Consider the following 55,663-nt stretch of genomic DNA (forward strand, 5'->3'; position numbering starts at 1 on the left):
ACGAACACAGCTCCGCCGGTGCCACCACACCGCGCAGGGCACACCTCATCACCGCACCGTGATGAGGGCGCAGGAGGATTGATGAAGGGCGCCGCACCGCTCGCGCAGGCCGATACCGACTCGGCCGCCCGCCTCGTTCGCGAGAACCTCACCGGCACCGTGCTTTCCAGCCTGCGCACCTTCGGGCGTGCGGTGGATCTCGGACTCGAATCGGTGCGCGGCAGCGTCACCGACGTGCTCGCCGCGCGGTTCCAATGGTCGGAAATGCTGCGCCAGGCCTGGTATCTGATCACCGTCACCGCGATACCGGCGGTGCTGATGGCGGTTCCGTTCGGCGTGGTCGTCTCGGTGCAGGTGGGCAACCTGATTCACCAGCTCGGCGCCGACTCGATGATCGGCGCCGCAGGCGGCCTCGGGGTCATCCAGCAGGGTGCGCCGCTGGCCACCGGCCTGCTACTGGGCGGGGCAGGCGCCTCCGCGATCGCCGCCGACCTGGGCGCGCGCACGGTCCGCGAAGAGATCGACGCGTTGCGCACCATGGGCATCAGCCCCGTGCACCGGCTGGTCATCCCGCGCGTGGCCGCCATGCTGCTGGTCGCGCCGCTGCTCAACATCCTGATCATCTTCGTCGGCATCGTCTCCGGCTACGCCGTCGCCATCGGCGCCCAGAACGTCACCCCCGGCAGCTACTGGGCCACCTTCGGCTCCTTCGCCGTACTCGCCGACGTGTGGATCTCCCTGGCCAAGGCGATGCTGTTCGGGTTCCTCGTGGTGATCATCGCCTGCCAGCGCGGACTCGAAGCCCGCGGCGGGCCGCGCGGAGTCGCCGATGGGGTGAACGCCGCGGTGGTCGTCTCGGTCGCCGCGATCATCCTGGTCAACCTGGTGATCACCCAGATCGTCACCATGTTCCTGCCGCTGCGGGTGGCGTGATGACCGCGACACCCTACGCGCCAAGAGGTCTGCGCTGGGCCTATCGCCTTGTCCGACACCGTGATCGGGCCTTCGCGCCGTTCGAGCACACCGGCTTCCTGCTCGGCTTCGTCGGCCACACGCTGTGGGCGATCCCGCTGACCCTGCACCGCTATCGCGCCCAGACCATGCGCACCATCACCGACATGACCTGGGGCCGTGGCTCGGTGCTGGTCGGCGGCGGCACGGTGCCGATGCTGGTGGTGCTCGGCCTGGCGATGGGCGCGGGCGTCGGCATCCAATCCTTCGCCGCCCTCGACCTGCTCGGGCTCGGCCCGATGACCGGGGTCATCTCGGCCTTCGCCAACACCCGCGAGCTGGCACCGATCGCGGCCGCGGTCGGCTTCGCCGCCCAGGCAGGCTGCCGGATGACCGCCGAAATCGGCGCGATGCGCATCTCCGAGGAAATCGACGCACTGGAATCGCTTGGCCTGCGCTCGATTCCGTTCGTGGTCACCACCAGGGTGATCGCAGGCGCCATCGCGATCGTGCCGACGTTCCTGATCGCGCTGGTGCTCAGCTACCTGGCCTGCTCGGGGGTCGTCGTGCTGCTGCACGGGCAGGCCGCAGGCGTCTACGACCACTACTTCTTCCAGTTCACCAGCGGCTACGACGTGCTCGCCGCGGTGCTCAAGATCCTGGTGTTCGGCGTCGCGGTCATCCTGATCCACTGCTACTACGGCTTTTTCGCCTCCGGCGGACCCGAAGGGGTCGGCATCGCCTCGGGTCGGGCGGTGCGCGCGAGCTTCGTCGCCATCGTCGCCCTGGACATGGTGCTGACCATGCTGCTGTGGGGCGTCAACTCCGCCATCGAATTCCCGGGGTGAGTCGGATGCCGAACTACAGCATGCCCGGCGTCGCGATGACCAGGCGCGGTTCCCGGATCCTCGGCGCGTGCGCGCTCGTCACCGCCACCGTCGTCGGCCTCACCTGGCGCGGCACCCTCGACGACCCCGACCCCGCGCGAGTGCGCATCCAGGTGCGCACCGAGCAGATCGGCGAAGGCGTCGACGCGGGCACCACAGTGCGCATGGACGGGGTGCGCGTCGGTGCGATCGCTGCGGTCACCGGCATCGACCAGGGCCGCCAACTGATCACCCTTGACCTCGACCGCGCCGAAACCGTCTCCCTCACCGACACATTTACCATCGACTACGCCCCCGACAACCTCTTCGGCATCAGCGCGCTGACCCTGCGCCGCGCCACCGGCGGCACCGCACTGCGCGAGGGCGCCGTCATCGACCTGGCAGGCCGGCACGCCGACCGGGTCACCGACGTGACCATGGGCAGGCTGCTGCGCGCGCTCACCGAAACCTCCACCGACGTGCTCACCCCGACACTGACCGAACTGATCACCCAGTTCCACCGGGACCTGCGCGCGTTCACCCCGCTGCTCGAGGCCATCGTCACGATGAGCCGCACCCTGGCCGAGACCCAGCGGTATCCGGTCCCCTACCTGCTCGACCAGTACTCCTCGTTCTTCGGCGGGCTCGGAGTCTTCGCCTCGGCCACCTTCCGGCTGCTCAACGCCATCATGAACATCGAGGTGTTCCGCAACGACCGCCCCGCCTACGACGCCTTCATCGCGATGATCGTCGACGGGGTGTTCCCCGCGATCGGCACCGTCGGCGACGCCGCCAACGCCCAACTGCTCGGCTACGCCGACATGCTCACCCCGCTGCTGCATGCCGTCGCCGCGACCGTGCCCGACCCGCGGCGCAGCCAGGCCGAGACCGCCGCGCTCATCGAGCGGCTCGACCGGATCTTCGCCGACACCCCCGACGGGCCCGCGGTCAACGTGGCGGTGGTGCTGCACGGCATGCCGGGACTGAGCGCCGCGCTGCTGGGCCAACCGGGCCGAGGAGGTCACCGATGAGGCAACTGCCGCTGCGCTCGATCATCGTGCGGCTCAGCCTGTTCGCCGTCGTCACCATGCTGCTGCTGGTGGTGATCGCGCAGGCGATCACCCGCCCGATCGACGGGGACACCGACCGCTTCCACGCCAGGTTCACCGATGTCAGCGGCCTCAAAACCGGTGACGGCGTGCGCATGTTCGGTGTCCAGGTCGGCAAGGTCACCGGCATCGACCTCGACGGGGCGCGGGCGGTGGTGCGGTTCACGGTGCAGCGCGACCGGCCCCTCTACGACACCAGCGTGCTCGCCATCCGCTACCAGTCGCTGACCGGGCAACGCTACGTCGACATCCGCCAACCCGACCGGCCCGGCACCCGACTCGCCGCCGGATCGACCATCGCCGAGGCGAACACGACGCCCTCCTTCGACATCACCCAGCTGTTCAACGGATTACAGCCGGTGATCGCCGAATTCTCCCCCGCAGCGCTCAACCAGTTCACCGAGAACGTGCTCGCGGTGATCGAAGGCAACGGCTCCGGCATCGGGCCCGCCCTGCAATCGCTGGACAAACTCAGCAGATACGCCACCGACCGCCAGGCGGTGATCAGCACCATCGTGGCCAACCTGCACACCATCTCCGGCCAAATCGGCGGCCGCTCACCACATCTGGTCACGCTGCTGCGCGGCATCGCCGACGTGTTCACCGCGTTCCGCGCGAAACTCGACGGGCTCATCGCCTTCGCCGCCACCGCACCGACCGCGCTCGGCCCGCTCAACAACCTCATGGACACCCTCGGGTTCACCGAGACCACCAACCCCGACCTCATGACCGACCTGCGCCTGCTCTTTCCCGACCCGCAGGCCGCACTCGAGCTGCTCGGCCGACTACCCGGCCTGCTCCAAGCCCTCAGCGCCGCACTGCCACCCGCCGGTGCCGCCGCCGCCCAGGTGAACACGACCTGCACCAAAGGCGCCGCTGAACTACCCCAGGCATTGCAGATCCTCGTCGCCGGACAGCGAGTCACGATATGCAACGGCTGACCCTCACGCGCCCGAACCGCTTGGCGCACACGCTGATTCCCGGCACCGCGCCCCTGGACCGGCACGAGGCCGCCAAGAACCGGCGCGAACTGCGCCTGGGCGTGGCAGGCGCCGGATTCGTCGTCGTGCTCCTGCTGATCACCGCGTTGATCTATGTCGTCCCGATCGGCAAGGCCACCTACACCGCCGAACTCACCGAGGCACAGTCGGTCAAGGTCGGCGACCAGGTGCGCATCGCCGGAGTCACCGTCGGCGCCGTCACCGCACTGGACCTGGAATCGGACCGGGTGCGCATGGCCTTCACCGTCGACCGCGACGTCTTCCTCGGCGAGGCAACAACACTGGAGCTGCGCATGCTCACCGCGGTCGGCGGCCACTACCTGGCCGTGCTGCCCGCAGGCAACACCCCACTGGGCACGACCACCATCCCCGCCGAGCGAGTCCGGCTGCCCTACAGCCTCATCCGCACCCTGCGCGACGCCGCCGCACCCACCCGCCAGATCGACGGCGACACCCTGCGCAAAAACCTCGCGGCCCTACAGGATTCACTCGAACAGAGCCCCGACGCGCTACGCAGCATGGGCAGGGCAGTGCAATCGTTCGTCGACGTCCTCAACCAGCAGAACACCGAGGTGTCGCGGGCGCTGAGCGTGATGACCGAATACCTCGCCACCCTCGACGACAGCAAATCCATCGTCGGTGAAGTGGTGCGCGCCCTGGGGATGCTGATGGTCGCCGGACTGGACAAACGCGGCGAGATCGCGGTGGCCTTGTCGATCACCGCGCAGCTGCTCTCGCGCATCGCCGCACTGGAACCGGCCTCGCGCGAGATCCTCGAACCGCTGGCAGGCAAGCTACGCGACACCCTGCCCCAACTCACCGAACTCAGCGCACAACTCGATGCCGCGGTGCCCGCATGGCGCGAGCTACGCGACCGGCTCGTGGCTGCCACCGCCGGACCGGACGGTGTCGTGATCGATCACTCCGCGCTCATACCCGAGATCTGTGTGCCGGTGCCGGGGAGGGCGTGCTGATGAAACGACTGCTCACCACACCGGGTTTCGTCACCGTCGTCGGCGCGCTGATGCTGGCCGTGCTGGCCGTGGCCGGATATCTGATCGTGGTCGCACCCGCCGAGAAGACGGTCGGCTACTGCGCACAGCTGCCCGACGCGATCGGGCTCTACCCCGGCAACCAGGTGACCAGCCTCGGCATCCCGGTCGGCACCGTCACCACCATCCGCCCCGAAGGCACCGGCGTGCGCGTCGAATTCGACATCGACGCAAAGCATCCGCTGCACGGCCAGCCCACCGCCACCACCGTGTCCGACACCCTGGTCGCCGACCGCAGCCTGGCCGTGTTCGGCGAACCCGGTGCGCCGCTGTGGGATCGCGGGCGCTGCCTCACCAAGACCTTCACCCCCAAGAGCATCAGCCAGACCCTCGACAGCTTCGCCAAGGTCGCCGCCCAGCTCAACGGCGGCAACACACCCGCACAGCAGCACCGAATCCGCGACGGCGTCAACGCCTTTCGCGCCGCGACCGCCGACACCGGCCCGCAACTCAACACCCTGATCACCGACCTGGCGACCGCGCTGCGCCAACCCGACGCCGCGATCGGCAACATCGGACGCCTCATCGACGCCTTCGCCGCCATCGCCTCGAGCATCTCGGCGAACTGGGACGACATCGCCAGAGTGGTGCTGCGCGCCAACGACGGGATCGGATTCATCAACGAACTCTGGGGACGGGTGGTCCAGATCGCCGACTCACTGCTGGTGCTGCTGCCCTGGCTCAACCGCCTCGCCAACACCTACGGCCGCCCACTGCTCGGCGCCCTCGACGGCGCGGTACCCGGACTGCGGCTGCTGGCCGCCAATGTCGGCTCCCTGCAACAGATCATCACGATGATCCCGCCGATCGCGACCGCCTTCGCCAAGACCACCGACCCGGCCACCGGCTGGCCGCGCCTGACCTACGCACCACCCACCCTGACGCTGCCCCAGCCGCAAGCCGACCAGATCTGCGCCGTGCTCGACACAATCACGCCAGGGCAGTGCCGCACCGCAGCCGACGGGCTGTTCGTCACCGAGCTGGCGCCACTGATCCTCGGCACAGTGGGTGCACGATGAACCGGCAGGCGCGTCGCAGCGCCATCGTGGTGGCCGTGCTCGCGGGCTTGCGCCGCAGCATCGTCGGCGTGGCCGTGCCTGCGGGCTTGCGCCGCAGTGAAATCGGCGTGGCCGTGCCTGAGGGCCTGCGTCGCAGTGTCATCGGCGTGGCCGTGCCTGAGGGCCTGCGTCGCAGTGTCATCGGCGTGGCTGTGCTCGCGGTGTTGCGCCGCAGCATCGCCGACGTGGCCGTGCTCGCGGGCTTGCGCCGCAGCATCGCCGGCGTGACTGTGGTCGCGGGCTTGCGCCGCAGTGTCATCGGCGTGACTGTGGCGGCGGTGCTCGCGGGCTCGGGGTGTGCGTTCGATCCGTCGACCGTGCCGGTGCCGGGTGCGACTGTATCCGGGCCCACTTATCAGGTGCGGATCCAGCTCGCCAACGCCCTCAACCTGCCCGCCCAGGCCAAAGTCGTCGCCAACGGCGCACAGATCGGCAGCCTGCGCTCGGTGCACGTGGTCGATCCCAGCCCGACCGGCAGCGGTCGCGTCGACGCCGTCGTCGAGATCTCCCGCGCGATCCGGCTACCCACCGCCACCACCGCGCAACTGCGCCAGAACACCCTGCTCGGCGACATCTACATCGGACTCACCACCGCCGCAACAGGTTCCACCGACACCATCGCCGACGGCGGCACCATCCCGCTCGCCCAGACCCGGCCCGCGCTGCAAGTCGAAGACCTGCTGGCAGGCATGTCCACCTTTGTCGCGGGCGGCGCGATACAACAGGCCCAGGACATCATCGACCGCGTCAACACCGTGCTGCCCGCGCAACCAGCCGACACCGCACGGATCTTCGACGTGCTCGGCCGCGACGCAGTCGATCTGGCCGCCGACCTCGGCGCGGTCGACCGGCTGCTCGACGCCGTCGAACAGGATCTGCGGGTGGCACTGGACAACCCGACCGAGCTCGGCGAGCTGCTCAGCGAACGCGGCGCCGTCGAGATCCCCGCCGACGCCAAATCGCTGGTGCTGACCCTCGGTGTCGTCGGCGGCCTCGGCATCATCGGCGCCGCGGTGCAATGGCTCGGGCCGCTGCTCGCCGCCGGTGACGCCACCGCCAAAGCGCTGGTGCCACTGCTGTTCACCTACCGCCCGCTCGATCTGAGCGCGCCGTCGAACCTCAACCGGGTAGTAGCGCTGTTGCGGGACAAGGTGATTCCCTTCGCCGAACACGGACCCAAACTCAACATCACCCGGATCGAGATCGACGGCGCCGCCACCCCGAGCACCGACGAACAGCTCCAGCAGATGCTGAGCGCCTTGCGCATGATCGGAGTCGTGCGATGAACCGGGTGCGCAGCAACGCCGGACCGCTGGCCTCCCTCGGCGCCATCGGCGCGATCCTGCTGCTGGGCAGCGCGTATCTGCTGTTCGGGGTGGTCAAGATCGACTGGTTCGCTCAACGCCTCGACGCGACCATGGTGCTCGCCGACTCCGGCGGGCTGATGCCACGATCGAAGGTGCTGCTCTCGGGCATCCAGATCGGCGAAGTGACCTCGGTGACCCACGTCGGGCCCGCAGTGCAGGTGGCGTTCCGGATCACCGGCGACTATCGCGTGCCGGTCGCCAGTTCGGCACGCATCGAAGCACTCTCGGCCATCGGCGAGCCCTACCTGGAATTCCGGCCCACCGCGGCAGGCGGACCGTATCTGCGCGACGGGCAGCGCATCGATGCCACCACCGTCTCGCCCCCGGTGTCGATCGCCGAGGTCGCGCGGACCGCCACCCAGCTGCTCGACCAGGTCGACCCGGCCGCGCTCGCGGGCATCGTCACCACCTTCGAACAGGCACTGGCAGGCACCGAGGCGATGATGCCGCCGCTGGCGCGCTCCACCGACCTGCTCGCCGCCACCCTGCTCAGCCGCACCCAAGTCATCCGCGACATGCTCATCGCCATGCAGTCGCGCGCCACCGACATGTGGTGGGCCGGACCGGAACTGGCCGAAGCGGCCGGGCCGTGGGCCGAATTCGGGCCACGCGTCGACGAAGTGGCCGCCGCCGTCGCCCGGATCGTGCGCGCCGAAAACACCCCGAGCTATCTGACCGAGACCGACCGGGCCATCGGGCTGGTCCCGTTGCTGCACCAGATCGCCGCCAAGCTCGCGGTACTCGGCCCGGAACTGCGGGCACTGCTTCCGGTGCTGCAGCCGCTGGTCACCGCGACCACCGGCGCGGCCAACCAGCTCGACCTCGGTGCCCTGATCAGCCAGGCACTGCACGCCACCAGTCCCGACGGTGCCCTCACCCTGCAGATCACCGTCAAATAGCGTCACGGAGCCCTGACACCATGTCCGAGATCGAACTCGACACAGACACTGCGCCAACACCTTCCCTGCCGCAACAGCCCGCGCGGGAACCGGTGGCCGGCCCGACACCAGCCAACCCGACAACACAGCCACGCGGGCGGTCGGTCCACCTCGAGATCGCGACACTGGTGCGCGGCGCCGTCATCGCAGTGCTCGTGATCGCCGTCGCCGTGCTGTCGGTCTTCCTCGTGCTCGCCCGCGACGACCTCGCCGACAGCGCCGCCGCGGCCGCCGCCGACCGGCACGCCGAACAGGTCGCCACCGACTACGCGATCGGCGCCTCGACCATCGACTACGCCGACCTCAACACCTGGGTCGCGAAATTGAAGGCCAACACCAGCCCGGCCCTCAGCGGCAAATTCGACGCGGTCGGCCCGAAGATGGGCGAGCTGCTCACCCCACTGAAGTGGACCTCGACCGCCACCCCGGTCACCGCGACGGTCAGTGCCCGCAACAACGGCGTCTACACCGTGAACGTGTTTGTGAACCTGAGTGTTTCGAACGTGCAGAACCCGAAAGCCGCGTTCGTGACCGCCACCTACACCGTCACCGTCGACGCGAACGCAGGCTGGAAGATCACCGAGGTCGGCGGGCTCGGCGGGGCGCTACCGGTCAAGTAGTGCGCGTCGGTGTCCGCAAGACGGCGATGCTGATCGCGAGTATCCACACGATGACCAGCCCGCTCGCGCTCGCGGTCGTGCCCCAGCCGTTGGCGGCGTAGAAATTCGCCGGAGCGTTGCCGGCGAAGACCGACGGCACGAACGCCACCTGAATCACCGCCAGCCCGAACGCCGTCAACGCCGTCCAGCGCGGCAGCACACCGGCACCGGCGACACCGACGCCGAAAGCCACCAGGAACAACGCCATCAACAGCTTCGACAGCGCACCGTAGAGCACATAGGTGCCGGTGACCGCGATCGTCGGGTCGATCGGCTCCGGGGCGGCGATCGCGGCGCCGACCTCGAGACTGGTCGAGACCGAGCTGACCGTCAGCCACATCAGGCCCGCGGTCGCACTGATCGAACCGATCCACCCGTACTGCGGGCCCGCAGGCTTCAGCAGCTGCGGCAGCCCGACCATGAACACCACGAGCAAGGTGTTGCCCGTGAGCCCGACAATGCTGCGGGTGAAGATGTTCCAGTCCGGCGGTGCGCCGCTGTACATGAAATACAACGGCAGCTCCACCAGCATCAGCAGCGTGGCGACCAGTCCTGCCGTGCCGGTGGTGCGTCGGATGACGGTGCTGTCCATGGGTTCTCACTTTCGCACGTGGCAGCGACGCGGTACTGCTTTGCGTACCGGTCTCTACTCGACCTATCTCTACTCGCACACCGCGTCGTGCGTCGAGCCGGGATCGTCGAGATAGCCGACCACCAGGTCATCGACACACGCGTTGACACCGGCGAACACGAACGTGTGCCCGTCACCCTCGCGGATCACCAGCGGACTGTCGAGATAGTTCGCCATCCGTTGGGCATTGCGCACCGGGGTGGTCGGATCGTGGCGTGTTCCGACGAACAACACCGGCGCCGACCCCTCGCCGCGATGCGGCTGATAGGCCTTGGCGGTGCCAGGGGTCGGCCACAGATCGCAAGTGTCGAGCGGGAATTCGGTCGGACGCGCCTCGAAATCGTCGTAGGTCGCGGCGTCGTGCAGCTGTGCCTCACCGGCCTGCCGCGACGCCCGATCGGTGGTCGGCTCCGCCACATCGGCACACGTGATCGCCGCCAGCGCATTGGCTTTGGTGTCGGGGGCGGACGGGGCCTGGCGCGGCGTCGGTTCGGTCTGCTCGCTGGCCAGCGCCCGCATCGGTGTCCCGTCGCCGCGGCGCACCGCGGCCAGCGCGTCCAGATACGGCGTCCAGCCCTCCGGCCACAGCAAGCTGGTGCTCAACGCCTGCAGGACGTCGTTCGGTTCGATCGCCGGAGTCGCCCCCGCAGGCACCGGGTGATCCTTCGTCTGCCGCAAGATGGCGTGAAAGACGTTCTCCGCCTGGGCCGGATCCTCACCGAGCGGACACTCGGGGCGGCCCTGCGCGCGGTAGCGGTCGACGCAGAACGCGGCCACTCGATTGAACGTGTCCTGATAGCCCTTGTTCTGGCCGACCCGCATCTGGGTGTTGTTCTCGGTGACATCGACGACGCCGTCGAGCACCGCGGCCCGATAGCCGCCCGGATAACGCTGGACATACATCGCCGCGACCTGCGTGCCGTAGGAGGCCGCCAGAATATTCAGCTGCTGCTCGCCGAGTACCCCACGCAGCACGTCGATGTCGTCGGTGGCCTCGTCGGAACCGATGTGGCGCAACTCTTTCGCGCCGGTGCCGTGCACACACGACGCGACGAATGCGCGCCGCGCGGTCTCGGTCGCGGTCACCGAGTCCTGGTCCTCGACCAGGTCACCGCCCGCGGGGTCGCACACGATCGGCGGGGTCGAGTGCCCGACACCGCGCGGATCGTAGGAGACGATGTCGTAGTGCTTGCGCACCTGCTCGGGAAACGACATATCCAGCATCGGCAGGCCGGGATCGCCGGGCCCGCCACCGATCAGCAACAGCGTGCCGCGCTTGTCCTGCTCGGCCGGACGGCGAGCCACCGCGAGCGACACCGTGTCCACCGCCTCCGGCGACAGCGTCCCGCTCTGGTGATAGTCCAGTGGGGCGCGGACCAGCGCGCAGGTTCGCCCGTCGGCGGGGGCATCGGAGAACCAGTGGCGCGCTTGGCCTTCCGTGCACGGCAGCCACGCGACGGGCTGGCTGTAGAACGCGGCCCGCGCGCCTGCATGATCGGAGCTGTCGGTCGAGCAGCCGGCCAGCAGCCCCGCGGCCGCGAGGACAACCGCGCCGAGGACTGCACATCGCTGGAGCTGCATGGGCCGGTCTCCTCGCTGCTAGCGGACGAGCAGAACAGAACGCGACTCGTGGCAACACAGTAGCAATCTCGGCAGGGTCGTGCCGGGATTGGCCTGGTCAGTCGCGCACGACGAGGCCGAGATGGCGGGCGAAGGCCGCGGCCAGGTCCATCAACTGACCGCTGTCGATGGTGGCCCCGCGCAGTGCGTCCAGACCATCGATGATGTCGAGCGCTCGCGCGCCACGCAGATCGACCGTGGTGAGGGTGGCCCGAGGCAGGACAAGACCTTCCACCGTCGAGCCGGGGAAACTCACCTTCGTCAACGTAGCATCACCGAAATCGCAGTCGCGCAGCACACATTCGACGAACGACACATCCCGCAACTTGGTGCCGCGGAAGTTCACCGAATCGAATTTGCAGCCCTCGAACCGCATCCGGCGCAAGCCCGCACCGCCCAGATCCACCCCCGACATGGCGCCGTCGATCATTTCCCCGTCCTGCCAGCCGGTGTCGGCGAGCTCGGTGCCGACCCAGCGCACATGCCGCAGCCACACATCGGCGAACGTGGTGTGGCGCATGCTGCCTCGCTGGAACACCGTCGAGGTGAACGCCGACTCGCTGAACCGGGCGTGCTGCGCGTCGAGCTCGTCGAAGTCCCCGCCGTCGACGTGCACGCAGTCGTAGTCGCCTTCGGACTCGAGCGCACCGTCGAACACCGTCAGATGGCGGGCGTAAGCCAGGTCTTCGAGCTCGCGGGGCATGCGGGATTCCTCCGATGATCGTGGGGTGACACCAGAGTATGGCGATCGGCACCGACAGGTTCTGCCCGAAGCGCGCGACCCACCCGCCGCGATGCGCGGCAGGAACGCCCGAGCAGTTCATCACCCACGCGGTCGACACGCACCGTATTCGCAGCCGGAACATTTCTGCAGTCCGTGCCACGTGACATGCTGTGTCACATGAAGATCGACGGGACGGTTGCGCCGGGATTCGAGGCGGTACGCGAGGCGTTCGCCGCCAACTTCACCGAACACGGCGAGGTCGGCGCCGCAGTGTGCGTGTACCGGGACGGGCGGCCGATAGTTGATCTGTGGGGCGGGCTCGCCGACCCCGAGACCGGCCGGGCCTGGGAACGCGACACCCTCCAACTCGTCTACTCGGCCACCAAGGGCGTCACCGCCACGCTGGCTCATCTGCTGGTCCAGCGCGGTCTGCTCGACCTCGACGCACCCGTCGCGCAGTACTGGCCCGAGTTCGCCGCCGCGGGCAAGGACGAGATCCCGGTGCGCTGGCTGCTCACCCACCAGGCCGGACTCGCCGCCCTCGACAAACCGGTCCGCCTCGTCGACGCGCTGGCCTGGACACCCATGGTCGAGGCGCTGGCCGCACAGGCACCGAACTGGCCGCCCGGCACCGCCCACGGCTATCACGGCCGCACCTTCGGCTGGCTGGTCGGCGAGGTGATCCGCCGGGTCACCGGGCGCACCGTCGGACAAGTCCTGGCCGAAGAGATCGCCGCGCCCTACGGTGTCGACTTCTTCATCGGCCTGCCACCGGCGGAGCAGTACCGTGTCAGCCGCCTGGTCTTCGCCCCGCAACCCGACTTCGCCGAGATCCCCGAGGACCTGATCCCCGAACGCCTGCGCCCGGTGATCGCGGCTTTGCAGGACCCCGATTCCCTGGCCAACCGCGCCTTCCAGATCACCGATCCAGCCGACCTCGACTTCAACTCGCCCGACATCCACGCCGCCGAAATCCCGGCAAGCAACGGCATCGGCACCGCCCGCGGCCTGGCCCGCATCTACGCCGCTTTGGTCGGCGACCTCGACGGGCACCGCCTGCTCACCCCCGAAACCCTCAGCGCCGCAACCAGAGAACAGGTCGCAGGCACCGACCTGGTCATCACCCTCGAAAACCGCTACGCCACCGGCTACATGCTCCCCACCCCCGAACTGCCCCTCGGCGGCCCGCACTCCTTCGGCCACCCCGGCCGCGGCGGCTCCCTCGCCTTCGCCGACCCCACCCGAGGTCTCGCCTTCGCCTACACCCCCAACTACATCATCGAAAACGCCGTGGACCTGCGCGCCCGCAACCTCGTCGACGCGATGGAGAGCGCGCTCGGGTAGCCCGGCGCATGGATCGTGGCGCCCCGGCCGCGTTCCGGGATCAGTGGGCTCGGCCGAACAGCGCCTGTTCAGCCTCGACCGTCCACTCGACGTCGGTTTGTTCCGTGAGCGCCTCGAGTTCGGCGCGCAGACGTGACCGGCGGCAGCGGCTCGCACACCTGTGACCCGACCTCACCGCGCTTCGCGCTACCGCATCACCCACGGCCAGACCCGCGCTGATGTTGGTCGGCTGATCACTGGGAAATGGTGGCGGCATCGCCCGAGAGGCCTCCGCCCTGAGTTCCCACTCTGTGTGAACCACCCCTTCTGATCCCACATATCGGGAGCGCACGGCGGTTTCGTGCCGAGGGGGCAATGGTGGTGGGGGCTTCTCGGGCGATGCCGCCACCAGTGCCCCCTGATCGGCTGACCGACTCTTGCCGAGGAATGGGGTACTTCGGTCACCGAACGATCGTCCCGCAGGTAGACAGGTCGACGCGATGGAGAGCGCACTCGGGTAGCTCGGCGACGGACTGTGACGAACCTCGGTCGAGGGTTGTCCCGGTTGCGTCAGAGGTCGAATCGGGCGCGGAGCCCGACCTTGACCTGGTCGAGGACATCGACCGGTACGTCGCCGACGTATTCGGTGAAGGTGTCTTTGGCGACAACGACAATGTCATACAGTGCGATGACCTCGCTGCTTTCGTCCAGTGCGACAGTGAGCAACTGATGACGGGACGGCACTTCCCTGGCTTCCCGGATGGGCGCGGCAACCACTGAAGAACGCTGCCGAACGACCACGTCGGAATCAACGATCACCACAGTGGTTCTGCGGCCGGAGATTCGACTGGTGAGATTCCAGATCTGGCCTTGGTGAGTGGGTTCAGCCGGCACGGCCAAACAGTACTTGCTCGGCAGTCTGCTCCGCGTCGGCGGCCCATTCGGCGTCGGGAGCCTCGGGCAGCGACTTGAGCTCATCCTCGAGGAGTTGGCGGCGCACGGCCCGAGCGATGTAGTCGCTGAGTTTGTCCGCCGAGGCGGCACGCAGACGCGCCGCGAGGTCGTCATCCATCGAGATGTTCATGCGCACCGTCATACATCGAGTATTACAGCGAACCCGCTGCATTGCCAGGTATCAGCGCAGGGTGCGGATCCAGCGGCGGGTTTCGGCGGGGTCGATGACGTCGTCGAGTTCCAGCACAGTGGCCGCGGTGAGGGCTTTGCCGTTGGCGTAGGCGAGGGCCACGAGGTTGTCGAAGGCCTGCTGGCGTTCGGCGGGATCGGTGAGTGCGGCCAGTTCCTTGGCGAAGCCGAGGCGGACCGCGCCCTCGAGGCCCATGCCGCCGATCTCGCCGGTGGGCCAGGCGATGACGAAGCGCGGCGCACGGAACGACCCCGCGGCCATGGCTTGAGCGCCCAGACCGTAGCCCTTGCGCACGATGACCGTGCCCCACGGGACCGACAAGGCGGCAGCATCGATGAACAGGCGACTGAACTTGGTGACCGTCGCGTCCTTCTCGGCATCGGGGCCGACCATGAAACCTGGTGTGTCACACAGGGACACGACCGGCAGACCATAGGACTCGCACAGGCGCAGGAAACTGCTGAGCTTGTCGGCGGCGGGGGCATCGATCGCACCGCCGAGGTGGTGGCAGTTGTTGGCGATCAGGCCATAGGGGTGGCCCTCGACGCGGATCAGGGCGGTGACGATGCCGACAGCCCAGTCGCGGCGCAGCTCGAGGACTGAGTCGACGTCGGCGACGGCATCGATGGCGTCGCGAATATCGAAGGCGTGCAGGCGATTCTCTGGAACGACATGGCGAGCCAGGCGTGGATCCGGCGCGATCCAGGTGTCCACGGGGCCCTGGCAGTACGCGAGGTAGCGCTGGGCGATGCGGACGGCGTCGGCTTCGTCATCGGCGACGATGTGCACGACACCGTTGCGGCGTTGCACCTCGATCGGGCCGATGTCCTCGGGCGCGTAGACGCCGAGCCCGCCGCCTTCGATCATCGCCGGACCGCCCATGCCGATATTCGCGTCGGGAGTGGCGATCACGACATCGCACATGCCGAGCAGTGCGGCGTTGCCCGCGAAGCAGCGCCCGGACACGATGCCGACCAACGGAACCCGGCCCGAGAGCGCGCCCATCGCACGGAAGGTGGTGACGTCGAGACCGGAGATGCCGCCGTAATCGGTGTCGCCAGGGCGGCCGCCACCGCCCTCGGTGTAGAAGACCACTGGAAGTTGTTGGGCGCGAGCGAGTTCGAGCATGCGGTCGGTCTTGGCGTGATTGCGCATACCCTGGGTGCCTGCCAGCACGGTGTAGTCGTAGGACATGACGACCACCCTGGCGCGGTCGGCGCCGAAGCGGTCGGCGTTGATGGTGGCGACGCCGCCGATCAGGCCGTCGGCGGGCGTGTTCGCGATCAAATCCTCGGGGCTGCGCCGCAACCGCTGCGCGGCGACCGCCAGCGCGCCGTACTCGACGAAGCTGTCGGCATCGACGAGGTCGGCGAGGTTCTCGCGGGCGGTGCGCCTGCCGAGCCGATGCCGTTTGGCCACCGCCGCGGGCCGCGCCGCATCGAGACCGACGCGGTGGCGCTCGTGCACCTCGGCGAGGTCGGGGCGGATCGCGTCGAGATCCACCGCCGCGCTGTCGGCGACACTGCCGTCGTGGTCGGCCGCGATCCAGACCAGCAGGGGCGCATGAGGATCCACGATCGCCCCCGCGGCCGCCACATGCCTGCGTACCTGCAGCGGCTGTTCGGCGCGCAGCACGTGCTGCATCTTCATCGCTTCCAGCACCGCGACCTCGGCGCCTGCCGCGACGACGGTGCCCGGTTCGACCAGACTCACCACGGTCGCACCCATGGGCGAGCGCAAGATCTGCTCATCATCGTGCAGCACAACCGATTCCGTGGCGACGGCCGCCACCGGCGTCTTGGCGTGCGGGGCTGGCGCGTACTCGCCTGCACGGGTGGCGAGTTCATCGATGTGCTGCTCGAACCACGTCGTCGACACCGCCGATCCCTCGGACAGTGTGTCCAGCACCGCGCGCAGCAGCGCCGCATTCGTATCGACACCCACCACCACGGTCTCGGCCAACGCATCCGAACACCGCCGCAGCGCAGCCGAATACGACGGACCACGCGCAATCACCTTCGCCAACAGCGAATCGAACTGCGCCCCTTGCCGCATCCCGGCAAAAGCGGCAGTATCCACCCGCACACCCACCCCCGTCGGTGCACCGAACTGAACAACAGTCCCAGTACTGGGCAGCACATCCCCACCCGCAGTAAGGATCTCGGCATTCACCCGCGCCTGCACCGCATACCCACGCAGGCCACCCGCACCGTGACCCCGGTCGGTATCACTCCGAGCGCGACCCGCGCCGCTGTCGTGGTCGGCATCTACCCAAGCGCCACCTGCACCGTGGTCGGTAACCACCCGGGCGCCACCCGCACCGCCTGCACCGTGATCCTGGTCGGTACCACTCCGAGCGCCACCTGCGCCGCTGTCATAGTGAGGACCGACCCGAGCGTCACCTGCACCGAGATCGCGCTCGCCGTCTGCCCGGGCGTCACCCCTGCCGTGGTCATGGTCGGCATCCACGCGAGCGCCACCTGCGCTGCGAACCGCCCGAACCTGTTCTGCGACACCCACTTCAGCGTCCGGACGGCGTTCCACCTCCACTGGCAGCGCCAGCTCGGCGAGGCTGCATCCCTGTGCCAGATCCAACTGGATCGTGACGAGGTCGACTCCGGTCACCTCCTCGGTGACCGTGTGCTCCACCTGCAGCCGCGGATTCACCTCGAGGAACCATGCCTCGTCCCCACGCATCAGGAACTCGACGGTGATCACGCCGCGACACCCGACCGATTCGGCCAGCCGCACTGCGTCGCGGTGCAATCGTTCCCGTAGCGCCGCAGCGAGATTCGGTGCGGGTGCGATTTCGATGAGCTTCTGATGCCGCCGTTGCACGCTGCAATCACGGTCACCGAGAGCAACTGCGCGCGTACCGTCCGCGACCACCTGCACCTCGATGTGCCGGGCATCGGAGACCAACGCTTCGGCATACACCGCGTCATCACCGAAGCCCGCCAACGCCTCGGCCCGGCACCGCTCATACGCCGCAGCGACAGCCCCCGGTTCCCGCACCACCCGCATCCCACGCCCGCCACCTCCGGCGGCGGCTTTCACCATCACCCCGTCCGGATGCGCGGCAAGCAGTTCGGCGATCTCGCCGACGCCCACCCCCGCCGCTGTGGCCGCAAGCACCCCGACACCGGCCCGCTGCGCCGCCGCACGCGCGGCGACCTTGTCGCCGAACGTGTGCAACACCTCCGGGGCAGGCCCGACGAACACCAGTTCCGCAGCGGCGCAGGCCGCAGCGAGACCGGCACTCTCACTGAGGAACCCGTATCCCGGATGCACCAGCGCCCCTGTTCCGGCCTTGCGGGCGGCAGCGACCACCTCGCTCACTTCGAGGTACGCCGCGGCTCCGGTGCCGCGCAACTCCACCGCATCGTCGGCCAGCCGGACATGCAGCGCGTCGCGTTCCTCGGCGGTGTAGACCGCCAGCGTCTCCCACCCACGCTCCCGTGCGGTCCGCACTACCCGGACAGCGACCTCACCTCGGTTGACCACCACGACGCGCATGCCACCAGTCTTGCGCATCCCGCCCTCTGGTCGCCCCGCGGAACTCGGCACCACCGACCGCACGGTCGTACCTGCGCCAATCGTGTTGTGGTGCGGGCACGGTCGGCGTGCGCTCGCGACCGCGATCGGTTACGCTGCCGAAGTGATCCAGTGTCTTAGTTAACTAGTACAATTTCGGAGGCGGGTGTGGTCGAATTCCGGGTGGACCGTTCCGGTGGCGTGCCCGCCTACCGACAGCTGATGAATCAGGTGCGCGAGGCACTGCGACTGGGCTGGCTGCAGCCCGGCGATCGGTTGCCTACGGTGCGTGCGGTGGTCGCGTCCAGCGGGGTGAACGTGAACACCGTGCTCAAGGCGTATCGGGAACTCGAGCTCGCCGGTCTGCTCGAGGTCCGTCAAGGATCGGGCACCTTCATCAAAACCACCTTGGGCTCGGCCACACCGGAAGTGGTGGCCGACCTGCAACAGCAATTGGAGGACTGGGTGCGTACCGCACACCAGTCCGGAATGGAACACGAGGACGTGGCAGCTCTGATGACCGCCGTCCTCGCGCGAGACAAGGACCACCAACTATGACCGGAAGCATTGCCGCCGAGCGGATTTCGACACCGCAGGCCGATGACCCGATGGCAGTGCGGGTCGAGGGCCTCGGCAAATATTACCCCGGCCGCTGGCGGCGCGAGGGTGTCTGGGCCTTGCGGGACTGCAGTTTCGAGGTACCGAAGGGGCGGGTGGCCGCGCTCGTCGGACGAAACGGAGCGGGCAAAACCACCCTGCTCAGCGTGCTGTCGGGGCTGCTCACCCCCACCGAGGGCGTGGCGAGGATCGAGGGGGTCGACCTCACCCGAGGCCGCCGCGGCGCGCGAGTGTCCTTCGTCGCGCAGGACAAACCGCTCTACCGCCGTTTCACCGCGATGGACACACTGCGCACGGGCGCCGACCTCAACCGAGTGTGGGACCAGGACCGCGCACTGCGCTGGCTGCACCGATTCGAGGTCCCGCTCGATCGTCCCTGCGCCACCTTGTCCGGCGGCCAGCAGGCACAGGTCTCCTTCGCACTCGCGTTGGGCGCCAAGCCGTCGGTGCTGCTGCTGGACGAACCACTGGCCAACCTCGACCCACTGGTCCGGCGAGAAGTCATGGGCGAGTTGCTCACCGACGTCGCCGACACCGGCATGACAGTGCTGCTGTCCACCCACATCGTCACCGAACTCGCCGGCGTGGCCGACTACCTGCTGCTGCTCGCCGACGGTGCATTGCGCGCCGACGGCGACCTCGACGACATCCTGGAGGGCCACCGCCACATCGTCGGCCCGCGCGCCGACACCCCACCCGTGCCCGGGGACGTGCTGCACGCTCGCCACACCGAGACCCAGTCCACCTTCCTGGTCCGAATCAGCTCGCCGCCAACAACACTCGCTCCGCCGTGGACCGTTCGCGAGGTCACCCTCGAAGACTTCGTCCTGGCACATCTGGACACGACCACGCTTCGGGAGACCACCGCATGACCATCACGGCCGTATCGCCGGACTCCAGCATCCGCCGCGGCGCAGGCTGGGCCGGGCTCGCCAGGCTGACCTGGTGCCAGCACCGCTGGCTGATCATCGCGAGCACCGTCGCGGCCGCCGCGCTTGCCGCGTCCTTCCTGTGGATCTACCTTCGTGCCGACGGGCTCCTGACACAGGCCGAGGCGTGCCGCGGGATCGAATTGCCTTGTGCGATAAGCCCCGAGGCCTCACGCGAGCTGCGCACGCTGGGGAACATCGCCAACATCGCGCTGTACGCGCCCGGCGTGGTCGCCGCGTTCTTCGCGGTGTTCTGGGGCGCGCCGCTGCTGGCCAGGGAATTCGAGCAACGCACCCACCTGGTGGCCTGGACCCAGGACGTGTCCCCGACCCGCTGGCTCGCAGGCAAAGCAGTCCTGCTCGGCGCGGTGATCGTGGTGCTCTGCACGCTGATCGGCGCATCAGCCGGGGCGGTCACCGAACGGTGGCATCGGCTCGACAGTGCTTGGCCGCTGCCGTTCAGCATGCCGGGCTTCGAACGGTGGATACCGCTGCAGGTGGTCTACGGGTTGTTCGGATTCGCCCTCGGCATGGCCGTGAGCGCGTTGACCCGGCGCACCGTGGTGTCCATGGCCGTCTCGCTGATCGGGTTCACCGTCGTGCGGGTGGTCATCGCGTACTTCGCCCGGCCGTATTACCTTCCCCCGCTGCGCATCACCGAACCGCCGGCGGGCCCGCTCGCGGACTACGACTACCTTCGCGTCCTGGAGGCAGATCGCGGCTACCTCGACACCGCAGGCAACTCGGTGCAACTGCCGGACCCCAACCAGGTCTATCGCGAATGCCACCAAGACCTGCCAGCGGCGGAAGCCGTGAACGCCTGCTACGCAAACCACGGCGTCGCAAGCACTTTCACCGACTACCAGCCCCTGGACCGACTGTTCACCTTCCGCCTCATCGAGACCGGCATCTACCTGCTATTGATCGCCGCCCTCGGCACCCTCACCTGGTACCGAATCCGCAAGATGCCCACTGTCTGACCGTCAGGCCCGCACGACGAGTGGGACATGACCGAATCCGCAAAATGCCTACGGTCTGATCGCTGGGCAAGCAACGAGTGGGACATGGTGGCGGCGTCTGCGGCGTGCCGCCGGACCGGGCGGGGCGTCGAGGTGCCCATCAACTAGCCGCGCGCTGCATGCTCAAAGTGGGAACTGGTGGCGGCATTTCGCGAGTAGCCTCCGCCACCAGTTCCCACTTTGAGCCCCGAACCGGCTCACCGGCCGCATCACGGAGGTCGCCCTCGCGTGTCGGACGAGTTGCCGAACGGGCGGTCAAGCGGTGCGGGAGGCCTCGAGAGGTGCGTCGACGGGCGCGACCGCGGCGGCCCGGGTGAAGGTGAGGATGCCGTCGTCGATGGGGCCCTTGCGCAGCATCTTGCGGTCGCGGAAGTAGTTGTTGACGACCTGCCACGGCGCACGGGTGCCCTGCCTGGGCATGATCGCATCGCCACGCTGGATGTAGCCGGAGGTCAGGGCGCTGCCCATCGCCGATTCGGTGGAACGATCGCCCTCTTCGGCGATGGCTTCCATCCGGGTGTAGCCCTTGGCGCGCATGTGGTTGAGCACCCGGCAGAAGTATTCGGCCGCCAGATCCGCCTTCAAAGTCCAGGAGGCGTTGGTGTAACCGAGCACCATCACCGCGTTGGGCACACCGTCGAGCATGGCGCCCTTGTAGACGACCCGATCGCGCGTGACAACCGGCTCGTCGTCCACCTCGAGCGTCGCACCACCGAGTATCTGCATCCGCAGACCGGTCGCGCTGATCACGATGTCGGCGGGCAGCTCCTCGCCCGATGCGAGGCGGATACCGGTCTCGGTGAAGGTCTCGATGTGGTCGGTGACGATGGAGGCCTTGCCGTTGCGCAGCACCCGGAACAGATCACCGTTGGGCACCACACACAGCCGCTGGTCCCACGGGTTGTAGGTCGGCGTGAAATGTCGCATGTCGATCTTGCCGCCCAGCTGCATCCGCACCCCAGCCAGAAAGAGCTTGCGCGCGGCAGCGGGATTGGTGCGCGAGAGCTGAAAACTGGCGCGCTGCAACGCGATATTGCGGTTGCGCCCGATCTGATAGGCCAGCTTCGCAGGCACCCTGGCCAGCTTCATGCCGACCGCGACCGGGTCGTCGGCGGGCAGCGCGGTGATGTAGGTCGGCGAGCGCTGCAACATGGTGACGTGCTCGGCATCGCCGCTCATCGCCGGGATCAGGGTGATCGCGGTGGCGCCGCTGCCGATCACCACGACGCGCTTGCCGCGGTAGTCCAGATCCTCGGGCCAGTGCTGCGGGTGCACGATCGGCCCGCCGAAGTCGGCCTCGCCGGGGAACTCGGGCCGGTAACCGTTGTCGTAGTCGTAGTAGCCGGTGCAGCCGACCAGGAAGTTGCTGGTGAACGTCTCCGCGGCGCCGGTCTGCTCGTCGAGTGCGGTGACGGTCCAGGTGTTGGTCGCGCTGGACCAGCTGGCGGTGGTCACCTTGCGGCCGAAGCGAATGTGCTGGGTGACGCCGTATTCTTCGGCGGTGTCGCTGATGTACTGGCGGATGTTCGGGCCGTCGGCGAGCACCTTGGTGCCGTTCCACGGCCGGAAGCCGAATCCGAAGGTGTACATGTCCGAGTCGGAGCGAACGCCGGGGTACCGGAACAGGTCCCAGGTGCCGCCGATCGCGGTGCGCCGTTCCAGGATCGCGTAGCTGCGCCCGGTGTTTTCCTTGGCCAGGTGGCAGGCCATGCCGATGCCGGACAGGCCGGCGCCGATGATCAGTACGTCGACATGCCGCGTCATTGAGGTACTCGTTTCGTCTGGTCACGTTCCGGTCGACTTCGACCGCTAGCTGCGACCGAGGATACGTGTTACACGATGTCACGTCTAGTCTGGCCCGTAACGCCCTCGGCACGGCTCGGCACCAATTAAAACCGCGGTGGTTGCAACCGGTGACTCCGACACGCTCTGCGCTGAGCATTGATGACTGCGGCGCGGCATGCGCCGCGCCGTCGGCCTGTCCCCTATCCGAGGTGTCGTGTGTCATCAATTGTCGTGGAGCCGACACCGATTCGGGCTCGGTCGGCTGCGCGCCTGCGCCCAGGCAAAACCTGGTTGCGGGTCGTCAGCCCGCTGATCATCGTCATCGCCTGGCAACTCGCCAGCGCCACCGGAGCGCTACCCGAGCGCCTGCTCGCCGCACCGACCACGATCGCGCGGACCACCTGGGACCTGCTGCAGGAAGGCACACTGCAGGAAGCGATCACGGTGTCACTCGGCCGGGCCGCGACCGGATTCGCGATCGGCGCCGTGCTCGGCATCGGACTCGCGATCCTGGCCGGGCTGAGCACGCTCGGCGAATACCTCGTCGATCCGCCCATGCAGATGCTGCGCACCGTGCCGTTCTACGGCCTGATCCCGCTGCTGATCCTGTGGTTCGGCATCGGTGAACTGCCGAAGGTGGTGCTCGTCGCGTTCGGCGTCGCGATTCCGTTGTACCTCAACACCTTCGCCGGAATCCGCGGCGTCGACGGCAAACTCGCCGAGCTCGCCGCGGTGCAACAACTGAGCAGGGCGGCGCTGATCGGGCACATCGTGCTGCCCGGCGCACTGCCGCAGACTCTGGTCGGACTGCGGCAATCGCTCGGTATCGCCTGGCTGGCGCTGATCGTCGCCGAACAGGTCAATGCCGATGCCGGACTGGGCTTTCTGATCAACGATGCCCGCGAATTCCTGCGCACCGACGTCATCGTGGTCGGGCTGCTCGTCTACTGCGTGCTCGGCCTGCTCACCGACGCATTCGTCCGACTGATCGAAGGGAAGGCGCTGGCATGGCGACGCGGATTTCTGGGGCAGTGATCACCGAGGCGTTGGTGGACGTCGCACCCGTTGCCCGCGTCCGCAACCTGGTGCGCGACTTCGACGGCCGCCGCGTCCTCGACAACCTCGATCTCGACATCGCCCCCGGCGAATTCGTCGCCCTGCTCGGGCGCAGCGGCTCGGGCAAGTCCACGCTGCTGCGTGCGCTCGCCGGGCTCGATCGCGGCGTCGAAGGCGAGCTGACTACCGAGGGCACGATCGCCGTCGCCTTCCAGGAGCCGCGCCTCGTCCCGTGGAAACGCGTGCTGGCCAACGTCTTTCTCGGATTGAAGCACGCCGACCCCAAGGCCGCGGCCCGCGCCGCGCTGGAGGAGGTCGGGCTGGCTGAACGCGCCGCGGCCTGGCCGCTCACCCTGTCCGGCGGCGAAGCCCAACGCGTCAGCCTGGCCCGCGCCCTGGTCAGGGAACCGGATCTGCTCCTGCTCGACGAGCCGTTCAGCGCCTTGGACGCACTCACCCGGATCACCATCCACCGCCTGGTCATCGACCTGTGGCAGCGCCGCCGCCCCGGCGTCCTGCTGGTCACCCACGATGTCGACGAGGCACTGCGCCTCGCCGATCGGGTGCTGGTGCTCGGCGCGGGCCGCATCGCCCACGAATCCCGCATCGACCTGCCGCGCCCGCGCCGCGGCGACCATCCGCACCTGATTTCCCTGCGCGAAACCCTGCTCGCCGAGCTCGGCGTGGCACCGGAAGGAACCCGATGAAAGCCAGAAGGCTGCTGCTCGCAACGACTCTCGCTCTGGTCGTGGCGGTCGGCACCGCCTGTGGGTCCGACACTGCCGAGGACGCGGCGGTCCGCCCCGACGGCACGGTCGACCTGTCCCAGGTGACGTTGCACCTCGGCGATCAGAAGGGCACCGGGCTGCAAGCGCTGCTCACCGCAGCAGGCGAACTGGACAAGACCCCCTACAAGATCGAGTGGTCGCAGTACACGGCCGGCCCGCCGATGTTGGAGGCGATCAACTCCGGCGCCGTCGATTTCGGTGGCGTCGGCAACGCCCCTCCGGTGTTCGCCGCGGCAGCCAAGTCGGCGATCAAGATCGTCAGCGCCTATCAGTCCGGCAAGGACGGCCAGGCCGTCGTCGTCCCCAAGGATTCACCGCTGCGCACCCCGGAAGACCTGCGCGGCAAGAAGATCGCCGTCACCAAGGGCAGCTCGGCACACCACCACCTGCTGACCGTGCTGACCAAGGCGGGCATCAAGTGGGACCAGATCGAACCGCAGTTCCTGCAACCCGCGGACGCGCTCGCGGCGCTGACCACCGGCCGGGTCGACGCGTGGGCCATCTGGGATCCCTACACCGCCCAGGCCCAACAGCAGGCGAACGCCCGAATCCTGGTGGACGGCAACGGATACATCCCCGGTGACGTCTTCTACGTCGCCGGCGACAAAGCACTGAACAACAAAGCGACCACCGCCGCACTGCGTGACCTGCTCGCCCGCATCGGACGCACGCACACCTGGGTCAACGACCACCCCGAACAGTGGGCGAAAACCTACGCCGAACTCACCGGCCTGCCCTACGACGTGATCCTCACCGTCGTCAAACGCGGCCGCTACCTCGACCATCAACTCAACGCCGCCACCATCGCCGCCGAACAAGGCGTCGCCGACGCCTTCTCCGACGCGGGGCTGATCCCGCGCAAGGTCAATATCGCCGACTACACCGACACCCGCTTCAACGACCTGTTCCCCGCATCCTGAGGAGTTGGCCCCATGACTTTGTCGTTCCACTGGTTCCTACCCACCTACGGCGACTCCCGCGGCCTGGTCGCGGGCGGGCACGGCACCTTCATGTCCGGCGATCGCCCCGCCTCGCTGCGCTACCTGAACCAGATCGGCGCCGCCGCCGAGGACAACGGCTTCGAAGCCGTGCTCACCCCGACCGGCGCCTGGTGCGAGGACGCCTGGCTGACCACCGCGATGATGGTCGAAACCACCGAGACGCTGAAGTTCCTCGTCGCGTTGCGTCCCGGCCTGACCAGCCCGACGCTGGCCGCGCAGATGGCGGGCACCTTCCAACGGCATTCGCGCGGCAGGCTGCTGCTCAACGTGGTGACCGGTGGCGAGCCGCACGAACAGCAGGCCTACGGCGACTTCCTGGACAAGACGCAGCGCTACGCGCGCACCGGCGAATTCCTGCACGTGGTGCGGGAACTGTGGCGCTCGCACGAGCCGATCACCTTCGAGGGCGAGCACATTCACGTCCGCGAGGCATTGCTCAGCAACCGTCCCGATCCGATCCCTCCGGTGTTCTTCGGCGGCTCCTCGGCCCCGGCCGGTCCGGTCGCGGCCCGCTACGCCGACACCTACCTCACCTGGGGTGAGCCGCTGCTGGCCGTCAGCAGGAAACTCGAATGGATCCGCCGCCTCGCCGTCGACGAGGGCCGGGTCCTCGACTACGGCCTGCGCATCCACGTGATCAGCCGCGACACCTCCGAAGAGGCGTGGGCCGAGGCCGATCGACTGCTGCAAGGCATCGATCCCGCCGACGTCGAACGCGTGCAGGCCAGTCTGGCCCGCAGCGAATCCGAAGGCCAGCGGCGGATGTCGGAACTGCACGGCGGCAGCACCGACCGGCTCGAGATCGCGCCGAACCTGTGGGCCGGTGTCGGGCTGGTGCGTGGTGGCGCGGGCACCGCGCTGGTCGGATCGCACGCCGAGGTCGCCGAGCGGCTGCTCGAATACGCCAAGCTCGGCATCACCCAGTTCATCCTGTCCGGGTACCCGCACCTGGAAGAGGCGTACTGGTTCGGCGAGGGCGTGCTGCCGATCCTCGAGCGCAAGGGCGTGTGGAAGCACCCGTCGCGCCAGGCAGTTCCGCCGGCCGCGATACCGTTCGCGGCATCGTCCAGCAGCTGACCGAGTCTAACCGCTGAATCGGCGCGGCCCCGGCCGTCGCACTCACGACTCTCGGTGCGCAAAGTGGGAACTGGTGGCGGAGGCCTCTCGCGAAATGCCGCCACCAGTTCCCACTTTGCGCTTGCGGCCCGCCGGGCGGCCCGCCGGGCGGCTGGTGGGTGCACTCGGTGCGGCGACGCAGCCTGCGCAAACACCCCAATTGGTGATTGCGGCGGACCACCTACGAGAATGGACATCCGGCCCGGCCCTCCGCTGGGCCGCTGGACTGTTTTCGTAAGGGAGTCATGACCACCGCACGAGCCGAGCGATGGCGCCGCCGCCTACCTGACACCGCGACAGCCGAGGGGACGCCGAAACTCTCGCGCAGCCTCGGCCGCCTCGATCTCACCGCGATGGGCGTCGGCACCATCGTCGGCGCGGGCATCTTCGTCATCACCGGTGTGGCCGCCGCGGAGAAGGCAGGCCCATCGATCGTGCTGTCGTTCCTGCTCGCCGGGACCGTGTGCGTGCTGGTCGCGCTGTGCTACAGCGAGCTCGCCGCGATGGTGCCGGTCTCCGGCAGCGCCTACACCTACACCTACGCGACCCTCGGTGAAGGACCCGCGTTCCTCGTCGGCTGGAATCTGCTGCTGGAATTCGTGATCGCGGGGGCCGCGGTCGCCATCGGCTGGTCGGGGACGACGGTGGCGGCGCTGGACTCCCTGTTCGGGATCACCGTCCCGAAAGCGCTGGCCGCGGGACCCGGCGAAGGCGGGATCGTGAACCTGCCCGCGGTGCTGATCATCGCAGTGATCGTCGTGGTGCTCGTCGGCGAAGTGTCGCTGACCGCGCGCATCACCAAAGCGCTGGTCGGTGTGACGATCGGCGTGCTTGTGCTCGTCGTCGCCGTCGGCGCCCCGCACATCGACGTCACCAACTGGACCCCGTTCGCGCCCTTCGGCATGAGCGGCATCGTCGGCGGCGCGGCCATCGCGTTCTTCGCGTTCCTCGGCTTCGACGTCGTCGCGGCATCGGCCGAAGAGGCGCGCAACCCGCGCCGGGACGTGCCGTTCGCCATCATCGGCACCGTCCTCATCGCGACCCTGCTCTACGCGCTGGTCAGCGCCGTGCTCACCGGGATCGCGCCGTTCGCCTCGCTCGACAACAGCGCGCCCATCGCGACCGCGTTCGGTGGGCTGAAGATCGGCTGGATCGGCAACGTCATCGTGATCGCCTCGATCATCGCGCTCACCAAGGGACTGCTGCTGATCGTGTATGCGCAGGTGCGACTGATGTTCGCGATGTGCAGGGACCGCCTGCTGCCCTTCGGCCTCGCCCAGACCGGCAAACGCGCGACGCCGGTGCGGTTGACGCTGGTGCTCGGCCTGTTCGGTGCCGTGATCGCCGGGCTGCTGCCCATCGACATCGTGGTCGAGCTGGTCAATATCGGTGCGCTGTCGGCGTTCGCGGTCGTCTGCGTCGGCGTGCTCGTCCTGCGCAAGGCCGAGCCCGAACGGGAGCGCCCGTTCCGCACCCCGTTCGTGCCGGTGGTTCCGGTGCTCGCGCTGATCGGCTGCGTGCTGCTCGCGACAACGCTGGACGGGCTCACCTGGGTGCGCTTCGCGGTCTGGGTCGTCGTCGGGCTGGGCGTCTACCTCGGATACAGCCGCAAACGCTCCACCCTGGCGCCGGTGGCCGTGCGCAACTAGCACAAACCGCCCACCGGCGGTCGGGAAATCTCACATATGCCGTGGAATCCATTGCGCCCCAAGCAGGTTTTCGGCAGGCTCACAGAAGCCGACGCCTGCCGGTGCGGCCAGAGGAAGGGACGATGCACGATGTCGGACGACGAGAAGAAGATCCGGGTCCTGATCGAGCGGTGGGCTGCCGCCGTCCACGCCGGTGACCTGGATGCCGTCCTGGCCGATCATTCCGACGACATCGTCATGTTCGACGTGCCGCGCCCCGACGAAGGACTGCGCGGCATCGACGCCTACCGCGCCGCCTGGCCAGCCTTCTTCGAGTGGCAGGCCCAGGGTGCGACCTTCGAGATCGTCTCCCTCGACGTCACCGCAGGCACCGACGTCGCCTTCGCCCACGCCCTACTCCTGTGCGGCACCGCCGAAGATTTCGCCGAGAACCCAGCCCGCCGGCTGCGCCTCACCCTCGGCCTACGCAAACAGAACGGCCGCTGGACCGTCACCCACGAACACCACTCCTTCCCCGACACCACCCTGCCCGCGGTCTGAGCGGATCGGCCCGACTTTGTTGCGGGCGATGCATACATGCGCGGCGTAGCCGTCACGCGCCGTTACCCCACGCCCGAGCGTCGCTGGGGATCAACCACAGTGCGCCTGGACTTTCGTCAGCGCCGCACCAGAGTTCGCACGTCTCCTCGGAGTCCACACTCTCTCTGCCCATCCGCACCCACTTCGGGTGCCCAGAACGGGGCGGATTCCCAGAAGGACTGCGGAAACCGCCCGGCTTGTTGCGGGCGATGCATACATGCGCGGTGTGCATGCTGGTCGCATACGAATTGGGTTGGTGGGCCTCATGATTCGGCATCAAGTGCACGCGGGGTTCCACGTGAATCCGGCGGAGCCGGTGCGCACCGGACGCGGTTTCCGAGGGCGAGTGTGAAATGTGGTTGGGTCGACAGGTGGGGCATGCGTCGGTAGAACCGAATGGGAGACGACTCCCGCGGCTGAACCTACGGAGGGATCACATGGGTGGCATCAGGCATCGTCGATGCGTGGTCGACGGCATCGATATCTTCTATCGCGAGGCGGGGCCGGAGGACGGGCCCGTGGTGTTACTGCCACACGGTTATCCGTCGTCGTCGTTCGAGTTCCGCAACTTCATGCCCGCGCTCGCCGATCGCTGGCGCACGATCGCGCCCGACCTGCCAGGTTTCGGCTACAGCGAAGCGCCCGCTGATTTCTCGTACACCTTCGACGGCTACTCGGCGTTTCTCCGCCGCTTCACCGAGGTGCTCGACCTGCAGGAATACGCAATCTACTTGCACGACTACGGATCCCAGTTCGGGCTGCGGCTGGCGATGGACGCACCGAAGCGGGTGCGCGGGCTCATCGTGCAGAACGGTGACATCTACGAGGACCAGCACGGACCGAAATATGCACCGCTGAAACGTTTCTGGAACAACCCGACGGACGAGGGGCGGGCTGCGCTCGCTGCCGCCGTCACCGAGGAGGGGTTCCGGGGCGAGTTCATCGGTGAGCTACCCGAGCACCTCGCCGATCGGGTCAGCCCCGACCTGTGGACCCTGTCCTGGTCGGTGACGCGCACCCCCGAACGTCGCGCGAACCTCGTGAATCTGCTTGCCGATCAACGTCATACGGTGCCCTGGTTCACCAGGCAGCAAGCGTATCTTCGCGAGCACCGCCCACCGACCCTCATCGTCTGGGGCCGCCACGACGGCTACATGCCCGAGGGCGCTGCGCACGCCTACCATCGCGACCACCCCGACGCCGAGCTGCACATTCTCGACGGCGGGCACTGGTTGCTCGAAACCCATCTCGACGAGGTGGTCGGACTGACCAGGGACTTCCTCGAGCGCCTGAGCTGACTCGACTCGGGCACGGCGACATACCTCCGGCTCTCACATCGCGGAGGCCATCACATCGCGGAGGCCGGTGCACATCGCGGAGGCCGGTGCACATCGCGGAGGCCGGTGCACATCGCGGAGGCCGGTGCGAACCTCAGCTGTCTTTGCGGAGCGACTCTTGATAATTGGTTTCGATCCGCTCCCGCAGGCCCTTCTCGGTATGCCGGATCGCCGGCCCGATGAACGCCTGGATCACCCGATCCAGCGCCTTGCCCGCCAGCCCACCCGGCACCCGATAATCAGCGGTAGCGGTCACTTTCGTCGTCTCGGCACCGACCGGAGCGAAGTCCCACCGGATCGTGCCCTCGATCCCCTTGATCGCCCGCATCGTCACGCGCTCACCATCGACCCACTCGACGGTGTCCGCGCGCAACTTCAACGTCGTCGGCCCCAGATGCAGCGCGGTATCGAACACCGAACCGATGCCCGAGGTCTGCTCCCCCACCGGCGTGAAATGCCGCACACCGAACATCCAATCCGGCACATTCCGATAGTCCTCGACATACCCGAACACGAAGCCCACCGGCGCTTTACACGTTGCACTGTGCTCGACATGCCCCATAGCGGCCCCTCTGATCCTCGCGTTCGTTGCCTCGACCCTAGGACACCCACCCCATCCGCGCCCTCCGAACGTCAATCCCATGCCGAGGGGGTACTGGTGCAGGCATCGCCCGAGAGAGATCCTGCACCAGTACCCCCTCGATCCGCAGAAGCCACCCGAACTTCAATCTCCTCGAGCCCATTCCGACGAGGTGCTGCTGTAGCGAGTTGCGCCACCAGCTCCCCTCGATGCGCTGCCGGATGGTGCAGCTGAATCGAACATGGGACGACTCGGCCGTTAGGGTCGGGTGGTGACTTGGACAGTGGGCTTCGACCTCGACATGACGCTGATCGACTCGCGACCGGGCGTCAGCCGGGCCATCGACCTGCTCGCAGCCGAGTTCGACCTGCCGATCCGCGGCAGCGACTTCGCCGAGCGGCTCGGGCCGCCGCTGGCCACCATGCTGGTCGAACTGGGTGCACCGGAAGAACTGGTGCCAACGCTGGTCACCCGCTACCGCGAGCTGTATCCGACGATCGTGGCGAGCGTTCCCGCGATGCCCGGCGCCGATGCCGCGCTCGCCGCCATCGACGCCCGCGGCGGGCGCGTCCTGGTCGTCACCGGCAAACACGGCCCGCTCGCCCAACTGCACATCGACGAACTCGGTTGGCGGATAGACCATCTCGCAGGCGACCTGTGGTCAGCGAGCAAAGCCTCGGCGCTGCGTGACCAACACGCGAACGTCTACGTCGGCGACCACGTCGGCGACATGCGCGGCGCACGAGCAGCGGGCGTGCTCGCGGTCGGCGTCCCCACCGGCCCCTGCGACGCCGACGAACTCCGCGCGGCAGGCGCGGACGTCATCCTGCGCGACCTCACCGAGTTCCCGGACTGGCTGGCCGCCGAACTCGACCCCACCGACCCCGTCGCCACCGCAAGCTGAATCGCTAACCTGCACACGAGGTAGCGCGGCGACGATATCGCGAGCGCGCGTTGAGAGGAGAACGAAGCAATGGATCGATTCACCGACAAGGTCGCGGTGGTGACCGGTGCCGCGCAGGGCATCGGCGCGGCCACCGCGCTGCGCCTCGCCGTCGAAGGCGCGACCGTCGCCGTGCTCGACCGCAACACTCCCGACGACACCCTCGCACTGATCGAGCGCGCGGGCGGCACCGCACGCGGCTACGTCTGCGACGTCACCGACCGCAGCTCCGTGCAGGCCGTATTCGACAAGGCGGCAAGCGAACTCGGCGATCCGCAGATCCTGGTGAACAACGCAGGCATCACCCGCGACGACCTGTTCTTCCGGCTCACCGAAGACGACTGGAACGCCGTGCTCGCCGTCAACCTGACCGGCGCCTACCACTGCGCCCAGGTCGCCCAGAAGTTCATGGTCGCCCAGCGCTACGGAAAGATCGTCTCCCTGTCGAGCCGCTCGGCCCTCGGCAACCGCGGCCAAGCCAATTACGCTGCCGCGAAAGCAGGCATCCAAGGCCTCACCGCCACCCTCGCCATCGAACTCGGCCGCTACAACATCAACGTCAACGCGGTCGCCCCCGGCTACATCGCCACCGCCATGACCGCCGCCACCGCCACCCGCGTCGGCATGTCCGCCGAAGACCACCAGAAATCCGTCGCCGAACACACCCCCCTCGGCCGCGTCGGCCAACCCGAAGAAGTAGCCGCCGTCATCGCCTTCCTAGCCAGCGACGAAGCCTCCTACGTCAGCGGCCAAACCCTCTACGTCAACGGCGGCGCCCGCTAACCTGCCCGGACAGTCGCGGGCCAGGCCCAGCGGCCCGGCCCGCGCATCTAGGTCATCGGGTGCGCTGTTCGTTCGGCCCGCCGCATGATCTTTTAGTGCGGCTATCGAATGGCATTGTGCGAGAGTGATGTTAAACGTCTCACAGGCGGGGATATGCCAGCCCTGACGGTTGGCGACGTCACTAGCCTGCCTCCATGCCTACGTCGATGGATCGAAAACAGCGTGCTGTGAACATCTTTCAAAGACGCTTCGCCAACCCGATCAGATGCAAACTGCCGAACCAGGAGCTGCTGGAAACAACCGGTCGCATCAGCGGGCAACCTCGGATCACGCCGATCGGAGGAAAGCTGATCGACAACTCCTTCTGGATGGTGACGGAGTTCGGAGATCGCTCGCAGTATGTCCGAAATATTATGGCGAACAACAGTGTTCGACTGCGACTGCGCGGCGAATGGCACCGCGGCACGGCCATCCTGATGCCCGAGCGAGATCCACTCGAGCTGCTCGACCAGCTGCCACGCAGCAACAGCCTCGGAGTTCGAATGCTCGGAAACAACCTGCTGAGCTTGCGTATCGATCTCGAATAGCAGCGGCGGCGCCTCTCGGACGCGACGGTTCAGCCAGTCGGAAGCGACTGCGCGGCACCAAGAGTCGCTGCGGCCTTGCCCGGGCGTGCCAGTCGCCGCTCGATCGGCAGCGGATCCGCCGCCCCTTCGGATGAGGTGGCGGACGAGAGGCGGCGGCTCAGTCAGCGGAAGCGACTGCGCGACGAGTGGCACATGGCTGCGGCAAAGTGCGAGTAGAGCTCTCCACCATGTGCCACTCGTCGCTCGATTCGTGCCAGGGTGGCGACGGCGGTGAGTCCGCCGTCTGCTGGCCGGGAGTGGGTGTGCCCCAACGTCACTTGGCGCGGCATTCGCAGGTCGCGTTTGGCCCGGAGTGCGTCAGGGCAGCAGCCGCGTCTCGACGTTCACCACGGGATGCGGCCGCTGCGGTCGAAGTAGCCGCCGGTTGGGCCGTCGGGGGTGAGGGTGGCGAGGTGGACGATGGCGTCGGTGCCTTCGAGGAGGGTTTGGTAGCCAGCGTGGTTGTTGAAATCTGTTGCGGTGTAACCGGGGTCGGCGGCGTTGACCAGGATTCCCGGCAGTGCTCGGGCGTACTGGGAGGTGATCATGTTGAGTGCCGACTTGGACGAGGTGTAGGTCAGCGAGAGGAGGGTGGATTCGAGGCGGTCGGGATCCGAGGTGATCGTCAGGGAACCCATTCCGCTGGAGACCATCACGATGCGCGGGTGTTCTGCGGCACGGAGCAGCGGCAGGAACGCGTGCGTCACCTGGACAGATCCGAACACGTTGGTCTCGAACACCGCGCGAAAGTCTTCGGCCTGAGTTTCTTCCGGCGTCCGGATCGGGCCGAGGATCCCCGCGTTGTTGATCAGCACGTCCAGCCGCGACGTCCGCTCACCCACTGTCGCGACCGCGGCGGCGATCGAATCGACCGAGGTCACGTCGAGTGGAACGAATTCGACGTTCAATCCTTGTTCCACGAGCTCGGCGGCCGCCTGCTTCCCCCGGTCGGCATCGCGTGCCCCGAGGAAGATCTGCCATCCGAGCTCGCCGAGCCTGCGCACGGTTTCGCGGCCGAGCCCCTTGTTCGCTCCGGTCACCAGAGCCGTTGTCGTTGCGTTCATGCCTCCAGCCTCGGCACCCGCACACCGCCTGACCAGGACCGTCTTGTCATGGGACCGGTGGTACCACCCCGGGCCACGCCCACTGCGGGATGATCGAGGGATGGATCGTTCGGAACTCGCAGCGCTACTCCGGCAAGCCCGCACGCGGATTCAACCGCGCGATGTCGGCCTGCCCGCGGGGGCTCGACGACAGGTCCCCGGGCTGCGACGCGAGGAAGTGGCACAGCTGGCCGGGGTGAGCGTCGACTATGTGGTGCGCCTCGAACAGGGCCGCGGTCCACAACCCTCGACCGCCGTCCTCGCCGCACTGACCAGAGCGCTGCGTTTGAATGACGACGACCGCGACCTGCTGTTCCAACTCGCCGGATCGGCGCCCCCGCAGCCGGGCCGCATCGCGATGACGGTGCGGCCGAGCGTCTTACGTCTGCTCGACCGAATGGCTGACCTCCCCGCACTCGTCATGTCCGCGAAAGGCGATGTGCTGGCCTGGAACCCGATGGCCGCCGCACTGCTCGGCGACTTCTCCGCCATGCCACCTGCCCAGCGCAACATCATCTGGCGATGCTTCCTCGGCACCGAACCGAGCCGCATCAAATTGACCGAGACGGAATTCGAACAGCTGGGCGCCTACGGCGTCGGCACCTTGCGCAGCGCAAAAGCCCGCTACCCCACCGACCCCGATCTCGAGCGTCTCATCACCGAACTCCGTTCCCACAGCCCAGCTTTCGCCCGCCTCTGGGAGGAACGCCCGTCCACCCCATGGCGCAACGCCACCAAAACAATCAGCCACCCCGACCTCGGCGACCTCACCCTCGAATGCGACACCCTCCTCGTCCCCGATACCGACCAGGCCGTCGTCGTCTACTCCGCCGCCCCCAACACCCCCGCCGCCACCGCCCTCGATCTCCTGCGCATCACCGGCACCCAACAATTCAGCACCCCCACCTGACGTCAGCCGTATCCACCCACCCTTGTCCATGGTTCGGCAGACAACCCGGACGCCCCTCCCTGATCATGCGTTGACAGACCACCCGAACCCACCGCTGGTCATGCATCGGCAGACAGGCCGGATTCGGTTGACTGACAGCAGGTTCCACGGCTCGGTCCTGGAGCTGCGCCGGCGGCATCGTCACCACCCTGATCCGCGTCGAGGGCCACCCGCATGGCCGCCGACTGCCCCGACCTCACCGGCCAGGACGCCGCCCTCGACGGTGAGCCGGCCTGCGGCGGCCCTACCCATTTCCCGAAACCGTTCGTCGGTTGTTTCCGACGGTGGAAGTCGCTGGTCGTGAACATGACGTGATCGAAAAATGATGTGTGCCCGCTAACGGGACCTGCGAGGCGGTCGATGAACCGACCGGTCCGAACGGGCGGACCAATTGGGCACACGTGAGGCGAACAAGGATGCGACCAGCGAAAGAATCGTCCGAACCGGGCCTGCGCACGATCGAGCAGTGGCGCGCCTACCTGGCCGACTACAGCGCCGATGTCCTGCGCGTTACCGAAGAGGACGGGCTGTCCAACGTCAGCAACGAGCAGCGCGCCGCAGGCTGGCTTGGCTACGAGGGCGCGAGCGAGGAGCAGTTGGCGGAACTGGAACAGCGACTCGGCACTCGCCTCCCACCCAGCTATCGCGCGTTCCTCGGTGCGTCCGACGGCTGGCTGCACCTGAGCTCGTTCATGGGGGAGATGCGCACGAGCAGCACCGTCGCCTGGCAGATCGCATCAGACAGCGACCTGAGCAGTCTTTACGACGATGAAGATGAATCCGGGGAGAAGGCGATCCTCGAACGCACGCTGCTGATCTCGGGCGACGGCGACGCGCAGTACTGGCTGCTCGACCCGGAGGACCTCTCGGAGGACGGCGAGTGGGCCGCGTACGTCTGGGCGAGCTGGTACCCCGGTCTGGGTGAGCGGCACGCGTCGTTCGCCGAGTTGGTGCAGGCCGAGCGTGAAAGCTTCGAGGAGCTCGAAGGTTACAACGGCCGCGGCGTGCACCCGGAGGGGGTCGAGGAACTCCTCGACCAGGGGCGCGCGCAGGCGCTGCGGGGCGAGGTCGCGCAGGCGATCGACAGTTTCGAGCGCGCCGCGGTCAAGGGGTCGGGCGCTGGCCTGTACCTCGAGACCATCCTGAAGGCGTTCCAGGACCTGCAGTTCGTCCACCACGAGATTCGCAACAACATTCTCGGCCGCGATCATGTCGTCGCCGAGGTCGGCGCGGACCAGGTGCTGGCCGAGGCGGTCCCGCTGTATCTGCGCCGGGCGGTCGAGGAGCACGAACAGTACGGGCCGGGTGTCGGGATAGTTGGCCTGAACTTCACCCAGCTCGTTCCTGAGCTGGATTTCTCGGTCCAGGAATCGAAGTCGGTCGAGGAGTCGCGGAACGACTGGTTCGAACGCGCCGCCGCCCACGTGTCGCCTACTCTGCCCGAACCGCCGACTTTTCAGCAGGCCCTCGACCGTGCCCGTGCGCTCGTGGAACAGGACCGGGCAGACGAAGCATGGGCTGTCATCGAGGCCGCTGTGCCGCACTGGCACTCCGACAATCCGAACCGCATCGCCCCGGTCGTCCTCCTCACCGACCCGGTCCTGCGACACGTGATCACTCCGGATAGGGCTCGACAGGTAGTAACCACCCCCCGCGGCCAGGACGGCGCATAGCCGCACCATCGGCAGATCCGGCGCGCAGGACGGATCGAACACGGTGTGCCCGCCGACGGATCCGACGGGCACACCGAAACCCCTACGCCTCCTTGTACTTGCGCAGGTACTGCCCGGTCAGTGACATCGGGTGGTCGAGCAGGGCGGCGGGGGTGCCGGTGAATACGATCTCGCCGCCGTCCTTACCTCCGTCGGGCCCGAGGTCGATCACCCAGTCGGAATGCGCGACCACGTCGAGGTTGTGTTCGATCACCACCACGGTGTTGCCGCGTTCGACGAGGTTGTCGAGCAGGGCGAGCAAGGTGTCCACGTCGGACATGTGCAGTCCGGTGGTCGGCTCGTCCAAGACATACACGCTGCCGGTGTTGCCGAGTTGGGTGGCGAGCTTGATGCGTTGGCGCTCACCGCCGGACAGCGTGCTCATCGCCTGGCCGAGGCTCAGGTAGTCGAGGCCGACCTCATTCATGGTGCGCAACTTGGCATTCAGTGCCTTCTCGGTGAAGAAGTCCAATGCTTCCTCCGCCGACAACTCGAGCACATCGGCAATCGACTTGCCGCGCAAGGTCAATGCGAGCACGCCGTCGGAGAACCGGCGGCCGTCGCAGGCATCGCAGTGGGTCGTAACCGGATCCATGTAAGCGATCTCGGTGATGATCACGCCGCGGCCCTCACACTGCTTGCACGCACCGGTCGAGTTGAAGCTGAACAGACCGGGCGCCTCCCCCGTAGCCTTGGCGAACAGCTTGCGGATCGGATCCATCAGACCCAGATAAGTGGCGGGCGTCGACCGCGACGACGCCCCGATCGCGGACTGATCGACGAAGATCGCGTCGGGGTGCTCCACCACGAACACATCGCGAATCAGGCTGCTCTTGCCCGATCCCGCCACCCCGGTGATGGACGTCAACACACCCGTCGGAATACCGACGCTGACATCTTTCAGATTGTGCACGGTGGCGTTCGCGATCAACAGCTCACCGGTCGCTGGCCGGAACGTCGACTTCACCGTGAACGGCCTGCGCAGCCCGGCGCCGGTCGGAGTGTCCGCCGCGCGCAGCTCGGCGAAGGTGCCCTCGAACACCACCCGGCCGCCGTGCACACCGGCCCGCGGCCCGACGTCAACGATGTGATCGGCGATCTGGATGACATCGGGATCGTGCTCGACCACGAGCACCGTGTTCCCCTTGTCCCGCAACGCCTTCAGCAGGTTGTTCAACCGCCCGACATCGCGAGGATGCAGCCCGACGCTCGGCTCGTCGAAGATGTAGGTCATCCCGATCAACGTGCTGGACAGGTGTTTGATCATCTTCAGCCGCTGCCCCTCGCCGCCGGACAGCGAGGACGTCGGCCGATCCAAACTCAGATACCCCAGCCCGATATCGGCGACCCGCTGCAACGAAACCCGGATCGCCGCGGCCAATCCGAGCGCGGCCGGGTCGGTGATCTCGTCGAGCACCACCATCAGGTCGGTGATCTGCAATCCCGCCCAGTCGGCGATGTTGCGCCCGTTGATCTTCGTGGCCAGCGCCTCGGCGTTGAGCCGCGCACCGTGACAGGTCTGGCACACCCCTTCGGTGAGGTACTGCTGAATCAGGGCGCGGGTCTTCTCGCTGAGCCCCGAGGTGTCGCGCTGCAGTTTGGTCCGGGTGAACTTGGCGGCAATGCCTTCGTAGTTCGCCGTCCACGACCCCTTGGCGAAGGTCAATTCCACCTGGCCGCCGGTGCCGTGCAGCAGATCCTCGAACTCCTCGTCGGTGTAGTCGACGAGCTTCTTGTCCGGATCGAATCGTCCCGACTTGCCGTACATCTGCCAATCACCGCTGCCGACGCCGTGCGAGCCCAGCAGGATCGCACCCTCGTTGAGCGACTTGCTCCGATCGAGGAGCCGATCCGGATCCACCCGCACCGAGATGCCGAGCCCGTCACAGTCCGGGCACATCCCCTGCGGCACGTTGAACGAGTAGTTGTAGACGAATCCGGCCGAGGGCGAACCGAATCGGGCGAACATGGCCCGCACCATCGAGAAGATGTCGGTCATCGTGCCGACGGTCGAGCGCGGCCCGCCGCCGACGGGCTGCTGATCGATGATCACCGGCGCGGTCAGGTTCTCCATCGCCTCCGCGTGCGGACGCTCGTAGCGGGGCAGGAAGTTCAGGATGAACGCGGGAAAGGTGGCGTAGAGCTGACGCTGGGACTCCACCGCGATGGTGTCGAACACGATGGAGGACTTGCCGGATCCGGAAACCCCGGTGAATACGGTGATCTTGTTCTTGGGGATTTCCAGCGAAACGTCGCGCAGGTTGTGCTCGCTGGCTCCGAGTACTCGGATGACATCGGAGGGAAGGGCGGATTCGGCGAAAGACATACGGACACCATGCCATCCACCACCGACATTTTGCGCAGCGTAATGTGACGCAGATCACATAATTTTGATGCTCACCAGCGGCGAAGGTGTGCGCAAATCGGAACGTTCCACATCCCGCCCGTCCACCGTGAACCCGCGATAAAGTCAACCCATGTCATCGTCTCGGGAGCCGAAAACACGGAAAGTCACCGTCACGCTGCCCGAAGACTTGGTCGCGACCCTGGAAGCCTGGCGTGACAGCGGACGCATCGAATCGGTGGCCGCCTTCGTCGCCGAATCAGTGTGCGCGCGCGTCGGCGACGCACAGTCGCTGGCGAAACTCGAAGAGGTCTTCGGCGGCAGGCCACCGCTGGATCTCATCAATCGCGCCCGCGCCGCACAGGGTCTGCCGCCGTTATCCGAGGAGGAAGCCGGCGGCCCACACGCCGGCGCCGCGTGATCAGCGCGGCACTCGGCGGCGTCGTATTCGACACGGCGGCCGTCGTCGGATTCGTGAACCAGGCCAACTACGCGCAGGCCGTCGTGTGGGCCACCGTGAACGCGGGCAACACCATCGTCGTGCCCGCCACCGTGCTCGGCGCCGCACGCGCGCACATCCCCGCCAACCGGCTGGATATCCTTGCGGCACTGCTGGATTTGCCGCACACCATCGTCTCGTCGTTCGACCGATGTACCGCCGAAGAGCTCGGCGCGACCTTCGCAGGTAGCACCGACGCCGACGTGCTCTTACCCGCGGGCCACGCCACCCGCGAGGCCGTCGCCCGCGACTGGCCGTGCCTCACCGCACGCCCGAAGAAGCTGCGCCAACTCGATTCCCGGATCATCATCGACCCGCTGCCCTGAGCTCGACGGGGGCGACCCCCTGTGCCCTGTTCGACCCTCGCGCTGTGTTCGACCCGCAGCGCTGAGCTCGACCCCTACGTCAGTGTTCGACGCCCTGCGCAAGTGCACGAACCGCCATGCAGGACAGCGACCAGTCACTGCCAAAGCTCAGCGCAGCAAAGACAACTCAGCGCAGCAACTCGATCACCGGCGCGAACTGCTCCATGCTGTGCTCCAGCACCGTGATATAGCTGAACCCGAACCGGTCGCGGTTCGCTCGCAGCCGGTCGGCGATCTCCTCCGGCGTGCCGATGAGCAAGGTGGGCAAGTCTTCTGGATGATCGGCGACATCATCAGGCAGAGCGGGGCCGAACAGCTCGAGCACGGCCGTCCGCTCCTCCGGCGGCACCACGCGCTGCACGAGAATATTGAACTCGACGCGGTCAGCCCGCGCACCGAGCAGCCCGCGCACATACTCGACCTTCTCCTCGATCTCGCCGAGCCCCGCCAGGTGCAGCGGCCCGCCGTTCTCGGTGGCGGACGCGCCGGGGAACGCGATGATGTCGGCGTGCGTGGCGGCCACCCGCAGCAGCCGATTCCCCCAGCCGCCGATCAGCATCGGCGGACCCGACGGCTGCACCGTGCGCGGCTGATACTCGGGATCGGAGAACAGGGTGCGCAACGTGGTGACCGTCCGCTCGAGATGCTCGACGCGCTTGCCGCCGCTCTCGAAAGGGATACCCGCGGCATCGAATTCGGCCTGCACGTAGCCCGCGCCGAGCCCGATCTCCACGCGCCCGTCGGTGAGCTGATCGGCGCCGGCGATGTCCCGTGCCAGCAGCACCGGATTGTAGAACGGGGTGTTCAGCACGAACGTGTTCAGCCGCACCCGCGAGGTCGCCTCGGCCCCGAGGATCATCGAGGGAAACGGCGCAGGACAGCCGAGATGATCGGCGACGCCGATCACGTCGTACCCCAGTTCCTCAGCCTTGCGGCACTTTTCGATCCACCTGGCCCGCTCATCCGGCGCCACCATGTTGACACCGAACCGGAATGCACGCTGCGCGGTCACGTTTCCTGTCTACCAGCACGCGGCTCGCGGGCATACGGTGACCACTCCTCGCGGTGGCGCGGTTCTGCCCTAGAGTGGACAGCACAGGTTTGCTGTAGGTCTGCTCATGCTCGCTACCTGATCCGAGAGGGGTAACCGGATGACTCAGCTCGACCCTGTGGTGCAGGAATTCGTGGACGCGCTCAACGCCAACGACCACGACCGGTTCTTCGCGGCGCTCACCGACGACGCGACCATGTCCGACGACGGCGTCGAACGCAACATCGCCCAGTGGACCGACTCCGAGGTCTTCGGCAGCAACGCCCGCATGCAGGTCGAATCCGTCGGCGACGGCGGCACCGAACTCGTTGCCGACTACACCAATTCCCGCTGGGGCTCGATGCGAACGAGCTGGCGATTCGCCGTGCAGGACGGCAAGGTCAGCCGTTTCGAGACCGGCCAGGCCTGATCCGGCTTGCCCGGGCGGTCCCGGCCTTGACATTCTGACACTCGTGTTCGACGCGCCCCGTTACGGTACGGGCTCCCTCGCTGATCTGTTTCCTTCGCTGCTCGCCGGGTTCGGCGTGCCCGGCGAGATCGACCGACTCGGCCTCGGCGTGAGCGCCGACCGCGTCTGCGTGCTGCTGATCGACGGGCTCGGCGCGGCCGCGCTCGCCGCCAATCCCGGTGTGGCGCCGTTCCTGTCAGGCCTGACCTCGACCCCGCTCACCGCCGGTTTCCCGAGCACCACCGCGACCAGCTTGAGCTCACTCGGCGTCGGTGTGCCGCCCGGTCAGCACGGCATCGTCGGCTATCTGGTGCGGGTGCCAGGCCAGGATCGCCTGGTGAACGCGTTGCGCTGGCGCCTGCACGGCGAGGGCGACCGGGTCGACCTGCTCAACGAGCTGGCCCCGGAACAATTCCAGCCCACCGCAACGGTTTTCGAGCGCGCGGCAGCCAACGGTATCGCCGTGTCCCAGGTCGCCCCGCACTATCAGAACGGTTCCGGCCTGACCCGGGCAGTATTGCGCGGCAGTGAGTTTCGCGCCAACGTCTCGGTCGGCGACCTCATCGACGGCATCGGCATCGCACTGCGCGCGGGCAGCCGCTCGCTGGTCTACGCCTATCACGCCGACCTCGACACCACCGGACACGTCCGCGGCCCGAATTCCGACGCCTGGCTGCTGGAGCTGGCCCATGTCGACCGCATCGCCGCCGAGATCGCCGAACGGTTGCCACAGGGCGCCGCGCTGCTCGTCACCGCCGATCACGGCATGGTCGAACTCGACGAGCGCGTCGACTTCGACCAGCGCCCCGAATTGCGTGCCGGTGTCGACCAACTGGGCGGTGAACCCCGTGCACGCCACGTCTACACCGAACCGGGTGCCGCGAAAGACGTCGCGGCCGCCTGGCAGGACATCCTCGGCGACGACTTCGCGGTCCTGCTGCGCGACGAGGTGATCAGCCGCGGCTGGTTCGGCCCGATCGTTGCGCCGCATGTCGCCGACCGCATCGGCGATGTGGTGGTCGCCGCCCGCGGCACCAGGGGCGTCATCCGCAGCGGCGCCGAGCCGCTGCAATCGATAATGGTCGGCCACCACGGCTCGCTCACCCCCGCCGAACTCGACATCCCCCTGCGACTGTTCCGCTGAGATCGGGGTAAACCCCGAGGACGCGCCGCCACCAATTCACTCTCAGCGTTGACGCCCGCCACGCGTCGCTGGCTTTAGGGTGGAGAGGATCAGCGCGGATGGCCGCGCCGACGCACGCCTTCAGGAGGAGCAACATGAACGCGACGCTGTCACGGACCGGACGGGCCGGCCTCGGGATCGCGGCGGTCGCGCTGATCCTCGCGGGCTGCACCGATGTCCAGCGCGCCCTCAACAAAGGCGGCGACACTCCCTGCAACGAGTACGTCAAGCAGGACCAGGACACCAAGCGCATGACGATCACCAAGGCCATCAAGCAGCAGACCAACAACGACCACGAGCCGTCGGGCACCGCGGTCGACACGACCATGGTCTCGGTCGATGTGCTGTGCGGGATTCAGGCCAACGCCGAGACCCCGATCAAGAACGCCGACATCGCAGGCATTTTCATCAACAAGTAGTGCTCGCGCTGCAAAAGCGCAGCGACTGCACCGTTCACGGAGCCGGGTGCGCCGCGAGCCACTCGGCGCCCCGCCTGCGCGAGGCACGCGACAGCCACGCGTCCTGCACCACCTCGGCCAGTTCCCCGTGCGTGAGCTCCCCGATCCGGCTGCCGCGCAGCAATACCGACAGATGCCCGTCGAAATGGTCGGTGGTGAAGAACGGCAGTGCCGTGTCCTGCACTAGTGCCAGCTTGTCGGACTCCGAGGGCACCCAGAACACGATGACGTCGGTGTAGCGCTGGCCGGTGTCGGCATCGAACGCGTCGGGGCGCGGGGTGCGGAAGAAGACGAACGACTTGCCGCCCACCTGATAGACGGGGTTGCCGCGTGGTCCGTCGATGCGCGTCACATGCGGCATGCCTGCGGCAAGTTCGTGCACGTCGGCCAGCCTGGCTCGCCGCGAAACGGTCGCCATGCCCGCAGCCTAGACCCCGCACGTATCGGCGATCATTCGAATCAGGCCGCCCCTGCCGGGACGGCTCCCAACGAGGGAATCACTAGATACCGCAACGAAAGAGACAAGCACCGAGGCTGCTTACCAACCTCGACACGCCGAAGCCAGAGAGGCCACACTCCGGCAACCACATTGAGACCGTTCGGTTTGGCCCCAATATCCCCCAACGCCCTCATGCGTACGCCAGAATGAGAGAGCGAATGTGAGCTCACACGACGATGGGGTTCCCCGAAGTGGCGCAGTTCCGCACCCTGACCCAACAGCGGGCCGAACTGGAAAAAGAATGGGAGCGCTGGGCTACGGCTCCGGATACCGCAGCGCGCAAGCCAGGTCCGCCACCGCTGCGAACCACCTTGCTCCGCAGCGACGTCGCCCAATCCTGGCAGCGCTCGCTGCACACGGTCGACCCGGCCCGCACGGTCGCCCCCGGATTCGACGACATCGCCGACCGCTGGTCGGCCTCCCCGCTGCGCGCCCCCATCACCGAACTGGCCGGTGAACTGCGCGGCATCGCCGCGGACTCCGGCTATCTCGCCGTGGTCACCGACGCCGAGGGCACCATCATGTGGTCGGCGGGCGACCGATCCCTGCGCAGGCAGGCCGAGCAGGTCAACTTCGCGCCCGGCGGCTGCTGGGACGAAAGCCACATGGGCACCAACGGTTTATCGCTGGCCCTGCACGACGACCGCCCGTGCTCGGTGTTCTCCGCCGAACATCTGATCGCCGCGCTGCACGGCTGGGTGTGCTACTCCGCACCGATCCACGCACCCGACGGCAGCCAAGTAGGCGTACTCGACCTGTCCAGTTCCTGGGACCGCTCGCACCCGCTGGTGCTCACCTCGGTGCGGGCCCTGGTCACCGCCGTCGAAACCATGCTGCGCGCCGCCGAACCCGCGCCCAGGCCCGGCGTTCGCCTCGAATGTCTCGGCGCCGCACGGCTCGTGCGCGACGGCAGGCCGGTGCCGCTGCCACCGCGGCAGCTGGAGATCCTGGCGCTGCTCGCCCTGGAACCCGACGGGTTCACCCCCGAACAACTGCACGCCGCCGTCTACGGCGATCGCGCGGTCTCCACCAGCACCCTCAAAGCCGATGTCTCGCACCTGCGCCGCGCCACCGGCGGCGAAATAGCCACCCGCCGCTGGCTGTTGACCGGCCCGGTCGCCTGCGATGCCGTCGACTTGCTGGCCGCCATCGCGGCGGGCGACACCACCTCCGCGGTGTGGCTCTACCGCGGCCCGCTGCTGCCCGGCTCGGACACCCCCGGCGTGGTGCGGTGGCGCGCGTATCTCGATGTGGGCGTGCGCAATGCGGTGCTGGCCAGCGACCGCGCCGAGCATGCCGTAGCCTTCGGTGAACGCGCACCCGGCGATATCGCGGTGCACGAGCACGCGCTGCGCCTGCTACCCATGGACGACGTGCGTCGCGCCGTGGTCGCCGCCAGGTTGCACACCGCGCTACACACCTAGAACGTGTTACGGCGCAGGTAACAGACGGCACCAACCTCACGCCAACCTTCACGGTTCATAGTTGCCCGATCACAGAGATTCTGCGAGGAGCGACGCCATGATCTATGCCAGACCGGGGTCCGTCGAGAAAGCAGTGTGCATCGAACTCGGGTACTGCTGATGCAGCAGCACCGGACCCATCGCGTCGCCATCACCGAGCGGGCGCGAGACGTTTTGCGGCAGTTGATCGAACAGCACGGTGCGGTGCTGTTGCATCAGTCGGCCGGCGGTTGCTGTGACAGCAGCTCGCCGCTGTGTTTTCCGATACGCGAGTACCAGATCGGCCGGGCGGACGTGCTGTTCGGCTATCTACCGTGGCACACCGAATTCTGGATGAGCGCAGATCAGTACGAACTCTGGAAGCACACCCATTTGACCGTGGATGTGACAAGCGGCCGGGGCAGCGGCTTTTCCCTGGAGGCGTCCGACGGCGTGCGCTTCCTCATCCGATCGCGTCTGCTCACCGATGCGGAGGCGGCGCTGGTGTCGCCGCCGCGCACCGGTGCTGATCGGATGACCTGAACCTCCGCCGCTACCCCGAGCCGGCATGGTCGAACCGGACGGCCCTGCGTGGCGCGGCCAACCGGAGGTGGCGTCTGCCAGGTGGGCTCGACCACCTGGCAGACGCCGGATCAGCGACCGGGCAGGAATCGCAGGCTGCGCGAGACCGTCATCAGGAACCGCTGCCACGATTCCTGCGAGACCATCGGCGGCGCATCCAGATTCAGGAAGCGGGTGACCACAACGGTCTGCGGCTCGGTGAACTTGAGCAGCCCGTCCGGGCCGTGCCTGCGCCCGACACCGGAGATGCCCATGCCACCCATCGGCGCGGCGGTGCTGCCCCACGCGGGCGCGTAGCCCTCGTCGACACACACGGTGCCCGCGTGCAACCGGGCGGCGATGCGTTCGCCCTCGGACTTGCTTGCCGCCCACACACTGGCGTTGAGGCCGTACTCGGTGTCGTTGGCCAGCCGGATCGCTTCATCGACCGAGTCGACCGGGTAGATCGACACCAGCGGACCGAACGTCTCGTTGCGCCCGCATTCCATCTCGTCGGTCACGTCGGCGAGCACGGTCGGCTCGAAGAACAGCGGCCCGAGGTCCGGGCGGGCCTTGCCGCCCGCGAGCACCTTCGCGCCCTTGGAGGTGGCGTCGGCGACATGCTTGGACACCGTCTCCAGCTGCGCCTCGGAGATCAGCGAGCCGATATCGGCCGAATAGTCATAGGAGGCACCGAGTTTCGCGGCCTTGACGGCCGCGACGAACTGCGCGGTGAACTCCTCGGCGATCTCGCGTTCGACGTAGAGCCGTTCGATCGAGATGCACAGCTGCCCGGCGTTGGAGAAGCAGGCGCGCACCGCAGCCTTGGCGACCTTGTCGAGCTTGGCGCCCTTGGCGACGATCATCGGGTTCTTGCCGCCGAGCTCGGCAGAGAAGCCGATCAGCCTGCGCCCACACTGCTCGGCCAGGGTGCGTCCGGTCGCGGAGGAGCCGGTGAACATCAGATAGTCACAGCGGTCGACGATCGCCGTGCCGACCACAGTGCCCGGACCCGGCACCACCGCGAGCAGATCGCGCGGCAGGCCGGCACGGTAGAGCAGTTCGGCGTTGGCCAGCGAGGAGAACGGGGTCTGGCTGTCCGGCTTGACGACCACCGCGTTGCCCGCGATCAGCGCGGGGATCGAGTCGCCGATCGAGAGCAGCATCGGGTAGTTCCACGGCGCGACGACGCCGACGACACCCTTGGGCTGTGTCCGCACCGAGGTGCGGTTGAGCACCGGAAACGCCCCGGGCACCCGGTGCGGCTCCAGCAGCGGCGCCGCGTGTTTCGAGAAGTAGCGGGCCGCGAACATCAGGCCCATGATCTCTTCCTGCGCCGCCCAGCGCGCTTTGCCGGTTTCGGCCTGCACGATGTCCATCAGGAACTCGCGGTTCTCCACCACCAGCGCGCGATACCGGTCGAGTACCGCGGCCCGGTCAGCAGCCGAGCGTTCGGCCCAGCGCGCCTGTGCGGCACGGCCCTTCTCGAACGCGGCCTCGACGTCCTCGACGGTGCCGACGGGCACGCTCCCGAGCGGCTTTCCGGTGAATGTCTCGGCGATCGTCTTGCGTGAACGCGCGTCGGGGCTGTCGATCGCGGCCAGCGCGCTCAGACGGTCGAAGACTGCGGCTTCCGGCGCGGGCATCGTTGCCTCCTGGTGGTATGGGTGAGATCTCATGTAACTGCGAGATACACACAATCTACGCCGCCCGGCCCTACCGACGGGTAGTCCCCGGCAATCCGCGCCTGTCGTGCACATCATTCGGCCGGATATGTCGGCTTCGACCCGCCGAAACCCCGGTGCGGCAGCGAAGTCAAACCGAGTCTCACTCAGCGGGACCGTCTGGTCGGTCGGTCCGATTTCTGGTTTAGGTTGTGCCGATGTTCAGAGCGAGGCTCGGGGTTCGTACGCGGATTCTGGCGATCGCGCTCATTCCGAGCCTGACTCTGCTTGTGGTCGGCGTGGGCGCAGCGGGATATCTGGTAGCCGAGGGGACCAAGGCCAAGGACTGGGCGGTCCAGAATCAGCAGGCGATTCCGCCGACCCGAGAGTTGATGGAATCGGTGCAGCAGGAGCGCCGCCTGACCCTCGCGCAGCTCGCCGGTGACGACACCGTGCCGCCCGCGCTCGCCGCGGCCAGGATCCGGCTCGACGGCGCGATGCGCGGCCTGATCGAAGCCTCGACCGGCCTTCGTGAGGTCGACGATTCGAAGATCGGCGACGATGTCGCAGGCTTCAACACCCTGCTCAGCCAGATGACGCAGGTGCGGATGGCGACCGACGCAGGCCAGCTGCAACCGTCGGATGCCTACATGTTCTACAACCGGCTGCTCGACGTCATCTCCGTCGGCACCGGCATCGCCGAGCAGACCGCACCCGACACCGAGATCGGCGTCGCGATCGCCGACGGCATGCGCTTTCTCAATGCGGCAGAGGCGATGTCGCGCAGCAACGCGCTCGGCGTCATGCTCGCCACCTCGAATGGGCCCTCGGCCATCCCGATCGACGAGTTCCTGCGCCAGGTCGGCTTCTACCACACCGAAATCGGTTACCTGGTCACCGAACAGGGCACCGCGGGCGTCCAGCAGCAACGCATCCAGGCGCTCACCGGCAGCAATGCCTGGCAGCAGCTGTCACTGATGGAAAGTGCCGTCGCGCAACGCTATCTGGTCGCGCAGTCGGCCCCGGCGACCAACTCGGCAGGCTCGTCGAGCACCGCCTCGTCGTCCAAACCGTCGCTGCCCCCGCTGCCGTTGACGACGACGGAGTGGCAGAACGCGGCATCCGAAGTCAACCGCGGCCTGATCGACGTGTGGATCTCACAGAACCGGCACTCCCAGGAGCTGGCCGAGAAGAAAGCCACGGCGTCGGCGGCGAATTCGCTGTACGCGGGCGGCGGCGTGCTGGTCGTCAGCATCGTGGCGTTCCTGATCGCGCTCGTGCTGGCCAACCGAATCATCCGCAGGCTCAAGCGACTACGCAGGCAGACCCTGCTGATGGCCGACGAACGACTACCCGAGACGATGCGCAGGCTCAACGAGGGCGACATCATCGACCCTGCCGCGGAAACCCCGTCCCTCGACTTCGGCCACGACGAAATCGGTCAGGTGGCCAAGGCATTCGAGCACGCGCACGCCGCCGCCATCGGCGCGGCCGTCGCCGAGGCCCGCACCCGCGAAGGCGTCAAGGCGGTCTTCCTCAACATCGCGCACCGCAGCCAGATCGTGGTGCACCGCCAGCTCGAGATCCTCGACGAAGCCGAACAGCGGCAAGAAGATCCGGTGCTGCTCGACACCCTGTTCCGGCTCGATCACCTGGCCACCCGGGAACGTCGCAACGCCGAGAACCTGACCATCCTCGGCGGCGGTCAGCCGGGTCGGCAGTGGCGCAATCCCGTTCCGCTGATGGACGTGGTGCGCAGTGCCGTCGGAGAAACCTTGGACTACGCCAGGGTTCGCGTGTCCCGGCTGCCCGAGGTGCACGTCCTCGGAACCGTCGTCGCCGACCTCATCCACCTGCTCGCCGAACTCGTCGACAACGCGACCGCCTTCTCCCCGCCGCAATCCCGGGTCGAGGTCAGCGGCAACGTCGTCGGCAAGGGCGTGGTCGCCGAGATCAGCGATCAGGGCATGGGCATGTCCGACGTCGAGCTCGCCCGCCTCAACGACATGTTGCGCACGCCACCGGATTTCGGTGTCGCCGCGTTGTCGGCGGATTCTCGGCTCGGCCTGTTCGTCGTCGCGCAGCTGGCCATCCGGCACGGCATCACGGTGCGGTTGTCGGAATCCGATTACGGCGGCATCAAGGCGATCGTGCTCATCCCGTCTTCGCTCATCGTCACCGACAGCGTGCCCGAGCAAACCCCGGCCGAGCTCACCGATCCCGGTCGGCGGCGGCGCATCCCGGCGCCGCCGGTGGCCGTGCCGTCGTCCGCGTCGCAGCCGACCGGCGGTGCCGTCGCCACGCTCGCGATCGAATCACCACCGTCGAATGGGGTTGGCGCACAGCCGGAGCCGCCACAGCCGTCACCCGGCGACACCAGGCCCGCCCTGCCGCGCCGCAGCAGGCAGACCAATCTGCCTCCGCAACTGGCGGAACCGGCGCCATCGCCGTTCGCTCCCCCGGCGCAGGCCAGGTCCGCCGAGCAGGCTCGTGATCTCATGTCCGCCATCGAGAACGGGACGAAGCAGGGCAGACGCTCCGCTAATATCCCGGACGAACAGGAAGGTTAGGGGTGTCCGCTACTCCGACAGGTGATCTCAACTGGCTGCTCGACGATCTCGTCGATCGGTTGGCCGGCGTCAGGCACGCGGTGGTGCTGTCCACCGATGGACTGCTTCTCGGCCGCTCCAGCGCGATGACCAGGGAAGACGCCGAGCACTTCGGTGCGATGTCGTCCGCGCTGTACGGGTTGGCGCGCAGCGCGGGCAACCGGTTCGACGGCGGCGGCGTGCGCCAGGCCGTGATCGAACTCGACCGTGCCGTACTGTTTGTCACCTCGGCAGGCGACAACGCCTGTCTCGCACTGCAAGCCATCGAGTCCGCGAACCTCGGCATGGTGGCCTACGAGATGAACCTGACCGTACAACGAGTCGGCACCTACCTGTCCACCACGCCGCGACATGATCTCGTCGGACAAGGAGAGCCGAATCTGCCATGACCCACCCGCGTGAGCCCTGGTTCGACGAAGCGGCGGGCCCGCTGGTCCGCCCGTACGCGCTCACGCGTGGGCGTACCACCGGAGCAGGCCCCGAATTGGACATGCTCACGTCCGTGGTCGTCAACGATTCGGCAGGCACACTGCGCCGGGCGGAACCGGAATACGCCGATATCCTTCGGCTGTGCCGGGTTTCGCAGTCGGTCGCCGAAGTGTCGGCACAGTTGCGTTTACCGCTCGCGGTGACGAAGATCCTCGTCGGCGACCTCATCGGCGACGGGCAACTCATATTCCGTGCTCCCGTTCCGACGGAAGCCGGGCCCGAAGACCTCAACATATTGCGAGCGGTACTGGATGGAATCCGAAAAATTTGACCCGAGCGGCACGCCGCACCTGGCCGCCTCGGTCAAGATCCTCGTCGCCGGCGGGTTCGGCGTCGGCAAGACGACCATGGTCTCCGCGATCAGCGAGGTGGCGCCGCTGCGCACCGAAGAGCTGATCACCGAGGTCAGCACCGGCGTCGACGATCTGTCCGGCGTGGAGTCGAAGACAACGACCACGGTCGCGCTCGACTTCGGCAGGCTCACCATCGACCGAGACCTGGTGCTGTACCTGTTCGGTACCCCGGGTCAGGACCGGTTCTGGTTCCTCTGGGACGAGCTCGCGCGCGGCGCGCTCGGCGCGGTCGTGCTCGCCGACACCCGTCGCCTCGGCAATTCCTTTGCCGCCGTTGACTTCTTCGAGCGGCGCGGATTGCCGTTCATGGTCGGCGTCAACTGTTTCGACGGTGCGCCGCGCTACACCATCGACGAGGTGCGTGACGCGCTCGACCTGGACCCGCAGACGCCGGTGCTGCTGTGTGATGCCCGCGATCGGGCGTCGTGCAAGACGGTGCTGATGACGTTGGTGGAGCATCTGATCGAACGCGTGCAGCGACAGCCGATCGCCACCTGAGACCGACGCGCCCCGGCAGTTCGGGCGGCCGGGGTTCGGCGCGACGGGTCACACCAGGTGTAGCCAGCAGACGAACAACAGCACACCGCCTGCGATCAGCAGCACCGCGACAAGGACCGGCCAGCGCGGTCCCACCCGGCCGAGAGTGCCACGGACCAGCCTGATCTGGAGCGCACCGAGCCCGGCGAGCGCCGCGAACCACAGCGGCAGCACGCCGAGGCCGAGTACCGCGTGCACGGCCCACGCACCCGCCAACGTCGGCCCACCCCAAGAGTTCTCGTAGTTGTCGCCCGCCACCAGCGGATAGGCGACGCCACGCACCGCGCCGAGCACCGCGAGAAGAACGAAGAACATCGCGAGCAACCCGACCGCCGCACTCAGCACCGAATGCAGCATCGCACGCCATGCCAATCGGTCACGCGGCGTGACGGATTCACCGAAGGTCCGTCGCGGCACCCGAAGCCGAGTCGCCACCGGGCTCATCGCGAGCGGCAGTGCCCAGACCGCGTACCCCGCGGCGCGCAACCACAGCCGAACCCAGCTCATACCGACGACGGTAACCGGTTACCGCTGTGGCTCACCGTAATCGGCCGGCATCCACCAGATCGTCGAACAGCAACTGGTCAACCGGCGGCACCAGCGCTCGATCGGCGTAGCTGAACCACGCCATCTCCTCGATCTCGCTACTGGCGGCGAGGGTGCCGCGATAGTCCGCGCTGTAACAGCTCATGCGCACGACGAGATCGGACCCGTGCACCGCCTCGTACGTGCCGACGTGCGCGACCGTGTCCGGCAGCAACGCCACCGTCAGCTCTTCCTCGATCTCCCGCAGCAACGTCTGCAGATCGGTTTCGTCGCCTTCCCGCTTCCCGCCGGGGATGTAGAAGACGTCTTTGCCGCGCGGCCGGGCACACAGAATCCGCCCGCCCTCGATCCGCACCCACGCCACCGTATCGATCAACTGTGCGTCCGCCACTCCAGCACCCTAGCCATCGGTTCGGTGCACGCCGACTGCCGAGGGGATCCAACGGTGTTCGGGCACGCCCGAACCGGTCAGGGTGTCAGCACGAAGCGGCCGCGCACCCCGCCTTTGGCCACGGCTCGATGGGCGTCGGCAACCTGATCCAACGGCACGACCGCGTGTACCCGGGCAGGCAGCGCGCCGGATGCGGTGCGGGCGAGCAGATCACCCAGCCGGGGTCCGTCGGGCACCGTTTCCACCACGTCGACCGTGATCCCGCGCTCGGCGTTCGGCGCGGCGTTCGGGCGAACGCCGACATACGCTCCATTGTCGCGGACCAAGGCGAGGCCGCCTTCCCCTAGTACGGCCGTGTCGGCGACCGCGTCCCACCCTGGCTCGGCATCGGTCGTGAAATCGGCGCCGAGTGCGCGGACGAACTCCTCGTCCTCAGCTCTGGCCAGGCCGGTCACCTGCCAGCCTCGGTCCTGGGCGAGCGCGGCGACATAGCCGCCGACCGCGCCGGCCGAGCCGATCACCAACAGACGATTGCCGTCGGCGGGCGCGACTCCGAGCAGGTCAACGAGTTGGGCCGCGGCCAGCCCGTTGAGCGGCACGGTTGCCGCCGCGACCAGGTCGAGTCCTGCTGGTACGACGGCGAGGTCGGCAGCTCTCACGACGAGTTGCTCTGCGTAGGTGCCGAAGTCACGGTCGAACCCGGTCACCAGTCCGGCGACCCTGGTGCCGACGGCGAGGTCAACCCCGGGACCCGTTGCGGCGACCGTGCCCGCGAAGTCCCAGCCCAAGCCGGTATGTGCCGGCTGGTTGATCAACCCCGAGGCGTGGAAGAAACCGCCCGCGACCGCGAGGTCAACAGGGTTTATCGCCGCGGCAGCGACGGCGACCCTGGCCTCGCCCGGTCCGGGATCGACGAGGGGAACATCGATGATCTCGATCGAGTCAGGGCCTGCCGCCGTGCGGACGACGGCGGTGCGGAAGGTGGACATACTCACGGTTTCGCTCCTAGCGGCTTGTATAAGCGGTTGTCTCACTTCACTATTGATGGGTAACTCTCCATCAGGAAGTAGGCACTTCGGAGTGCGTAAGCCACCTCGAGGTGGGAAGGAGTGTCGATGCCGACGCAGACCGCGGCCCAGCAGCGGGCCCAGGCGCAGGCCGACTACGACGCGTTCATGGCGGGCTGCCCGAGCCGTCAGCTACTCGACCGGATCTCCGACAAGTGGGTCACCCTGATCCTGGCCGCGCTCGGCAGCGACGGACCGCACCCGGTGGGCGACTGCGCCGGCGAGCCGCGGGCGATGCGCTACTCCGAACTGTCGCGGCGACTGGCCGGAGTCAGCCAGAAGATGCTCACCCAGACACTGCGGTCGCTCGAGCGCGACGGTCTGCTCACCCGCACCGTCGCACCGACCGTACCCGCCACCGTCACTTACGAACTCACCGATCTCGGCCTCTCGCTCCACCACGTGATCCGTGGCATCAAGACATGGGCCGAGGCGCACATGGACGAGGTGCACGCCCATCGCGAACAGTACGACCGCCGGGCCGGCTGACCGCGGTCCATCGCCATGGCACCCCTCGATTGTGCTGTGCGCGATGGCCTTCGGATGCTCGCGTGCGTCGACGCGACGCCAGCCCGCGGGCCACGATTTCGCTCGCCGCGATATCCGACGCAGGTATCCCGCCGCGGACCTAGCATGGCCCACATGCAGACACCGATCACCGGCACGGCCGCGGGCGTACCGTTCACCGCGCTCCCACCCGCCGACAACGCCCCCGCGCCGCTGATCCTCACCTGGCACATGCTGGATGCGCCACGATCGGACGCCGCCTTCGCCGCCGCGCTGCCGATGCACGACCTGCCCGCATGGCGCGTCCACCTCGCCATGCCGATGTGCGGGGCCCGCATGGTCGACGGCAGCACCGACGCCATCGTCGAGCTGTTCACGAAGGACCCGGTGATGTCCTTCCTGCATCCTTTCGTCGAACAGGCCACCGAAGAATTCCCCGCCGCCCTGGCCGCGATCCGCACCCAACTCCCCGTCGATGACGGCCCCATCGGCATCCTCGGTGGGTCGCTGGGCGGAGCCGTCGCGCTGAACATCCTCGCCACCACCGACACTCCCGTCTTCGCCGCCGCCGTCGTCAACGCCGCCATCAGAATGCGGTCCGTCGTAGATCTCTTCCCTGGCGAATACCCCTACGACGCCGAATCCGAAAAAGCAGTAGACGACTTGGATTTCATCGCCAAAGCACCCGCCATCGCCACCCGCGCTCCCCTGCTGATCATCAGCGGCGAATCGGACGACCCCCAAATGCACACCGACGCAATGAACCTCGACGCTGCCGTAGGGGAACGCGCCGAACTGCTCACCATCCCCGGCTTGGCGCACGCCCTCGCTGACGAACCCGGCATCGAACCCGCTCCCCAACTCCCCCTGACCCGCGAGGTCGACATCGCACTGACCACCTGGTTCCGCCGCCATCTCGCCAACGGGAGCTGAGGTCCGCCGAGCCGTGGACTCGGCCTGCCGAGACGACCGAATACCGTGACAGCCACCGACATTCGCAAGCCGTAGAGTACGTTCGGCAGATGCCGCAGCCGAGCACACCGGATTCGGGTCAACCAGCAGCAGACGGCGTGCTGCCAGTCGCGCAGTACATAGCGGGATTGGCCCGCAAGCGGATGGCCGCAGGCGTGATTTTCCGCGACGCAGCGGGGCGGGTGCTCCTGGTCGAACCCTCCTACGAACCGAACTGGGAGATACCCGGCGGCGTAGTGGAACAGGACGAGTCCCCCTGGGCCGCCGCGGAACGCGAGCTGGCCGAGGAACTGAGCTGGCGCCGTCCACCCGGCCGACTCCTGGTAGTTGACTACATCAAGCCATACGACGCACGCCCAGAAGGCGTGGTCTTCGTCTTCGACGGCGGCCTGATCACCGACAACGACGTCGCCGAGATGACATTCGCTGACGGCGAACTCCTTTCGGCAAGCCTCCACACCGTCGCCGAAGCCCGCCGCAAGGTCAAACCCCTACTCGCCGACCGCATCGCCTCGGCACTGGCGGCCGTCGATCAGGGCGTGACAGCACTGTGCGAGCAGGGTCAGCGCATCGTCTGACCGTCGGCACTTCACCTGACGCACAGCCCCTATGAGTTCAGGCTCTCGAGGTGGCAGGCTTTGGACATGCCGGTGCCCGGCATTCGTGAGAATGCCGGGCACCGTGCACCTTTCAGATCAGCGGCTCAACCGTTGGAACCGATGGACCGCCAGCGGAAGGAAGATGGCCGGACTCGGGAACGCAAGCACTCACATGAACCGGTCGACCTCGAAAACCGTGTCGCCGAACCGACTTCCGTAGGATCCGTTCTCGGTGTCCCACACTGCCTTGAACCACAGCCCGGTGAACCCGGACTCTTCGAACTCGCGCACGATTTCGTCGGTGTAGAAGATGTCGCCGTTGTAGAGCTGCTGCGGGATCTTGAATACGGCTCGCGGCGGGATCCTCTCCGGATGGAACACGTGGGACTCGATCTGCATAACCTCACCGGAGCTGAATCGGGCGATCTCGGAGGCATCCTCGTCCAGCGCGTCCACGATGTTCAGCACGTTCAACAAAGCGATCCAGGCGTCAGGGAACCGCGCGGGCAACAGTTCTCCGAACTCGGCG

57 protein-coding genes (1 of these 57 cut by a window edge) are annotated in these 55,663 nt (G+C 67.6%); 40 read left to right on the plus strand and 17 right to left on the minus strand.

Translation table 11 applies throughout. The features are described from left to right. Positions 1 to 81 precede the first annotated feature (81 nt). Genes NA11_RS07575 through NA11_RS07615 form a run of 9 tightly spaced genes read left to right on the plus strand, consistent with a single transcriptional unit; the run spans position 82 to position 8,962 of the window. The gene (locus NA11_RS07575; RefSeq protein WP_069161059.1) at positions 82 to 933 is read left to right on the plus strand and encodes an MlaE family ABC transporter permease; all 852 of its coding nucleotides are present in this window, start codon (positions 82 to 84) and stop codon (positions 931 to 933) included. Beyond that, positions 933 to 1,799, plus strand: coding sequence for an ABC transporter permease (locus tag NA11_RS07580; protein WP_069161060.1), 867 nt, complete (start codon positions 933 to 935; stop codon positions 1,797 to 1,799). The genes NA11_RS07575 and NA11_RS07580 overlap by 1 nt, the downstream gene beginning before the upstream one ends. Positions 1,800 to 1,804: 5 nt before the next feature. After that, positions 1,805 to 2,848, plus strand: a complete 1,044-nt coding sequence (locus NA11_RS07585) for an MlaD family protein (RefSeq protein ID WP_084654309.1) — start codon at positions 1,805 to 1,807, stop codon at positions 2,846 to 2,848. Further along, complete coding sequence (locus tag NA11_RS07590) at positions 2,845 to 3,867, plus strand: MCE family protein (protein WP_084654311.1); 1,023 nt, start codon at positions 2,845 to 2,847, stop codon at positions 3,865 to 3,867. The genes NA11_RS07585 and NA11_RS07590 overlap by 4 nt, the downstream gene beginning before the upstream one ends. After that, complete coding sequence (locus NA11_RS07595; protein ID WP_084654313.1) at positions 3,855 to 4,901, plus strand: MlaD family protein; 1,047 nt, start codon at positions 3,855 to 3,857, stop codon at positions 4,899 to 4,901. Before NA11_RS07590 ends, NA11_RS07595 begins: the two co-directional genes overlap by 13 nt. Next, positions 4,901 to 5,998, plus strand: a complete 1,098-nt coding sequence (locus tag NA11_RS07600; RefSeq protein ID WP_167837591.1) for an MlaD family protein — start codon at positions 4,901 to 4,903, stop codon at positions 5,996 to 5,998. The genes NA11_RS07595 and NA11_RS07600 overlap by 1 nt, the downstream gene beginning before the upstream one ends. Further along, positions 5,995 to 7,323 carry an MlaD family protein gene (locus tag NA11_RS07605; RefSeq protein WP_245745767.1) on the plus strand — a complete coding sequence of 443 codons (1,329 nt, stop codon included), beginning with the start codon at positions 5,995 to 5,997 and terminating at the stop codon, positions 7,321 to 7,323. The genes NA11_RS07600 and NA11_RS07605 overlap by 4 nt, the downstream gene beginning before the upstream one ends. Next, on the plus strand, positions 7,320 to 8,303 hold the full coding sequence (locus NA11_RS07610; RefSeq protein ID WP_069161061.1) for an MlaD family protein: 984 nt from the start codon (positions 7,320 to 7,322) through the stop codon (positions 8,301 to 8,303). Before NA11_RS07605 ends, NA11_RS07610 begins: the two co-directional genes overlap by 4 nt. Before the next feature lie 20 nt (positions 8,304 to 8,323). Continuing rightward, positions 8,324 to 8,962 carry a hypothetical protein gene (locus NA11_RS07615; RefSeq protein WP_245745768.1) on the plus strand — a complete coding sequence of 213 codons (639 nt, stop codon included), beginning with the start codon at positions 8,324 to 8,326 and terminating at the stop codon, positions 8,960 to 8,962. Here NA11_RS07615 and NA11_RS07620 read toward each other — a convergent pair. From NA11_RS07620 to NA11_RS07630, 3 genes are all read right to left on the minus strand, one after another. Next, a complete protein-coding gene (locus NA11_RS07620) occupies positions 8,955 to 9,593 on the minus strand; it encodes a hypothetical protein (protein ID WP_069161062.1) in 639 nt (212 codons plus the stop codon). The genes NA11_RS07615 and NA11_RS07620 overlap by 8 nt on opposite strands. A 69-nt stretch (positions 9,594 to 9,662) precedes the next feature. Continuing rightward, positions 9,663 to 11,213, minus strand: coding sequence for an alpha/beta hydrolase (locus NA11_RS07625; protein ID WP_069161063.1), 1,551 nt, complete (start codon positions 11,211 to 11,213; stop codon positions 9,663 to 9,665). A 97-nt stretch (positions 11,214 to 11,310) separates the two neighbouring features. Then, the gene (locus tag NA11_RS07630) at positions 11,311 to 11,955 is read right to left on the minus strand and encodes a pentapeptide repeat-containing protein (RefSeq protein ID WP_069161064.1); all 645 of its coding nucleotides are present in this window, start codon (positions 11,953 to 11,955) and stop codon (positions 11,311 to 11,313) included. A 198-nt stretch (positions 11,956 to 12,153) separates the two neighbouring features. Here NA11_RS07630 and NA11_RS07635 point away from each other — a divergent pair, with 198 nt between their 5' ends. Continuing rightward, complete coding sequence (locus NA11_RS07635) at positions 12,154 to 13,320, plus strand: serine hydrolase domain-containing protein (protein ID WP_084654350.1); 1,167 nt, start codon at positions 12,154 to 12,156, stop codon at positions 13,318 to 13,320. A gap of 549 nt (positions 13,321 to 13,869) precedes the next feature. On the opposite strand, the gene NA11_RS07640 is transcribed toward NA11_RS07635, so the two are convergent. The 3 genes from NA11_RS07640 to NA11_RS07650 are packed head-to-tail and all read right to left on the minus strand — an operon-like array spanning position 13,870 to position 17,959. Beyond that, positions 13,870 to 14,193, minus strand: a complete 324-nt coding sequence (locus NA11_RS07640) for a type II toxin-antitoxin system PemK/MazF family toxin (RefSeq protein ID WP_141717467.1) — start codon at positions 14,191 to 14,193, stop codon at positions 13,870 to 13,872. Further along, positions 14,183 to 14,395, minus strand: a complete 213-nt coding sequence (locus NA11_RS07645; protein WP_069161067.1) for a hypothetical protein — start codon at positions 14,393 to 14,395, stop codon at positions 14,183 to 14,185. The genes NA11_RS07640 and NA11_RS07645 overlap by 11 nt, the downstream gene beginning before the upstream one ends. 39 nt (positions 14,396 to 14,434) lie before the next feature. Then, positions 14,435 to 17,959, minus strand: coding sequence for a carboxyl transferase domain-containing protein (locus tag NA11_RS07650; RefSeq protein ID WP_084654352.1), 3,525 nt, complete (start codon positions 17,957 to 17,959; stop codon positions 14,435 to 14,437). Positions 17,960 to 18,145: 186 nt separating this feature from the next. Here NA11_RS07650 and NA11_RS07655 point away from each other — a divergent pair, with 186 nt between their 5' ends. The 3 genes from NA11_RS07655 to NA11_RS07665 are packed head-to-tail and all read left to right on the plus strand — an operon-like array spanning position 18,146 to position 20,504. Then, a complete protein-coding gene (locus tag NA11_RS07655) occupies positions 18,146 to 18,535 on the plus strand; it encodes a GntR family transcriptional regulator (protein WP_069161068.1) in 390 nt (129 codons plus the stop codon). Continuing rightward, positions 18,532 to 19,467 carry an ABC transporter ATP-binding protein gene (locus NA11_RS07660; protein ID WP_084654317.1) on the plus strand — a complete coding sequence of 312 codons (936 nt, stop codon included), beginning with the start codon at positions 18,532 to 18,534 and terminating at the stop codon, positions 19,465 to 19,467. The genes NA11_RS07655 and NA11_RS07660 overlap by 4 nt, the downstream gene beginning before the upstream one ends. Continuing rightward, positions 19,464 to 20,504 carry an ABC transporter permease gene (locus NA11_RS07665; RefSeq protein WP_069161069.1) on the plus strand — a complete coding sequence of 347 codons (1,041 nt, stop codon included), beginning with the start codon at positions 19,464 to 19,466 and terminating at the stop codon, positions 20,502 to 20,504. The genes NA11_RS07660 and NA11_RS07665 overlap by 4 nt, the downstream gene beginning before the upstream one ends. Positions 20,505 to 20,798: 294 nt before the next feature. On the opposite strand, the gene NA11_RS07670 is transcribed toward NA11_RS07665, so the two are convergent. After that, the gene (locus tag NA11_RS07670; protein WP_069161070.1) at positions 20,799 to 22,307 is read right to left on the minus strand and encodes a flavin-containing monooxygenase; all 1,509 of its coding nucleotides are present in this window, start codon (positions 22,305 to 22,307) and stop codon (positions 20,799 to 20,801) included. A gap of 237 nt (positions 22,308 to 22,544) precedes the next feature. Between NA11_RS07670 and NA11_RS07675 the strand changes: the two genes are divergently transcribed. The 7 genes from NA11_RS07675 to NA11_RS07705 all read left to right on the plus strand — a co-directional run bounded on the left by NA11_RS07675 (position 22,545) and on the right by NA11_RS07705 (position 29,815). After that, positions 22,545 to 23,363, plus strand: coding sequence for an ABC transporter permease (locus tag NA11_RS07675; protein WP_305793858.1), 819 nt, complete (start codon positions 22,545 to 22,547; stop codon positions 23,361 to 23,363). Further along, on the plus strand, positions 23,336 to 24,091 hold the full coding sequence (locus NA11_RS07680; RefSeq protein WP_069161071.1) for an ABC transporter ATP-binding protein: 756 nt from the start codon (positions 23,336 to 23,338) through the stop codon (positions 24,089 to 24,091). The genes NA11_RS07675 and NA11_RS07680 overlap by 28 nt, the downstream gene beginning before the upstream one ends. Beyond that, positions 24,088 to 25,092, plus strand: coding sequence for an ABC transporter substrate-binding protein (locus NA11_RS07685; protein ID WP_069161072.1), 1,005 nt, complete (start codon positions 24,088 to 24,090; stop codon positions 25,090 to 25,092). The genes NA11_RS07680 and NA11_RS07685 overlap by 4 nt, the downstream gene beginning before the upstream one ends. A gap of 12 nt (positions 25,093 to 25,104) precedes the next feature. Then, positions 25,105 to 26,250: an LLM class flavin-dependent oxidoreductase gene (locus NA11_RS07690; protein ID WP_069161073.1), complete on the plus strand. Its 1,146-nt coding sequence runs from the start codon at positions 25,105 to 25,107 to the stop codon at positions 26,248 to 26,250. 284 nt (positions 26,251 to 26,534) lie between these two features. Then, positions 26,535 to 27,938: an APC family permease gene (locus tag NA11_RS07695; RefSeq protein WP_069161074.1), complete on the plus strand. Its 1,404-nt coding sequence runs from the start codon at positions 26,535 to 26,537 to the stop codon at positions 27,936 to 27,938. Positions 27,939 to 28,067: 129 nt separating this feature from the next. After that, positions 28,068 to 28,478 carry a YybH family protein gene (locus tag NA11_RS07700; protein WP_069161075.1) on the plus strand — a complete coding sequence of 137 codons (411 nt, stop codon included), beginning with the start codon at positions 28,068 to 28,070 and terminating at the stop codon, positions 28,476 to 28,478. Positions 28,479 to 28,954: 476 nt separating this feature from the next. Further along, positions 28,955 to 29,815, plus strand: a complete 861-nt coding sequence (locus tag NA11_RS07705; protein ID WP_069161076.1) for an alpha/beta fold hydrolase — start codon at positions 28,955 to 28,957, stop codon at positions 29,813 to 29,815. Positions 29,816 to 29,948: 133 nt separating this feature from the next. Here the strand turns inward: NA11_RS07705 and NA11_RS07710 are convergent, their stop codons facing one another. Then, entirely contained in the window at positions 29,949 to 30,497 is a 549-nt protein-coding gene (locus tag NA11_RS07710; protein WP_084654321.1) for an SRPBCC family protein, read from the minus strand. A 208-nt stretch (positions 30,498 to 30,705) separates the two neighbouring features. Between NA11_RS07710 and NA11_RS07715 the strand changes: the two genes are divergently transcribed. From NA11_RS07715 to NA11_RS07725, 3 genes are all read left to right on the plus strand, one after another. Then, on the plus strand, positions 30,706 to 31,338 hold the full coding sequence (locus NA11_RS07715; protein WP_167837592.1) for an HAD family hydrolase: 633 nt from the start codon (positions 30,706 to 30,708) through the stop codon (positions 31,336 to 31,338). A 69-nt stretch (positions 31,339 to 31,407) separates the two neighbouring features. After that, on the plus strand, positions 31,408 to 32,160 hold the full coding sequence (gene fabG / locus NA11_RS07720; protein WP_069161078.1) for a 3-oxoacyl-ACP reductase FabG: 753 nt from the start codon (positions 31,408 to 31,410) through the stop codon (positions 32,158 to 32,160). 206 nt (positions 32,161 to 32,366) lie between these two features. Further along, positions 32,367 to 32,747 (plus strand): nitroreductase/quinone reductase family protein, encoded by a 381-nt coding sequence (locus NA11_RS07725; RefSeq protein WP_245745769.1) that lies wholly within the window; start codon positions 32,367 to 32,369, stop codon positions 32,745 to 32,747. A 383-nt stretch (positions 32,748 to 33,130) separates the two neighbouring features. Here the strand turns inward: NA11_RS07725 and NA11_RS07730 are convergent, their stop codons facing one another. Continuing rightward, entirely contained in the window at positions 33,131 to 33,850 is a 720-nt protein-coding gene (locus NA11_RS07730) for an SDR family oxidoreductase (protein ID WP_069161080.1), read from the minus strand. Positions 33,851 to 33,950: 100 nt separating this feature from the next. On the opposite strand from NA11_RS07730, the gene NA11_RS07735 reads away from it, so the two are divergent. From NA11_RS07735 to NA11_RS07740, 3 genes are all read left to right on the plus strand, one after another. Then, positions 33,951 to 34,799: a helix-turn-helix transcriptional regulator gene (locus tag NA11_RS07735; RefSeq protein WP_069161081.1), complete on the plus strand. Its 849-nt coding sequence runs from the start codon at positions 33,951 to 33,953 to the stop codon at positions 34,797 to 34,799. Between the two features lie 213 nt (positions 34,800 to 35,012). Further along, positions 35,013 to 35,153, plus strand: a complete 141-nt coding sequence (locus NA11_RS45530) for a hypothetical protein (RefSeq protein ID WP_167837593.1) — start codon at positions 35,013 to 35,015, stop codon at positions 35,151 to 35,153. A 101-nt stretch (positions 35,154 to 35,254) separates the two neighbouring features. Further along, positions 35,255 to 36,511, plus strand: a complete 1,257-nt coding sequence (locus NA11_RS07740; protein ID WP_069161082.1) for an SMI1/KNR4 family protein — start codon at positions 35,255 to 35,257, stop codon at positions 36,509 to 36,511. Positions 36,512 to 36,593: 82 nt separating this feature from the next. Here NA11_RS07740 and NA11_RS07745 read toward each other — a convergent pair whose 3' ends face one another. Then, a complete protein-coding gene (locus NA11_RS07745; protein WP_069161083.1) occupies positions 36,594 to 38,876 on the minus strand; it encodes an ATP-binding cassette domain-containing protein in 2,283 nt (760 codons plus the stop codon). A 151-nt stretch (positions 38,877 to 39,027) separates the two neighbouring features. On the opposite strand from NA11_RS07745, the gene NA11_RS07750 reads away from it, so the two are divergent. Together NA11_RS07750 and NA11_RS07755 are read left to right on the plus strand one after the other, a co-directional pair. Then, entirely contained in the window at positions 39,028 to 39,315 is a 288-nt protein-coding gene (locus tag NA11_RS07750) for a hypothetical protein (protein WP_141717468.1), read from the plus strand. Then, positions 39,312 to 39,719 (plus strand): hypothetical protein, encoded by a 408-nt coding sequence (locus tag NA11_RS07755; RefSeq protein ID WP_069161085.1) that lies wholly within the window; start codon positions 39,312 to 39,314, stop codon positions 39,717 to 39,719. The genes NA11_RS07750 and NA11_RS07755 overlap by 4 nt, the downstream gene beginning before the upstream one ends. A gap of 166 nt (positions 39,720 to 39,885) precedes the next feature. Here NA11_RS07755 and NA11_RS07760 read toward each other — a convergent pair whose 3' ends face one another. After that, positions 39,886 to 40,770, minus strand: coding sequence for an LLM class F420-dependent oxidoreductase (locus tag NA11_RS07760; RefSeq protein WP_069161086.1), 885 nt, complete (start codon positions 40,768 to 40,770; stop codon positions 39,886 to 39,888). A 139-nt stretch (positions 40,771 to 40,909) separates the two neighbouring features. On the opposite strand from NA11_RS07760, the gene NA11_RS07765 reads away from it, so the two are divergent. The 3 genes from NA11_RS07765 to NA11_RS07775 all read left to right on the plus strand — a co-directional run bounded on the left by NA11_RS07765 (position 40,910) and on the right by NA11_RS07775 (position 42,859). Next, positions 40,910 to 41,218, plus strand: a complete 309-nt coding sequence (locus NA11_RS07765) for a nuclear transport factor 2-like protein (RefSeq protein WP_069161087.1) — start codon at positions 40,910 to 40,912, stop codon at positions 41,216 to 41,218. Between the two features lie 43 nt (positions 41,219 to 41,261). After that, positions 41,262 to 42,401 carry an alkaline phosphatase family protein gene (locus tag NA11_RS07770; protein ID WP_084654326.1) on the plus strand — a complete coding sequence of 380 codons (1,140 nt, stop codon included), beginning with the start codon at positions 41,262 to 41,264 and terminating at the stop codon, positions 42,399 to 42,401. A gap of 134 nt (positions 42,402 to 42,535) precedes the next feature. Further along, complete coding sequence (locus NA11_RS07775; protein WP_069161211.1) at positions 42,536 to 42,859, plus strand: hypothetical protein; 324 nt, start codon at positions 42,536 to 42,538, stop codon at positions 42,857 to 42,859. A 34-nt stretch (positions 42,860 to 42,893) separates the two neighbouring features. On the opposite strand, the gene NA11_RS07780 is transcribed toward NA11_RS07775, so the two are convergent. Further along, the gene (locus tag NA11_RS07780; RefSeq protein WP_069161088.1) at positions 42,894 to 43,316 is read right to left on the minus strand and encodes an MmcQ/YjbR family DNA-binding protein; all 423 of its coding nucleotides are present in this window, start codon (positions 43,314 to 43,316) and stop codon (positions 42,894 to 42,896) included. 257 nt (positions 43,317 to 43,573) lie between these two features. Here NA11_RS07780 and NA11_RS07785 point away from each other — a divergent pair, with 257 nt between their 5' ends. Then, positions 43,574 to 44,821, plus strand: coding sequence for a transcriptional regulator (locus tag NA11_RS07785; RefSeq protein WP_069161089.1), 1,248 nt, complete (start codon positions 43,574 to 43,576; stop codon positions 44,819 to 44,821). A gap of 159 nt (positions 44,822 to 44,980) precedes the next feature. Further along, a complete protein-coding gene (locus NA11_RS07790; protein WP_069161090.1) occupies positions 44,981 to 45,382 on the plus strand; it encodes a DUF779 domain-containing protein in 402 nt (133 codons plus the stop codon). A gap of 110 nt (positions 45,383 to 45,492) precedes the next feature. On the opposite strand, the gene NA11_RS07795 is transcribed toward NA11_RS07790, so the two are convergent. After that, positions 45,493 to 47,079: a succinic semialdehyde dehydrogenase gene (locus NA11_RS07795; protein ID WP_281196832.1), complete on the minus strand. Its 1,587-nt coding sequence runs from the start codon at positions 47,077 to 47,079 to the stop codon at positions 45,493 to 45,495. 203 nt (positions 47,080 to 47,282) lie between these two features. Here NA11_RS07795 and NA11_RS07800 point away from each other — a divergent pair, with 203 nt between their 5' ends. The 4 genes from NA11_RS07800 to NA11_RS07815 are packed head-to-tail and all read left to right on the plus strand — an operon-like array spanning position 47,283 to position 51,013. Then, on the plus strand, positions 47,283 to 49,634 hold the full coding sequence (locus tag NA11_RS07800) for a sensor histidine kinase (protein WP_069161092.1): 2,352 nt from the start codon (positions 47,283 to 47,285) through the stop codon (positions 49,632 to 49,634). A gap of 2 nt (positions 49,635 to 49,636) precedes the next feature. Next, positions 49,637 to 50,062 (plus strand): roadblock/LC7 domain-containing protein, encoded by a 426-nt coding sequence (locus NA11_RS07805; protein WP_069161093.1) that lies wholly within the window; start codon positions 49,637 to 49,639, stop codon positions 50,060 to 50,062. Beyond that, positions 50,059 to 50,433 (plus strand): DUF742 domain-containing protein, encoded by a 375-nt coding sequence (locus tag NA11_RS07810; protein ID WP_069161094.1) that lies wholly within the window; start codon positions 50,059 to 50,061, stop codon positions 50,431 to 50,433. The genes NA11_RS07805 and NA11_RS07810 overlap by 4 nt, the downstream gene beginning before the upstream one ends. After that, positions 50,414 to 51,013: a GTP-binding protein gene (locus NA11_RS07815; protein ID WP_069161095.1), complete on the plus strand. Its 600-nt coding sequence runs from the start codon at positions 50,414 to 50,416 to the stop codon at positions 51,011 to 51,013. The genes NA11_RS07810 and NA11_RS07815 overlap by 20 nt, the downstream gene beginning before the upstream one ends. Positions 51,014 to 51,061: 48 nt before the next feature. Here the strand turns inward: NA11_RS07815 and NA11_RS07820 are convergent, their stop codons facing one another. From NA11_RS07820 to NA11_RS07830, 3 genes are all read right to left on the minus strand, one after another. Continuing rightward, a complete protein-coding gene (locus NA11_RS07820; protein ID WP_069161096.1) occupies positions 51,062 to 51,559 on the minus strand; it encodes a sensor domain-containing protein in 498 nt (165 codons plus the stop codon). Between the two features lie 31 nt (positions 51,560 to 51,590). Further along, the gene (locus tag NA11_RS07825; protein WP_069161097.1) at positions 51,591 to 51,989 is read right to left on the minus strand and encodes an NUDIX hydrolase; all 399 of its coding nucleotides are present in this window, start codon (positions 51,987 to 51,989) and stop codon (positions 51,591 to 51,593) included. Positions 51,990 to 52,066: 77 nt separating this feature from the next. After that, a complete protein-coding gene (locus NA11_RS07830; RefSeq protein ID WP_069161098.1) occupies positions 52,067 to 52,978 on the minus strand; it encodes an NADP-dependent oxidoreductase in 912 nt (303 codons plus the stop codon). Between the two features lie 126 nt (positions 52,979 to 53,104). Here NA11_RS07830 and NA11_RS07835 point away from each other — a divergent pair, with 126 nt between their 5' ends. The 3 genes from NA11_RS07835 (at position 53,105) to NA11_RS07845 (ending at position 55,113) form a co-directional block, all read left to right on the plus strand. Continuing rightward, entirely contained in the window at positions 53,105 to 53,545 is a 441-nt protein-coding gene (locus NA11_RS07835) for a winged helix-turn-helix transcriptional regulator (RefSeq protein ID WP_069161212.1), read from the plus strand. 153 nt (positions 53,546 to 53,698) lie between these two features. Then, positions 53,699 to 54,496 (plus strand): prolyl oligopeptidase family serine peptidase, encoded by a 798-nt coding sequence (locus NA11_RS07840; RefSeq protein ID WP_069161099.1) that lies wholly within the window; start codon positions 53,699 to 53,701, stop codon positions 54,494 to 54,496. An 89-nt stretch (positions 54,497 to 54,585) separates the two neighbouring features. Continuing rightward, complete coding sequence (locus tag NA11_RS07845; protein WP_069161100.1) at positions 54,586 to 55,113, plus strand: NUDIX domain-containing protein; 528 nt, start codon at positions 54,586 to 54,588, stop codon at positions 55,111 to 55,113. A gap of 189 nt (positions 55,114 to 55,302) precedes the next feature. Here the strand turns inward: NA11_RS07845 and NA11_RS07850 are convergent, their stop codons facing one another. Further along, positions 55,303 to 55,663 carry the 3' portion of an imm11 family protein gene (locus tag NA11_RS07850; RefSeq protein WP_141717470.1) on the minus strand. 236 nt of this gene lie beyond the right edge of the window, so the window shows 361 of its 597 coding nt (coding positions 237-597); its start codon lies beyond the right edge, outside the window; the stop codon is at positions 55,303 to 55,305.

Origin of the sequence: Nocardia altamirensis NBRC 108246, assembly GCF_001612685.1 — a bacterium.
GTDB classification, from domain to species: Bacteria; Actinomycetota; Actinomycetes; order Mycobacteriales; family Mycobacteriaceae; genus Nocardia; species Nocardia altamirensis.

Excerpts from the sequence above, each read along its gene's own strand:
- NA11_RS07575 (WP_069161059.1), top strand. The coding sequence starts at position 82 with ATGAAGGGCGCCGCACCGCTCGCGCAGGCCGATACCGACTCGGCCGCC.
- NA11_RS07580 (WP_069161060.1), top strand. The coding sequence starts at position 933 with ATGACCGCGACACCCTACGCGCCAAGAGGTCTGCGCTGGGCCTATCGC.
- NA11_RS07585 (WP_084654309.1), top strand. The coding sequence starts at position 1,805 with ATGCCGAACTACAGCATGCCCGGCGTCGCGATGACCAGGCGCGGTTCC.
- NA11_RS07590 (WP_084654311.1), top strand. The coding sequence starts at position 2,845 with ATGAGGCAACTGCCGCTGCGCTCGATCATCGTGCGGCTCAGCCTGTTC.
- NA11_RS07595 (WP_084654313.1), top strand. The coding sequence starts at position 3,855 with ATGCAACGGCTGACCCTCACGCGCCCGAACCGCTTGGCGCACACGCTG.
- NA11_RS07600 (WP_167837591.1), top strand. The coding sequence starts at position 4,901 with ATGAAACGACTGCTCACCACACCGGGTTTCGTCACCGTCGTCGGCGCG.
- NA11_RS07605 (WP_245745767.1), top strand. The coding sequence starts at position 5,995 with ATGAACCGGCAGGCGCGTCGCAGCGCCATCGTGGTGGCCGTGCTCGCG.
- NA11_RS07610 (WP_069161061.1), top strand. The coding sequence starts at position 7,320 with ATGAACCGGGTGCGCAGCAACGCCGGACCGCTGGCCTCCCTCGGCGCC.
- NA11_RS07615 (WP_245745768.1), top strand. The coding sequence starts at position 8,324 with ATGTCCGAGATCGAACTCGACACAGACACTGCGCCAACACCTTCCCTG.
- NA11_RS07620 (WP_069161062.1), bottom strand. The coding sequence starts at position 9,593 with ATGGACAGCACCGTCATCCGACGCACCACCGGCACGGCAGGACTGGTC.
- NA11_RS07625 (WP_069161063.1), bottom strand. The coding sequence starts at position 11,213 with ATGCAGCTCCAGCGATGTGCAGTCCTCGGCGCGGTTGTCCTCGCGGCC.
- NA11_RS07630 (WP_069161064.1), bottom strand. The coding sequence starts at position 11,955 with ATGCCCCGCGAGCTCGAAGACCTGGCTTACGCCCGCCATCTGACGGTG.
- NA11_RS07635 (WP_084654350.1), top strand. The coding sequence starts at position 12,154 with ATGAAGATCGACGGGACGGTTGCGCCGGGATTCGAGGCGGTACGCGAG.
- NA11_RS07645 (WP_069161067.1), bottom strand. The coding sequence starts at position 14,395 with ATGACGGTGCGCATGAACATCTCGATGGATGACGACCTCGCGGCGCGT.
- NA11_RS07650 (WP_084654352.1), bottom strand. The coding sequence starts at position 17,959 with ATGCGCGTCGTGGTGGTCAACCGAGGTGAGGTCGCTGTCCGGGTAGTG.
- NA11_RS07660 (WP_084654317.1), top strand. The coding sequence starts at position 18,532 with ATGACCGGAAGCATTGCCGCCGAGCGGATTTCGACACCGCAGGCCGAT.
- NA11_RS07665 (WP_069161069.1), top strand. The coding sequence starts at position 19,464 with ATGACCATCACGGCCGTATCGCCGGACTCCAGCATCCGCCGCGGCGCA.
- NA11_RS07670 (WP_069161070.1), bottom strand. The coding sequence starts at position 22,307 with ATGACGCGGCATGTCGACGTACTGATCATCGGCGCCGGCCTGTCCGGC.
- NA11_RS07680 (WP_069161071.1), top strand. The coding sequence starts at position 23,336 with ATGGCGACGCGGATTTCTGGGGCAGTGATCACCGAGGCGTTGGTGGAC.
- NA11_RS07685 (WP_069161072.1), top strand. The coding sequence starts at position 24,088 with ATGAAAGCCAGAAGGCTGCTGCTCGCAACGACTCTCGCTCTGGTCGTG.
- NA11_RS07690 (WP_069161073.1), top strand. The coding sequence starts at position 25,105 with ATGACTTTGTCGTTCCACTGGTTCCTACCCACCTACGGCGACTCCCGC.
- NA11_RS07695 (WP_069161074.1), top strand. The coding sequence starts at position 26,535 with ATGACCACCGCACGAGCCGAGCGATGGCGCCGCCGCCTACCTGACACC.
- NA11_RS07700 (WP_069161075.1), top strand. The coding sequence starts at position 28,068 with ATGTCGGACGACGAGAAGAAGATCCGGGTCCTGATCGAGCGGTGGGCT.
- NA11_RS07705 (WP_069161076.1), top strand. The coding sequence starts at position 28,955 with ATGGGTGGCATCAGGCATCGTCGATGCGTGGTCGACGGCATCGATATC.
- NA11_RS07710 (WP_084654321.1), bottom strand. The coding sequence starts at position 30,497 with ATGGGATTGACGTTCGGAGGGCGCGGATGGGGTGGGTGTCCTAGGGTC.
- fabG (WP_069161078.1), top strand. The coding sequence starts at position 31,408 with ATGGATCGATTCACCGACAAGGTCGCGGTGGTGACCGGTGCCGCGCAG.
- NA11_RS07725 (WP_245745769.1), top strand. The coding sequence starts at position 32,367 with ATGGATCGAAAACAGCGTGCTGTGAACATCTTTCAAAGACGCTTCGCC.
- NA11_RS07730 (WP_069161080.1), bottom strand. The coding sequence starts at position 33,850 with ATGAACGCAACGACAACGGCTCTGGTGACCGGAGCGAACAAGGGGCTC.
- NA11_RS07735 (WP_069161081.1), top strand. The coding sequence starts at position 33,951 with ATGGATCGTTCGGAACTCGCAGCGCTACTCCGGCAAGCCCGCACGCGG.
- NA11_RS45530 (WP_167837593.1), top strand. The coding sequence starts at position 35,013 with ATGGCCGCCGACTGCCCCGACCTCACCGGCCAGGACGCCGCCCTCGAC.
- NA11_RS07740 (WP_069161082.1), top strand. The coding sequence starts at position 35,255 with ATGCGACCAGCGAAAGAATCGTCCGAACCGGGCCTGCGCACGATCGAG.
- NA11_RS07745 (WP_069161083.1), bottom strand. The coding sequence starts at position 38,876 with ATGTCTTTCGCCGAATCCGCCCTTCCCTCCGATGTCATCCGAGTACTC.
- NA11_RS07750 (WP_141717468.1), top strand. The coding sequence starts at position 39,028 with ATGTCATCGTCTCGGGAGCCGAAAACACGGAAAGTCACCGTCACGCTG.
- NA11_RS07765 (WP_069161087.1), top strand. The coding sequence starts at position 40,910 with ATGACTCAGCTCGACCCTGTGGTGCAGGAATTCGTGGACGCGCTCAAC.
- NA11_RS07775 (WP_069161211.1), top strand. The coding sequence starts at position 42,536 with ATGAACGCGACGCTGTCACGGACCGGACGGGCCGGCCTCGGGATCGCG.
- NA11_RS07780 (WP_069161088.1), bottom strand. The coding sequence starts at position 43,316 with ATGGCGACCGTTTCGCGGCGAGCCAGGCTGGCCGACGTGCACGAACTT.
- NA11_RS07785 (WP_069161089.1), top strand. The coding sequence starts at position 43,574 with ATGGGGTTCCCCGAAGTGGCGCAGTTCCGCACCCTGACCCAACAGCGG.
- NA11_RS07790 (WP_069161090.1), top strand. The coding sequence starts at position 44,981 with ATGCAGCAGCACCGGACCCATCGCGTCGCCATCACCGAGCGGGCGCGA.
- NA11_RS07795 (WP_281196832.1), bottom strand. The coding sequence starts at position 47,079 with ATGAGATCTCACCCATACCACCAGGAGGCAACGATGCCCGCGCCGGAA.
- NA11_RS07800 (WP_069161092.1), top strand. The coding sequence starts at position 47,283 with ATGTTCAGAGCGAGGCTCGGGGTTCGTACGCGGATTCTGGCGATCGCG.
- NA11_RS07810 (WP_069161094.1), top strand. The coding sequence starts at position 50,059 with ATGACCCACCCGCGTGAGCCCTGGTTCGACGAAGCGGCGGGCCCGCTG.
- NA11_RS07815 (WP_069161095.1), top strand. The coding sequence starts at position 50,414 with ATGGAATCCGAAAAATTTGACCCGAGCGGCACGCCGCACCTGGCCGCC.
- NA11_RS07820 (WP_069161096.1), bottom strand. The coding sequence starts at position 51,559 with ATGAGCTGGGTTCGGCTGTGGTTGCGCGCCGCGGGGTACGCGGTCTGG.
- NA11_RS07830 (WP_069161098.1), bottom strand. The coding sequence starts at position 52,978 with ATGTCCACCTTCCGCACCGCCGTCGTCCGCACGGCGGCAGGCCCTGAC.
- NA11_RS07835 (WP_069161212.1), top strand. The coding sequence starts at position 53,105 with ATGCCGACGCAGACCGCGGCCCAGCAGCGGGCCCAGGCGCAGGCCGAC.
- NA11_RS07840 (WP_069161099.1), top strand. The coding sequence starts at position 53,699 with ATGCAGACACCGATCACCGGCACGGCCGCGGGCGTACCGTTCACCGCG.
- NA11_RS07845 (WP_069161100.1), top strand. The coding sequence starts at position 54,586 with ATGCCGCAGCCGAGCACACCGGATTCGGGTCAACCAGCAGCAGACGGC.